Genomic DNA, 52,422 nt, shown 5'->3' on the forward strand with positions numbered 1-52,422 from the left:
CCACCGGCAGACAGGTCGATGACCCGCGCTTCGACCGGCGTCCGGTCAGGACCGAAGAAGCGCAGTTTGGCCGGGATTTTCACGCGGGCGTGTTGGCGCTGGGCTTCGGATTCATGCACTACGTTGGCGTTGACGGCGGTATTCATAGGGGCGATTTCCTTGTTAATTCAATAGGGGCGGGTCAGACCATCATCAGCAGCACGGCGACAAAAATGCTGCCGGCGGAGAAGGTCATGGTCCGAGACGACCAGGTGTTGAACCAACGTTGAAAGCTGGCGAGATCACGGGTCAGGGATGTGGGTTGGCGAGTCCAGGATTGTTGGTCGAGGCGGAAGAACACGTAAATCTTCACCAGCGCACCGACGATCTGGTTGTAATACAAAATCGCTGGGTAAGCCGGGCCGATCCGGTGACCGGAACACGACAACAGCAACGTCAGGATCAGGCGGGTGATGCCGATCCACAGCAGGTAAACCAGGATGAACGCGGTGCCGTACTTGAAGCTGGCGATCATCGCCACGGTCAGGCCAAGCAAGGAGGTCCACATCGATACGCGCTGATCGAACAGCACCACCGAGGTGAAGGCGCCGAGGCGTTTCACACCCAGGCCCAGTGCTCGCGAGTTCTGGCGCAGGTTGTTGCCGTACCAGCGGAACATCAGTTTGCGGCTGGCCTTTATGAAGCTTTTTTCCGGTGGGTGTTCAACGGTGTTGATCGCCGCGTCAGGCACGTAGAAGGTGTCGTAACCGAGGCGCATCAAGCTGAACCAGCTCGACTTGTCGTCGCCGGTCAAAAACTTGAAGCGGCCTAGACGCCAGTGTTGTAGCGAGTCGCTTTCCACGTCGGCGATGAATTCCGGGTTGGTCACCACGGTGGCGCGAAACACCGACATACGACCGGTCATGGTCAGCACGCGTTTGGACAGGGCCATCGAGCACATGTTGATGTGGCGCTGGGCGAAACGCAGCTTGTGCCATTCGCTCATGATGTAGCCGCCGCGCACTTCGCAGAACTCGTTGGTGGTCAGGCCGCCGACGTTGCCGAACAGCTGGAACCACGGCACGGTCTTGCGCACGGTGCCTTCGCCGAGCACGGTGTCGCCATCGATCACGGCGACCACGGCGCGGTCGTCCGGCAGGTGGCGGGAAATCGCGCGGAAACCATAGGCCAGGCCATCACGTTTGCCGGTGCCGGGAATGCGCACGAAGTCGAGCTTCACACGGTCTGGCGGATTCATCCGTGCCCACAATGCCTTGACCAGCAGTTCATCGGACATTTCGACGATCGAGCAGACCACGGTGGTCGGCAGTTCGCAGTCGATGGCTTCACGGATCACCGAGCTGTAGACCTGCGCCGTGGTGAGCGCGTCGATACGGAAACTGGTGACCATCAGGAACACATGCGACGGGTCTGCCGCCTTACCCAGCTTGCGCACTTTGCGGCGCAGGTGCGGGTAAACGATGTAGAGAAAAATCATGCCGCGCACAAAGTGCGTTGCACCCATCGAGTAGCGCCAGATACCCACGGCGCCAATCAGGAAAATGAAGTCCTTCGACTCGGAGTCGAATGTGGACGTGGGCAGCATCAAGGCCAGGCCCATCAACAAACTTAGGTAAAACAGCCAACCGGCGGCCTGAAGTAGGCCGTGCTTTAGCCTGTGCATAATCTGCATCCGTCTCTATCTCGGGCCGGGCCCGATGGGGTTAAGGCAGGCTTATCGATGCCCCCTGTAGGAGCTGCCGAAGGCTGCGATCTTTTGATTTTCCTGGGTTCACTCGGATCTCAAGTGTTCCCGGAAAGATCGCAGCCTCGTTTCACTCGACAGCTCCTACTACGGGTTCACACAGTGGTTGCGTGGCGTCGCGGTGTGCGGCGCCGCGCAACGTCTGCTTTACCAGCAGATACCCTCGGTGCGCTTACCAGCGTCGGTGGCTTTGGCCATGAAGCCCACCAGGTCGATGACCTGTTTGCCGTGCGGTGCTTCCTGAGCCAGCGAGCGGAATTTCTCGTCGCGGTTGCCGAGGATGATCACGTCGGAGTTGTCGATCACCGAATCGAAGTCCGAGTTGAGCAGGGACGACACGTGCGGGATTTTCGACTCGATGTAGTCTTTGTTCGCGCCGTGAACACGGGCGTACTCGACGTTGCTGTCGTAGATGCTCAGGTCGTAACCCTTGCCGATCAGCATCTCGGCCAGTTCTACCAGTGGGCTTTCGCGCAGGTCATCGGTGCCGGCCTTGAAGCTCAGGCCGAGCAGGGCGACTTTACGTTTGTCGTGGCTTTCAACGATGTCGAAGGCGTTCTGTACTTGCGATTCGTTGCTGCGCATCAGCGAGTTGAGCAGCGGCGCTTCGACGTCCAGCGAACCGGCGCGGTAGGTCAGCGCACGCACGTCTTTCGGCAGGCACGAACCGCCGAAGGCGAAGCCAGGGCGCATGTAGTACTGGGACAGGTTGAGGGTCTTGTCCTGGCAGACCACTTCCATCACCTCCCGGCCATCGACGCCGACCGCTTTGGCGATGTTGCCGATCTCGTTGGCGAAGGTCACTTTGGTCGCGTGCCAGACGTTGCAGGTGTACTTGATCATCTCGGCAACGGCGATGTCCTTGCGGATGATCGGTGCGTCGAGTTCTTCGTACAGCGATTGCAGAACGTCGCCCGAAGCCTTGTCGAACTCGCCGATGACGGTCATCGGTGGCAGGTCGTAGTCGGCAATGGCGGTGGATTCACGCAGGAATTCCGGGTTGACCGCAACGCCGAAGTCGACGCCAGCCTTCTTGCCCGAGCAGTCTTCGAGAATCGGGATCACCACGTTGGCCACGGTGCCCGGCAGCACGGTGCTGCGCACGACGATGGTGTGGCGGGTGGTTTTTTCACGCAGGACAAAACCGATCTCGCGGCATACCGCTTCGATGTAGTTCAGTTCGAGGTCGCCGTTCTTTTTGCTCGGCGTACCCACGCAGATCATCGACAGGTCGGTGTCGCGAATCGCCTCGGCGAAGTTGGTCGTGCCACGCAGACGACCGGTCTGGATACCCTGTTGCAGAAGTTCGCCCAGGCCGGGTTCAACAATCGGCGACTTGCCGGCGTTGATCATGTCGATCTTGTCTTTGGCAACATCGACGCCAACTACGTCATGGCCCCGTGCAGACAGGCAACCGGCACATACTGCGCCAACGTAACCCAAACCAAATATGCTGATGCGCATCGCAATTACCTCTGTATATATCAGGCCTTAGAGGCCGGAGTTAATGGTGTTCAGCGTTTATTAGTGCACTCGAAAGTGCGGCACACAGGCGCCACAGTGCCGTGTGCAGGCATACTAAGTTTCGAGTGTCTAAATAAGTGCACTCAAGATTTGCGCAACCAGGCCTTGTTGTTATGACTTGCCCTGTTATGCAGCCGATCCTCTTTGGAGAAGACTCTTGTGCAATCGTCTTGCGCGCTTGATGTCAGGAGGAAAGTCCTGTAAATCAAGCGGTTGGGTGCTCAGGCGAGCACGTTTATTAGGGCGCGGCCATGGCCTTTGTAGGGGATATAGATGGTGCGTATCTCCTGTCCATCGTCTGTTTTGAGACTAGTTAGTCATCTAGGCAAGTTGCTGTGACAACTTGGTTACATGGCTATCTGCTCTGCGTAAGTTATCTCGTACAAACTCGGCGAGAATCGTTACCGGTGGTATGAGCTATGCATTTGGACGAAGTTCCTGTCCGCTCATCGCGAAATCTGAAATTTCTTGAAATATTGTCAGAGATGGCACTAGTCTCAATTTGATAGCACTTTCGTTTTCGACCTTTAATAACAGGCGAAAAATCACGTTAGATAGTTTTGTGCCACTACGCTGAAAAAAGTTAGGTGCCACTACTGAAAAAAATGATCAGTGTCGAGTGAAACTAATCTTAGAAAAGACAGGGAGGATTTTCTGGCGCCATTAAAATGGCGAAAAGGTGCGAGGGTTTTTTGACATCGTGCGAGCTGCACGACTCTTTATAGAAAGAGTCGTGCATTGGGCATGCATTATTCCGGGGCGTGGTCGCGCAAAAACACCAGATTGTCGGGTTTCGACTGTTCGACGCTGTAGCGATAACCCTGCACATCGAACTGTTTGAGCTGGGCCGGATCGTTGATCTTTTCCTGGATCACGAAACGGCTCATCAGGCCCCGGGCTTTTTTCGCGTAGAAGCTGATGATCTTGTACTGGCCGTTCTTTTGGTCCTTGAACTCGGTGTTGATGATCCGCGCGTTCAGGGCTGTGCGTTTCACCGCCGAAAAGTACTCATTGGAGGCGAGGTTGAGCAGCACGTCGTCGCCTTGATCGGCCAGCGCTTCATTGAGCCATTCGCTGATGCGCGTACCCCAGAAGGCGTACAGGTCTTTGCCACGGGCGTTGGCCAGTTTGGTGCCCATTTCCAGACGATAGGGTTGCATCAGGTCGAGCGGGCGCAGCAGCCCGTAGAGACCGGAGAGCATGCGCAGGTGTTTTTGCGCGTAATCGAAATCGGTTTCGCTGAAGGACTGTGCGTCGAGACCGGTGTAGACGTCGCCCTTGAACGCGAGCAGTGCCTGTTTGGCGTTGTCTGGCGTGAACGCGGGCGTCCAGCTGCCGAAGCGCGCGGCGTTGAGCCCACCGATTTTGTCGGACACGTGCATCAGTTCGCTGATCTGCGCCGGGGTCAGGTCGCGCAGTTGCTGGATCAGTTCCTGGGAATGGTCGAGGTATTGCGGCTGAGTGAAGCGCTGGGTCGCCGGCGGTGTTTCGTAATCGAGGGTCTTGGCGGGGGAAATCACCATCAGCATGAAGTCGTCTCCTTTAATCGTGGGGGCGATTCTAGGGGGTTGTCGGTGTTGACTCCAGCTATGGGGGTTATAGGTATGGGTAAGCTCGGGCATTTGCGACGGCTGGTGGATTTTTCCCTCACCCCAGCCCTCTCCCAGAGGGAGAGGGAGCCGATCTCATTGATTTCAAAATTTGAGTGCGACTCGATAGTTCAGATTGGCGGATATCGAAAGCGATACTCGGTCAGCTCCCTCTCCCCCCGGGAGAGGGCTGGGGTGAGGGCGGCGTCCTTCAGCCTTGCACATCAGCTATAGTGCCGCGCGGGTTTTGTTATGGAGACATCCCTTTTGCGCATTGTTCTTTTATTCACCGCGTGGCTGTTGAGCTTCGGTGCCGTCGCGGCGCCGGGCGATGTGGCGACGATGGATCGCAGCACCTGGCCGGAGCAGCTTAGCAACCCGACCCTGTTTGACGTGGCGTCACGGGCGGAAATCCTGATGTTCGCCCGTGTCCTGCTGGGCACCGAGTCGATGGACGAGGCCGCTCTGGCGCAGCGTCTAGGCTTGCGCACGGTCAATATCGATGCGGTCAACATTCTGCGCCAACGCCTCTGGCAGCGCCTGCTGGCCAACTACAACTTCGCCCAGCAAAGCTGCGATCAGGACGCCTCGTTCTGCTTCCTTGTAGAAGACTTGCCAACGCTGCGCGAGCAAGCCGCCAAGTTCGTCGTCAGTGACGACAGTTATTACACCAAGTGGGCCGAGCCGAGCCGGATCTTCCATGTGCAGTACCTCGACGAGTTGTTGCGCAAGGCCGCTTTGTCGCCGCAGAGCAGCAACGAATTCGATCGTTTCGGTGACTACGAGCGCAACGGCGACGCGATGCACGACCGGCTGTTCCTGCTGACCTTCGACAGCGCCGCCAATCTGCAACCGGACAACTCCGGCTGGCTCACCGAATACCTGCGCAAATCGAACCTGAGCGGCACGTTCTTCGTGCTGGGCAAGGATATTCAGGCGCGGCTGGCCGATCGTTCGGTGAGCAGCCTGCAAGCGGGGTTCTCGAAACAGTGCGTTGGCGTTCAAGGTTGGGAGTTCCGCTCCCACAGCCACTGGCAGGACTGGCAGGATTCGGTGCGGCGTAGCGCTGACCTGGTGAAGAACAAGTTGCCGGAAAACTACGTGCCGCTGTTTCGTCCGCCGGAAGGGCAGCGCCGCAGCGATGCGCAAGGTTTCTTCAACACACAAGGCCTGCAAGTGGCGCTGTGGGACATCGATGCCCAGGACGGCGCCGGCAAACTCAAGGGCACAGCGAGCGCGCAGAGGGTGCTGACTCTGATGCTGCTGTGGCGACACGGGGTGATCAATTTCAACATGAAACAGGACGCGGTGAAGACCTCGTTACCGTGGCTGATCACGCAAACCGCGCAGAGCGGTATCGGTTGGGAAGACTGTCAGGACGCTTTTCGCTGAGAAACGAAAAAAGCCCGGAAACATTGGGCTTTGGGCGATTTTTTTGAAGAAATCGATGCAGGCGGACTTCCGACTTTAGCGGGGTCTGGGCAGTCCGCCAAGGGCTTTTCGTCACTCTGCAAAATAAACTTAAAAAAACCGTCAAAGTACTTTTTTATGTCATCGGTTTTGGAGTATTACGAAGACAGACCGCCGAAACCTGCAACACAGGTGGCGTCTTCCAAGACCCGTTTGTTTGCAGTCACTTGAATCTCCGCAGGTGAGATTTCGGCAGTCACTTCGAGGCGCAGCACCGCTCAGGTATTGCGTCCAATGGCTCTGACAAAGGTGACCGAGTATGGATGATCACGGACGTAGCCCTTCCTCCAACCAGCCAATCCTTTATGTACTCGATACCAACGTATTGATTCACGATCCAAATGCCCTGCTGAATTTCGAAGAACACCACGTCGCGATCCCGATGACCGTGCTTGAAGAGCTGGACAAGCTCAAGAGCGGGCATCACAGCGTTGCCGCCGAATGCCGTCAGGCCATCCGGCTGATCGACAAGACCTTGGGCGACGCTTCCCCGGAAGACGTTGAACTGGGTGTGCCGATCCAGCGCGGCAAGGGCGGGCCAAAGGGCTTGCTGTCAATTCTGATGAGCAAACAGGCCGAATCGAATCTGATTCTGCCCGAGCATCTGAACGACAATAAAATCATCAACCAACTGATCGATTTGCACACCCGCGATCCGAAAAAGCCTGTGGTGCTGGTCACCAAAGACATCAACATGCGCCTCAAGGCGCGCGCCTGTGGCATCGATGCCGAGGATTACAGCACCGACCAACTGGTCGATGACGTGTCTCTGCTGCCCAACGGCTATCACAACATGACCGGCTCTTTCTGGGACCGCGTGAGCAAGGTCGACACCCGCCAGGATCACGGCCGCACCTGGCACCAAGTGCAACTGATCGACAACCTGCCGGCGGTGCACATCAACGAGTTCATCATCGACGAACAGGGCTTTGTCGGCTGGATCAAGGAGATCGACGAGGCCAAGCTGCTGATCCTCGACCTGCATCAGGAACCGCTGCTGCATCAAGAGGCCTGGGGGCTGAAGCCACGCGACATCTATCAGAGTCTGGCGCTGTACGCGTTGCTGGATCCGGACATTCATCTGGTCAACCTGTCGGGTGCGGCAGGCTCCGGTAAAACCATTCTGGCGCTGGCCGCGGCGATCGAGCAGACCATGGTCAGCAAGCGTTATCGCCGCATCATTGCGACCCGCAGTGTGCAGGGCCTGGACCAGGAAATCGGCTTCCTGCCCGGCACCGAAGCGGAAAAAATGGAGCCGTGGCTGGGCGCCATCACCGACAACCTCGAAGCCTTGCACATGGATGACGAAAACACCCATGGCAGCGTCGATTACATCCTCAGCAAAGTGCCGTTGCAGTTCAAATCGCTCAACTACATTCGCGGGCGCAGCTTCCAGCAGAGCCTGATCCTGATCGACGAATGCCAGAACCTCACGCCGCACCAGATGAAAACCATCATCACCCGGGCCGGCGCGGGTTCCAAAGTGGTGTGCCTGGGCAACCTCGCACAAATCGACACCCCTTACCTGTCCGCGACCAGCTCCGGGCTGACGTACCTGACCGAACGCTTCAAGGATTTCCCCAACGGTGTGCACATCACCCTGCAAGGGGTGCCTCGCTCGATTCTGGCCGAATACGCCGAAACCCATCTGTAACCTTTCAACCAAAACCGGGCGGCCTAAAAGCCGCCTGGTTTTTTATGGCCCTGCACAAATCCAGATGTAGGAGCTGCGTGATAATCCGACTCGCAGAAATTTGACCCGCGGGTTTACAATCGTCGCTCCTGATCAGGAGTAATCCCGTGCTGACTCATCTCGATTCCCAAGGTCGCGCCAACATGGTCGACGTCACCGAAAAAGCCGTGACGTTCCGTGAAGCGACGGCCCAAGCGCTGGTGCGCATGCTCCCCGAAACGCTGCAGATGATCGTCAGCGGTGGCCATCCCAAGGGCGACGTGTTCGCCGTGGCGCGCATTGCCGGCATTCAAGCGGCGAAGAAAACCAGCGATCTGATTCCCCTGTGCCATCCGCTGATGCTCACCGGCGTCAAAGTCGAACTCAGTGCTGATGGCGACGACACCGTGCGCATCGTTGCCCGCTGCAAGCTGTCCGGGCAGACCGGCGTTGAGATGGAAGCGTTGACCGCTGCCAGTGTTGCCGCCCTGACCATTTACGACATGTGTAAAGCCGTCGATCGCGGCATGACCATTGAAAGCGTGCGTCTGCTGGAGAAGGTCGGTGGCAAGAGCGGGCACTTTCAGGCGGAGCAGCCATGAACCTGACCGTGAAGTTTTTTGCCCGTTACCGCGAAGCGCTGGGCGTGGATTCGGTAAAGATTGAAGGTGATTTCGCCACTGTCGATGATGTGCGTGCACATGTTCTTCAAATGCAGACGCAACGGGATGGCGCCGAGGTACTGAGCGAGCAGAACCTGATGTGCGCACGCAACGAAGACCTCTGCCAACTCGATGAGCCGGTGGTCGATGGCGACGAAGTGGCGTTTTTCCCCACCGTGACCGGAGGCTGATCCATGGCAATTCGCGTGCAGGCCATGCCGTTCGATCCGGGCGCTGAAGTCAACGCGATGCATGCGGCCAATGTCGGCGTCGGCGCGGTGGTGAGTTTTGTCGGCTACGTGCGCGACTTTAACGACGGCCTCGATGTAGCGGGGATGTTCCTCGAACACTATCCGGGCATGACCGAAAAAGCCCTCGGTAAAATCGCCATCGAAGCCGAACAGCGCTGGCCGTTGCTGAAACTGGAAGTGCTGCACCGCATCGGCGCATTGGAGCCGGGCGAACCCATCGTGTTTGTCGGCGCCGCCAGCGCCCATCGCCAGGCCGCCTTCGATGCCTGCGCCTTTGTCATGGACTACCTGAAAACCCGCGCGCCGTTCTGGAAGAAAGAAAACACCAGCGACGGGCCGCGTTGGGTTGAGGGGCGGGACAGTGATCATGCAGCGGCGGATCGCTGGAAGAAATAACTACTGTAGCGCCTTCAAATCAGCTATCGCGAGCAGGCTCACTCCTACAATTGGAATGCGTTCCCCTGTAGGAGTGAGCCTGCTCGCGATGACGTCATCTGCATCACCAAATCCTCCATCTTTGCCCGATTGACGCATTGTACATATAAGTCCAATATGGATTTACAAGTACAAAAAAGCTTCAGTCTTGCCGCTCGAAGCTCCCCGCTTCCAGTTGCTCTTCTTCATCTTGCCAAACCAACAACAACCCGCGAGAGAACGAACATGAAGAAACTCCCCCTCATCACCGGTCTGGCCCTCAGCCTGTTGGCCTCCGCCAGCGTGTTCGCCGCCGAGCAAACCCTGCGCATCGGTATCGAAGCCGCTTACCCGCCATTTGCGTCGAAAACCGACAAAGGCGAAATCGTCGGTTTCGACTACGACATCGGCAATGCACTGTGTGCGCAGATGAAGGTCAAGTGTGTGTGGGTCGAAGGTGAGTTCGACGGTCTGATTCCTTCGCTGAAAGTGAAAAAGATCGACATGGCGCTGTCCTCGATGACCATCAACGAAGACCGCAAGAAGTCGGTGGATTTCACCCACAAGTACTACTTCACTTCGTCACGACTGGTGATGAAGGAAGGCGCCACGGTCGACGATCAATACGCGAGCCTCAAGGGCAAGAATGTCGGCGTGCAGCGCGCGACCACCACCGATCGTTATGCCACCGAGGTGTTCGAGCCGAAGAGCATTAACGTCAAGCGCTACAGCAACAACGAAGAAATCTACATGGACCTGGCAGCGGGGCGGCTTGATGCGATTTTTGCCGACACCATTCCGCTGAATGACTTTTTGTCGATGCCGCGTGGCAAGGGTTATGCGTTTGTCGGGCCTGAGTTGAAGGATCCGAAGTACGTGGGCGAGGGCGCAGGGATTGCAGTGCGCAAGGGTAATGCAGAATTGGTCAGCCAGTTGAATGGCGCCATTGATGGCATTCGCGCGAGTGGCGAGTACCAGAAGATTTCCGAGAAGTATTTCAAGTCCGACATCTACGGCGACTGATAGTCCGTCATCGCTTGCAAGCCAGCTCCCACAGGTTTTGTGTACACCGTAAATCCTTGTGGGAGCTGGCTTGCCAGCGATGGGGCCGGATCAATCACCGCAAATCTCTAGCCCTTCAATTCCTTCAAATGCTTGTACACCGTCGCCCGCCCCATGTTCAGCACATTGGCCACATAGTTCGAGGCGCTCTTGCCCTTGAACGCGCCCTCGGCGTGCAGCGCCAGCACCAGTTCGCGTTTGTGATCGCGGGTCAGCAGGTTCAGGCTCAGCTGCCGTTCGCGCAGCCAGGCGTGGAGGAAAGTGTTGATGCGCTCCTGCCAGTCATCGCGAAACAGTGAGTCCGGTTGCGGGATCAGTTTGCTCGGCGAGAGGAACAGGTCCAGCGCGGCCTTGGCATTCTCGAACAGCGAAATATTCAGGTTGATGCACAACACCGCCAGTGGCCGGCCTTCGCTGTCGCGCAGCACGGTGCTCAGGCTGCGAATCTTCTGGCCATCCCAATTGAGCTTTTCGTACGGGCCGATATTGCGGTCGCTGACATCCTCGCTGAGCATGTCCTCCAGTGACGAGTCGTCGCCGATCTCGCGCTTGGACAGGTTGTTGGCGATGTAGTCGACCTTTTGCGTGCGCAGGTCGTGCAGCACCACTTCGGCGTGGGGAAAGAACAGCGTGGCGATGGCGTCGGCAACAGCGCGGAAGTTATCCAGCGCCGGGTCGAATTCAGGGGCAGTCATGACAGTGGAGCTCCAGGCAGCGTCAACGCCCCCGTGATCAGGAGGCGTTGCGAGTGTGCCGCAATCCGTTGGGCGCGTCATCCGTGGACAATCAGGCGAGGCGAGCGGGGGCGAGCATGGCGCTGTCCAGCCCGAACTGCTGCAAGTGCTCGGGCAACGGCTCGCCGCGTACCAACGCCGCGCTGGCTTGGCCCATCGCCGGGGAAGTCTGAATGCCGTAACCACCCTGCGCCGCCACCCAGAACAGCCCCGGCACCTGCTGATCGAAGCCACTGAGCAAATCACCGTCGGCGACGAAGCTGCGCAGGCCGGCCCACGTACGCGTCGGACGGCGGATGGTCAGCGTGGTGGCTTCTTCGATCTGGTAGATGCCCATGGCAATGTCCAGTTCTTCCGGCTGCACATCGTGAGGCTCGACCGGGTCGGCGTTGGCGGGCGAGCCGAGAAACATGCCGGCGTCGGGCTTCATATAGAAGGATTCGTCGAGGCTGACCAGCATCGGCCAGTGATGAATGTCGACGCCTTCCGGCCCGGCGAAAATGAACGCGGCGCGGCGCTTCGGTTGCAGGCCCAGCGGTTGGGCGCCGGCCAGTGTGCCGATCTTGTCGGCCCAGGCGCCGGCGGCGTTGATGATCACTGGCGCGCTGAACGTCTGGCCGTTGGTCTGAACACTCCAGAGGCCCTCGGTATCGCGACTGAGGCCTAGCACTTCGCAATCGGTGTGCACTTCGCCGTTGTTGCGGCGGATCCCGCGCAGGTAGCCCTGATGCAAGGCGTCAGTGTCGATGTCGCTGGCGCTCGGGTCATAGATCGCGCCGTGGACTTTTTCCCGACGCAGGATCGGCAGTCGCGCGCAGGCTTCGTCGGCGCTGAGCAGTTGCATCTCCGGCACGGTGGCTTTGGCGCTGAGATATTGGTTGTTAAGTTCGGCGGCATCACCGGTGAAATCCACGGTCATTTCACCGCGTGGGGTGAGCAGTGGGTGTTCGCAGAAACCGGCTGGCGGGTGGTCAAAAAACGCCCGGCTGGCCTGGGTCAGCGCGCGAACTTGTGGCGTGCCGTACGCGGCGGTAAACAGCGCGGCGGAGCGCCCGGTGGAGTGATAGGCCGGGTGGGATTCACGTTCGAGCACGATCACTTTGCCGTGCGGCGACAGCCAGAAACCGGTGGATGCGCCGGCAATCCCGCCGCCGATGATGATGAAATCTGCCTGGCTCATGTAGGTCTCCAGTGGATACGCAATATCGAGGCGTTCGCTAGTCCCTTGTGGGAGCGAGCCTGCTCGCGAAAGCGGTATATCAGTCGACATCTTCGGTGAATGTCAGACCGCTATCGCGAGCAGGCTCACTCCTACAGGGGATTTGTGGTGTTAGTGAGTCAAGTGATAAATCGCATTGGCGAGGGCGATGTCTTCCAGTCCCAGGCCGATTGAACGGAAGAACACGTGACGATCGTAATCGGGGCGCTGCACTTTCTCGCTGAGCAAGTCGGCGAGGTCGCCGACAATCGAATCCTTGCTCCAGCCATGCTGTTCACTGGCAATCAGCATCTCACCTGCCGAACCCGGCGTGGTCAGACGATAGTCGCAGAACACCTGCATGTCGTTGAGGCTCTGCGGCGGCACTTCATGGGCACGCTGGGCGTTGGTGCTGATCGAGGTGATCAGGGCTGGTTTGCTCAGCGCGGCCGGATCGATCACCGGGCCGGCGGACGAGGTGCACAGCATGATCACGTCGGCCTCGACGAGGGCGGCTTCACGGCTGTCAACGATCCTCAGGTTGGGAGTGATGGCTTTCAACAGTGCCTTGGTTTGAGCGTCGGCGGACAGGCTTGGCGAATACAGGCTGATGCTCTGCCAGTCGCGCAGACCTTTCACATAGTGCAGATGCGCCTGCGCAACCTTGCCGCTCCCGATGATTGCCAGTCGCGTGGCGTTTGTCGGAGCGAGGGTGTCGACCGCCACAGCCGTGGTCGCGGCGGTGCGCGCGGTGGTCAGTTCAGCGGCATCGCAGAGCAGCAGCGGTTGACCGGTTTTCATCGACATCAACAAGGTCCATGCCGTCACCAGCGCACCTTGCTCGCGAACGATATACGGCGAGGTCTTCACGCCGTACACGCCGTCTTCGGCCAGCACGCCCAGATAATTGATGAAGTCGCCGGCACCTTGCGGAAATTCCACCAGTTGCTGCGCCGGTTGCACGGCGTTACCCGCCGCAAGATCACGGAACAGCTTGCGCAGGATTTGCGGCACATCAATGCGCGCCAGCAGCTCACGGGCCTGATGCTGGTCGATCACGTAGGGCGTATTGGACATATCAGGCTCCGAGGATGAAAGATAAACTTATTAGTCCATTATGGACTTTTAGTTTTCTCTCGCAAGCACCTGATGAAACACCGGGCGAAAAAAAAGCGCAGTCCGTTGCCGGCTGCGCTTTTCCTTTAAACGTCGTTTACTGCGGACGCTTGCGCTCAACCGCGCGCAACAGATGCGTCGGCGGCGTTTCACAGCTGATCTTGCGACCGAGCTTCTCTTCGATGGACGGCAACTGGTAGGAGTCGTCCTCACCGGCGAAGCTGATCGACACACCGTCGGCGCCAGCACGACCGGTCCGGCCGATGCGGTGCACGTAGTCGTCCGGGACTTCCGGCAGGGTGAAGTTGATCACGTGGCTGATGCCGTCGATGTGGATGCCGCGACCGGCCACATCGGTGGCGACCAGCACGCGAATCTTGCCTTCGCGGAAACCTTCCAGGGTCTTGATGCGCTTGTGCTGTGGCACATCGCCGGACAGTTGCGCGGCGTTGATGCCATCGCGCACCAGGCGTTCTTCGATGCGGCGCACTTCGTCCTTGCGGTTGGCAAACACGATCACTCGTTCCCAGCCGTTATCGTTGACCAGGTTGTAGAGCAGTTTGTACTTGTCGGCACCGGCCACCGCATAGATGTGCTGCTCGACGTTTTCGTTGGCAACGTTGGTGATTTCGATTTCGACGATCGCAGGGTCGGTGGTCCACTGCTTGGCGAGGTTCATCACGTCTTCGGTGAAGGTCGCGGAAAACAGCAAGGTCTGGCGCTCGGATTTCGGCGGCGTCTGGCGAATGATCTGACGTACCTGCGGGATGAAACCCATGTCGAGCATGCGATCGGCTTCGTCCAGCACCATCACTTCGACCATGTCCAGGTGCACGTCGCCACGCTGGTTAAAGTCGAGCAGACGGCCCGGTGTGGCGACGAGGATGTCGCAGTGACGCGCTTCGAGGTGCTTGAGCTGCTTGTCGAAGTCCATGCCGCCAACAAACGTCATGACGTTGAGGCCGGTGTACTTGGTCAGGTCAGCGGCGTCCTTGGCGATTTGTACCACCAGCTCACGGGTCGGCGCGATGATCAGCGCACGGGGTTCGCCCATGTAGCGTTCTTTCGGCGGCGGGGTCTGCAGCAGCTGGGTGATGATCGAGATCAGGAACGCGGCGGTTTTACCGGTGCCGGTCTGCGCACGGCCAATGGCGTCTTTGCCGGCGAGGGTGTAACCCAGGACCTGCGCCTGAATCGGCGTGCAGTACGGAAAACCCAGATCCTGGATGGCGTGCATCAGTTCTGGAGACAGCTTGAAATCGTGGAAGCGGGTTTTGCCTTCCTGTGGCTCGACGACGAAATCCTCGAGTTTCCACGGAATAACCGGTGCCTTGGGCTTCGGTTCGCGGCGCGGTCTGGCCGGTTTCGGCGCTTCGCTGCGGGCAGGTTCGGCAGCGATTGGCGCGGCCGGTGCAGGTTGTGGTTCTGCCTTCGGTGCCGCTACGTGAGCGGGGCGGTCGGCCTGTGGCGCATCGTTGCGATGACCGGGGGCGTGCGACGGCGCACTGGGAACTGGCGCGAGCTGCTCAGCCTCGCTTTTACCGAACATCTTCTTGAGTGCTTTGAGCACGGTCATCTCATCAATTGGTTAAGGAATGTACGCCGGCCAGTGTAATGCAAGAAACGGGCGCGGCGAAGTGGGAGGGATCAAAGGGCGGCTTTAATCTCGACGCTTAGCGCAAACGTTCGGTCAACCAGGCACCGATGTCGCGAATTTCCTCGGGTAACACTTCGTGCTCCATTGGGTATTCCTGCCATGTCACGGTGACACCATGCTTCACCAAATGCTCATAAGCACTGCGCCCCATCGAGTTTTGCACCACGCCATCGAACTGGCCGTGCAGGCATATCGCGCGAATCCGCTGCTGACTGGCTGACAGCTCCATATCATCACTGAAGGTCGGCGCATATGTCGACAACGCCAGCACGCCGCCCAATGGCCCCTGCCATTTCATAAATGCAGTGTGCAACACCACCGCGCCACCCTGGGAAAACCCGGCGAGAAAAATTCGCGAGGCGTCTATTCCGCTGGCGCGCTCGTTTTCGATCAATTCAATGATGCGATCCGCCGACGCTTCCAGCTCATCACGATCGATCGCGCGCGCCGGGCTCATGGCTTTGATGTCGTACCAGCTTGGCATGGCATATCCGCCATTTATCGTCACTGGACGAGTTGGCGCCTGTGGCAACACGAAGCGAGTGCTCAGCAGGCTTTCCTGCAATGCCTCGGCCACCGGCAGGAAGTCGTAACGGTCGGCGCCGAGGCCGTGCAGCCAGATCACGCAGGCGTCTGCGGGCTTAACAGGCTGAAGAATCAAGGGCTCGGTCATGTCTGCTCCAAAAATGTGCGGGCGCTCTCATTAAGTGCGTGGTTCGAGTGCGCGTCCGGTTGATCCGTTAAGAAGATGTCGCAAGGTTACAAGTTTTGCTATTGACCTGTCGCCGAATCGATTCGGTGAGCGGTGTGGTACGGGCTTTGCTATGGCTTGAACCGTGCAACCGATCTTGCGTGGGCGGTAACACTATCAGTGTACGACCCGCGACGGGATTGCAAAGAATCCGGTGATGGATGTTCGCCAATGGCCGCTACGGGCTTAGCGAATGTGAAAGGGCTACAGCCCGTTCGGCCGATTGGTGAGAAGTGAGTTGTCCATGATGTGGATTTTTCTCCTACTAGACTCATAGCGAAGGTCTTACGTCGGTTGACCCCAAAAAAAGCCAACACGGGTCAACAACGCCTCAAAAGGGTGCGACTGGACTCAAGCTCCGACACAACAAGAGCAAAACTGGAGGTTTGAATGAAGATGTTGAAATCCACTCTGGCGATCGTGACTGCAGCAACAGTTCTCGGCGTCAGCGGGTTCGCTCAGGCGGGTGCAACCCTGGATGCCGTGCAGAAGAAAGGTTTCGTGCAGTGTGGCGTGAGCGACGGTCTGCCGGGCTTCTCGGTACCGGACGCAACCGGCAAGATCCTCGGGATCGACGCTGACGTCTGCCGCGCTGTGGCCGCTGCCGTATTCGGCGACGCGACCAAGGTCAAATTCAGTCAGTTGAACGCCAAAGAGCGCTTCACCGCGCTGCAATCGGGCGAGATCGACATCCTGTCGCGCAACACCACCATGACCAGTTCCCGTGACGCGGGCATGGGCCTGAAATTCCCAGGCTTCATTACCTACTACGACGGCATCGGTTTCCTGGTTAACAACAAGCTGGGCGTGAAAAGTGCCAAAGAGCTGGACGGTGCAACCATCTGCATCCAGGCCGGTACCACCACCGAGCTGAACGTTTCCGACTACTTCCGTGGCAACGGTCTGAAATACACCCCGATCACCTTCGACACCTCCGATGAAAGCGCCAAGTCGCTGGAATCCGGTCGTTGCGACGTGCTGACCTCCGACAAGTCCCAACTGTTCGCCCAGCGCTCCAAGCTGGCCTCGCCGAAGGACTACGTGGTTCTGCCGGAAACCATTTCCAAAGAACCGCTGGGCCCGGTCGTACGTAACGGTGATGATGAGTGGCTGGCCATCGTGCGCTGGGTTGGCTACGCGCTGCTCAATGCTGAAGAAGCCGGTATCACTTCGAAGAACGTCGAAGCCGAAGCCAAGTCGACCAAGAACCCGGACGTTGCCCGTATGCTTGGCGCTGACGGCGAGTACGGCAAAGACCTGAAACTGCCGAAAGACTGGGTTGTGCAGATCGTCAAACAAGTCGGCAACTACGGCGAAATCTTCGAGAAAAACCTCGGCAAGAGCACTCCGCTGGAAATTGACCGCGGCTTGAACGCCCTGTGGAACAACGGCGGCATTCAGTACGCACCACCAGTGCGCTAATGGTTCTATCACCCGGCGGGCCAACCGCCGGGTGATGTTCTTGTTCCATTTCTTCCGGGGCACTTCATGCAAAATTCAATCGGCGCACCAAAGCAGAGGCTCAGCCTCAGCGATCCACGAGTGCGTGCGTGGCTATTCCAGATCATCACCGTTGTGGCGGTGGTCTCGCTGGGCTGGTACTTGTTCGACAACACGCAAACCAACCTTCAGCACCGGGGCATTACTTCCGGTTTCGGCTTTCTGGAGCGCAGTGCCGGGTTCGGCATCGCTCAACACCTGATCGACTACACGGAAGCGGACAGCTATGCCCGCGTCTTTGTCATCGGTCTGCTCAACACCCTGTTGGTGACCGTGATCGGCGTGATTCTGGCGACGATCCTCGGTTTCATCATCGGCGTGGCGCGGCTGTCGCAGAACTGGATCATCAGCAAACTGGCGACTGTATATGTGGAAGTGTTCCGCAACATTCCGCCGCTGCTGCAAATCCTGTTCTGGTACTTCGCGGTATTCCTGACCATGCCGGGACCGCGCAACAGTCATAACTTCGGTGACACCTTCTTCGTCAGCAGCCGAGGCCTGAACATGCCGGCCGCGTTGGCCGCTGATGGTTTCTGGGCGTTCGTGATCAGCATCGTGGTGGCCATCGTCGGCATCGTGCTGATGTGCCGCTGGGCCAACAAGCGCTTTGAAGAAACCGGCGTGCCGTTCCACAAGTTCTGGGTGGGCCTGGCGATTCTGCTGGTGATCCCGACCTTGTGCGCACTGATCTTCGGCGCTCCGCTGCACTGGGAAATGCCTGAACTCAAAGGCTTTAACTTTGTTGGCGGCTGGGTGCTGATCCCGGAACTGCTCGCCTTGACCCTGGCCCTGACCGTGTACACCGCGGCGTTTATCGCCGAGATCGTGCGTTCGGGCATCAAATCGGTCAGCCATGGCCAGACAGAAGCGGCGCGCTCGCTCGGCCTGCGCAACGGCCCGACGCTGCGCAAGGTGATCATTCCGCAAGCCCTGCGCGTGATCATTCCGCCCCTGACCAGCCAATACCTCAATCTGGCGAAGAACTCCTCGCTGGCGGCCGGTATCGGTTACCCGGAAATGGTGTCGCTGTTCGCCGGCACCGTGCTCAACCAGACCGGTCAAGCCATCGAAGTGATTGCCATCACGATGAGCGTGTACCTGGCGATCAGTATCAGCATCTCTCTGCTGATGAACTGGTACAACAAGCGCATTGCGCTGATCGAGCGGTAAGGAAAAGCGCATGAGTACTCATACTTTCAAACCCGACATGCCCCCACCGAACAGCAGCATCGGCGTGGTGGCGTGGATGCGCGCGAACATGTTCTCCAGCTGGCTCAACACCTTGCTGACGCTGTTTGCGTTCTACCTGATTTATCTCGTGGTGCCTCCGATCCTCAGCTGGGCGATTGTCGATGCCAACTGGGTCGGCACCACCCGCGCCGACTGCACCAAGGAGGGCGCCTGCTGGGTGTTCATTCAGCAGCGTTTCGGCCAGTTCATGTACGGCTACTACCCGACGGAACTGCGCTGGCGTGTCGACCTGACCGTGTGGCTGGCGGTGATCGGCGCGGCACCATTGTTCATCTCGCGTGTGCCGCGTAAAGCGATCTACGGGCTGAGCTTTCTGGTGCTGTATCCGATCATTGCCTTCACCTTGCTGCACGGCGGTTTCGGTCTGACCACCGTGGCAACCAGCCAGTGGGGCGGTCTGATGCTGACCCTGGTGATCGCCACTGTCGGTATCGCCGGTGCGTTGCCGCTGGGGATTGTGCTGGCGCTGGGTCGACGTTCGAACATGCCGGCGATTCGTGTTGTCTGCGTGACCTTCATTGAGTTCTGGCGCGGCGTGCCGTTGATTACGGTGTTGTTCATGTCTTCGGTGATGCTGCCGTTGTTCCTGCCTGAAGGCATGAATTTCGACAAGCTGCTGCGGGCGCTGATCGGCGTGATCCTGTTCCAGTCGGCCTACGTCGCCGAAGTGGTGCGTGGCGGTCTGCAAGCGATCCCCAAAGGACAGTACGAAGCCGCTGCCGCGATGGGCCTCGGTTATTGGCGTTCGATGGGCCTGGTGATTCTGCCGCAAGCCCTGAAGATGGTGATCCCCGGCATCGTCAACACCTTCATTGCGCTGTTCAAGGACACCAGTCTGGTGATCATCATCGGCCTGTTTGACCTGCTCAACAGCGTCAAACAAGCCGCTGCCGATCCCAAATGGCTGGGCATGGCCACCGAAGGCTACGTGTTCGCCGCCTTGGTGTTCTGGATTTTCTGTTTTGGTATGTCGCGCTATTCCATGCATCTGGAACGCAAGCTCGACACTGGCCACAAGCGTTAGGAGTTCTGTAAATGAGTGAAGCAATCAAAAAGCCTGTAGGTCCTGAAGGCATTATTCAGATGCAGGGCGTCAACAAGTGGTACGGCCAGTTCCACGTGCTCAAAGACATCAACCTCAACGTCAAACAAGGCGAGCGTATCGTCCTGTGCGGGCCGTCGGGTTCCGGTAAGTCGACGACGATTCGTTGCCTCAATCGTCTGGAAGAACACCAGCAGGGCCGCATCGTCGTCGATGGCGTGGAGCTGACCAACGACCTCAAGCAGATCGAAGCGATCCGCCGTGAAGTCGGCATGGTGTTCCAGCACTTCAACCTGTTCCCGCACCTGACCATTTTGCAGAACTGCACCCTAGCGCCGATGTGGGTACGCAAGATGCCCAAGCGCAAGGCCGAAGAAATCGCCATGCACTACCTGGAGCGCGTTCGCATTCCTGAGCAGGCGCACAAGTTTCCGGGGCAACTGTCCGGTGGTCAGCAACAGCGTGTGGCGATCGCCCGCGCGCTGTGCATGAAACCGAAAATCATGCTGTTCGATGAACCGACTTCAGCGCTCGATCCGGAGATGGTGAAAGAGGTTCTGGACACCATGATCGGCCTGGCTGAAGACGGCATGACCATGCTTTGCGTGACTCACGAGATGGGCTTTGCCCGTACTGTGGCCAACCGCGTGATCTTCATGGACAAAGGTGAAATCGTTGAACAGGCGGCGCCGAATGATTTCTTCGATAATCCGCAGAACGAGCGGACGAAGTTGTTCTTGAGTCAGATTTTGCATTGATGGTTTGTGTGTAAATCAAACCCGGCCTTGTGCCGGGTTTGTTTTTTGTGGGTCAGGATACGGTGAGGGTTTCGTGTTCTTTGTGGACTGTGTGCTTGAAACCTCGCAGGTCTGCGCCTTCTGCCAAGGTTTGAATATCGACAAGCATGTAGGGATGTCGGTCCAGCAGGCGCATGAGCAGCACCAATGCTCTGGGTGGAAGTAATTCACCCCGCTCGTAACGAGAGAACGCGTTATGCCCGCCGCCGGAGAGCAGTTGCACCGTCTCTTTTTGCGTCAGGTGCAATTTGCGTCGAATACGTTTCATCTCGGCACCGATCATTTGTCTGGCGGCGATAACCAGCTCATCGCCTGCTTTCGTATAACGTTCCGCGCTATCGGTATCGTCATCCCACTCGACTTCGCCGCACTGCTGGCATTCCCAGCCAGAAAGATCGGTTACACGGCGCTCCATGCCTTTGACACTCAGGGTCTCGCCTCGCCCCTCGAAATGCCTCATTCCCTCACGGGCACCACAGCTGAAACATTGCCGGGTTTTCATGGGTTTTTCTCCTTGAAGGAGATTACCGGTGCGCCGCCGGCAGGGCGCTATGTCACCTTGATGTAAATCTCCAGATCTTGTGAATGGGTGTGATACACGTCCTGCCAGACTCGATGATCGTCATAGCTGGTCATCGACTTGTACAACATCCTGTTCTGCAGCTCGTAAACGATTTCTTGCATCTCTCTTATGCTAAAGCCGAGAAGATCACCGGATTCTGCAGAGCTTCTGGTAAAGGCCCTTCTTCCAAGCCGCCTGACCTCAGCCTTGATCACCGCCAGCTCATAATGGGGTGTGTTCTTTTCCATAAGAAACCAAAACCCTGTCCCTGAAATTACCCTTAAAGGGTAATTTTCACCAATCGAAAATATCGCTCCATGTGTCTCCGATTGACCCTAGGTGGTTGCCGTCCTACACGGGTCTGACTAACATGTCAGAAAATTCATCCTATGATTGGATGAAAGGGAAAATCCTATGTCAGATATCTCTCCACTCGTTAAGCGATCCCTGGTCGATCAGGCTCTGGATCAGCTTCGTCAGCGCATCAACAGCGGTGCCTGGCAGGTTGGCGAGCGTTTGCCGACCGAACCCGAGCTGTGCGCCGAGCTGGGCATCAGCCGCAACACCGTGCGCGAAGCCATGCGCGTGCTGGCGTTTTCCGGACTGATCGAGATTCGCCAGGGCGATGGCAGTTACTTGCGCGCCGTGGTCGATCCGCTCGATACGCTAAAAGCGTTGTCACGCTGCTCGCTGGATCAGGCACGGGAAACCCGGCACATTCTCGAAGTCGAGGCCATCGGCCTGGCGGCGTTGCGCCGTACCGACGAGGACCTCGTCGCATTGCGTGAAGCGCTCGGCACCAGCGGCAGCCACTACCACGGCGATCTCGACACCTATATCGCCTGCGATCTGGTGTTCCACCGTCGTCTGGTCGATGCCGCGCACAACCCGACCCTCAGCGAGCTTTATCGCTATTTCTCGAGCATCGTCGGTGCGCAATTGCGCCAGACCCTGAATATCGTCCCGCGCCGTCAGGAAGTGTTCGACTTGCATATCGAGTTACTCGATGCGGTCGAGCAACGCGACCCGGAACGGGCCAAAGCTTTGTCGAGGCAGTTGATCAATGAACCTTGAAACCGAGAAATCCATGTCCCGCAGTGAGCTATCCACAACCCCCAAACGCACGGCAGAACTCGAAGAGCTGCTGATCGATGCCGAGGCTGACGACGAGCAAGTGCAACAAAGCCATCCGCTGGTGCGCCGGCCGTGGTTGTTGCTGCTCGGCTTGATTCTGGTCGCGCTGAATTTGCGTCCGGCGCTGTCGAGCATGGCGCCGCTGCTCAGTGATGTGTCGAAGAGCCTCGGTTTGTCGGCGGCTCAGGCCGGTTTGCTGACCACACTGCCAGTGCTGTGCCTGGGATTGTTCGCCCCACTGGCACCGATTCTGGCGCGGCGTTTTGGCGCTGAACGGGTGGTGTTGGGAATTCTACTGACACTGGCCGGCGGGATTATCTTGCGCAGCAACTTCGGCGAGATCGGCCTGTTCGCTGGCAGCGTATTGGGCGGCGCGAGTATCGGCATCATCGGAGTTTTGCTGCCGGGCATCGTCAAGCGCGACTTCGCCAAACACGCCGGCACCATGACCGGCGTGTACACCATGGCGTTGTGTCTGGGCGCGGCGATGGCGGCGGGTTCCAGCGTGCCGCTGAGTGAACATTTCGGTCACAGTTGGGCGATGGGCCTGGGTTTCTGGGTGATTCCGGCGCTGGTTGCAGCGGTGTTCTGGCTGCCGCAAGTCGGGCAGAAACATGGCGCGCACAACGTCGCCTACCGTGTGCGCGGGTTGCTGCGTGATCCGTTGGCCTGGCAGGTGACCTTGTACATGGGCCTGCAATCGTCGCTGGCCTACATTGTGTTCGGCTGGTTGCCGTCGATCCTGATTGGTCGCGGCCTGACGCCGACCCAGGCCGGTCTGGTGTTGTCCGGTTCGGTGATCATCCAGCTCGCCAGTTCGTTGGCTGCGCCGTGGCTGGCGACGCGCGGCAAGGATCAGCGTCTGGCGATCGTCGTGGTCATGGCGCTGACTCTTGGCGGGCTGTTCGGTTGCCTGTACGCGCCGATCGAAGGCCTGTGGGGGTGGGCGATTCTGTTGGGGCTGGGGCAGGGCGGTACGTTCAGTCTGGCGCTGACGTTGATTGTGCTGCGTTCGCGTGATTCGCATGTTGCGGCGAATCTGTCGAGCATGTCTCAGGGTTTCGGTTACACGTTGGCGTCGATGGGGCCGTTTGCGGTCGGCGTGGTGCATGACTGGACCGGCGGCTGGAATGCCGTGGGCTGGATCTTCGGCATCATTGGCACCGGCGCGATCATCGCCGGCCTCGGCGCCGGGCGTGCGCTGTACGTGCAAGTGCAAAGCGAAAAAATCTGACGCGGTTCAAACTGTAGGAGTGAGCCTGCTCGCGATAGCTTTATACCAGTCAACGTTGCGCTGACTGACACACCGCTATCGCGAGCAGGCTCACTCCTGCATGGGTTTTGTGTACAGCGGGTATTCGGTTTACGAATGCCGATAGTGTTTCTGCGCATTGCAGATTATGGTGCTGGCACTCTGTACCTATTTTGGAGTTTGCCCATGAGCGAAGCCCACGCCGCGTTGATCACCCGCTTCTACCAGGCCTTCCAGCGCCTCGATGCCGAAGCCATGGCCGCCTGCTACACCGACGACGTCGTGTTCAGTGATCCGGCCTTCGGCGAACTGCGCGGGCGCGATGCCGGCGACATGTGGCGCATGCTCACCACCCGCGCCAAAGACTTCTCGCTGACCTTCGACAACGTCCGCGCCGATGAGCGCAGCGGTGGCGCACATTGGGTCGCGACCTACCTGTTCAGCCAGACCGGCAACATTGTCATCAACGATATCCAGGCCCGTTTCGTCTTCCGTGACGGCAAGATCTGCGAGCACCACGATCACTTCGATCTGTGGCGCTGGTCGCGTCAGGCCCTCGGTTTCAAAGGCCTGCTGCTGGGCTGGACACCACTGGTGCGCAACGCCGTGCGCGCCCAGGCATTGAAGGGACTGAAGGCATTTCAGGCCGGTCGCTGATAAGATCGCCGCCTGTTTTCCTACACGTTCAGATCCCGAAGTGACCAGCCTTAGCGAAAAACCTGTCGACGTCGCCGAACCCGTGAGCAAGTCCTGGTTCGTCTACCTCGTTCGCGCCGCCAATGGCTCGTTGTACTGCGGGATCAGCGACGATCCGGTGCGTCGTTTCGCCAAGCATCAAAGTGGCAAAGGCGCACGGTTCTTCCTCTCCAGCCCGGCGATGGCGCTGGTTTATACCGAACTGTGCCGCGACAAGAGCGATGCACTGCGCCAGGAACGCTTGATCAAAAAACTCAGGAAGAGCGCCAAGGAATGCCTGGTCGCGTCTTATCAATCTGACTGATTGCAACAAAAGACGAGTTCGAGCGCATCAACAGCATCACAAGCAATGACGTGATCGCTGCGTGGCGAATGAACCCAGCGCTGGGGGGGATGCCAGAGAATGCGGCGGGGTTTGGTGATATCGAGAAGATAGATCGGGTTTATACAAATAATGAGATACGACCGATTAGCCAGTTGTTCAATCAGGTGAACAGATCGCTGCGACATGACAGGAAAATTTATTGGGCATCTTTATAGTAAATCAATTGTATTAATATAATTTTAAATCGCAAAATCTACTAAAGACCTGTCAGGTTTGACAGTGGTTTCGATCTTCTTTTAATGACAGGCTAAAGGCTCCAGTCTTACCAAGACTAAGACTTTAATTTAGCTGGCTAGTGTTTAGGAGCTTCAAAATGTCGAAGGTAGCAGAGTTTCCGATCGTGAAAGCTATTGATACCGAGGTGTCCGTTAGGGATAAGTTTGCGAAAGAGTATGGGTTGTCTACTCCAATAGTTGAGGTTCGTCTCGACTGGGCGCGAAACATAGCCACGGTTGTTTATAATGATATTCAGCTTAGCGCGCGTGGCGTTGATGCTTACAGCGCGCCCTCAATAGAAAAAACGACAACTATCAAAAGATGATTGTATTCTTATCTTTTAGTGTTGGTTGGTCGGCGGGTGCAGAGTTTGCATTTATCAATTAGCGTGTGCTGCTGTTTTAAAGGCTTTAGGGGTAAGTTGGCGAGGAGTGGATTTAATGGTGTTGGAATTTAGGTTTTGTCATGTCTGAGTCGGTCTAAATGACGGTGAGCTGCAAAGCCTGTGATGAGAAAGGTCGGATTGTTTCTCGAGAAGAGCTTTCATTGGAGTTCGCTCGACTTTACTGTCAATGCGGCTCGACTGCATGTGGGCATACTTGGGTCACTAATCTTACATTTTTACACACACTCAATCCGCTTGCTCAAGCGGTTGATCGCCTACTGTTCGACCGACTACGAGCTTTACCACGCGAAAAACAACATGATTTATTTGAGTAACTTAGGTCTTTACCATAGTGGCGAGAGTACACCTCTCGCCACTAATTTCATTTACTCAGTGGGCACTAATTTATCCACCACCTGATTGACAGCCATCTCCGCCACCATGACGATTTGCGCTATGCCTTGCAGTGTTTTACGACGTGGGCCTTCTAACTGGCCGGCAAAATCATTGAGCATCACACTCGCCGACCCCAAGGTTTCACACGCGTCGACCAGCAGGGATTCGGCATCCGATTGCGGGTTGGCCATGTAGAGGCGGTTGGGTTGATAGGGCGTCTCCATGATCCGGGCCGTGGGTGGGCCTAAATAATGGTCGAGTGCGCGTTCGGCGGCTTCGTTGAGTTTTTTCGAATCGGGGGATTCGTAGGGGGATGTCGGATCGGTGACGGCTGCCAGGTCTATGGTCGGCGGGTTTGGCGTTATCTTGAACATGGGAGTGTACCTCGATGAGGCCGTAACCTTCCCGCCGCTAAGCGAAAGGGTGGCGGCTATGCGCAAGTTAGCGGACCGGTCACTCCGAAACCCGGCGCACCCGAGGGTGCCATGCGCACAGCCACCATCAAGCGCAGGCGAATGCCTGACGGGATGATACTTGTGCAACCGGAAGTGAACGAAACCAAGCCGCTAAGCTCGATCACTGGAAATCAGTGACGGTTCCAAGTTACGCAGCCAGTCCAAGGCGCACAAGCCGGCGGATTCTGGCGCACGCGTAGGCAGTGGCGCAAGAATTTGTGGGCCTTTGCGCGTAACACTGAGTGTCTTTAAACGGATGTGGAAAATTGCGTGTAATTACCGAAGAGTTCCATGACTTTTTCAGTCGGACAGTGCGCTAACGCCATATCTGGATGACGCGATCACTGCAGCACTCTTATCAATCTGACTGATCAGTTCCCATCAGGCAGATCTGTAGGCTGCTAAGCAAATGCACGCTAAGCTGCGGGCTCACTATCTGAGCGGCGGAGCCGAGCATGTCCGAGTTGATTCTGCATCATTACCCGACCTCCCCATTTGCCGAGAAGGCCCGTCTGCTGCTGGGCTTCAAAGGCTTGTCGTGGCGCTCGGTGCATATTTCGCCGGTGATGCCGAAACCGGATCTGACCGCCCTGACCGGCGGCTATCGCAAGACCCCGGTGTTGCAGATTGGCGCTGACATCTACTGCGACACGTCGTTAATCGCGCGGCGCCTGGAGCAGGAAAAGGCGTTGCCGGCGTTCTTCCCTGAAGGTCAGGAATTTACCGCCGCCAGTTTTGCCACATGGGCTGACTCGGTGGTGTTTCAACATGCGGTGAGCCTGGTGTTTCAGCCGGAATCGGTGGCGGTGCGTTTTGCCAAGTTGCCGCCGGAAGCGATCAAGGCTTTTATTGCCGACCGCGCCGGTTTGTTCAGTGGTGGCAGCGCCACGCGTCTGTCTGCCGAACAAGCCAAGCATCAGTGGCCGACGATCATGGCGCGGCTGGAGCAGCAGTTACAGCGCGAGCAGGGTGACTTCCTGTTTGGCGAGCCGTCGATTGCCGACTTTGCGTTGGCGCATCCCATGTGGTTCCTCAAGGCGACGCATGTGACGGCGCCGCTGGTGGATGAGTATCCGGCGGTTTCGGCGTGGCTGAGTCGAGTGCTGGGCTTTGGTCATGGCGCGGCGAGTGCGATGACCTCCGAGGAGGCGCTTGAGATTGCACGCAACGCGACACCGGCGGCATTGCCGGATGAGCAGTTTGTTGATCCGAACGGCTACAAGGCTGGCGAGCAAGTGGCGATTGCCGCGACGGATTACGGAGTTGATCCGGTGGTGGGTGAGTTGCTGTTTGCCGGTAGCGAGGAGTTGATCATTCGTCGTGAAGACGAGCGTGGCGGTGTGGTGCATGTGCACTTCCCGCGCTTTGGTTTCCGCATCGAAGCCCGCTGATCTCTCAAGTCTGATGCAAAACTTTGTAGGAGTGAGCCTGCTCGCGATAGCGTTGTGTCAATCGGCGGATTTATCGACTGACACACCGCTATCGCGAGCAGGCTCACTCCTACAGGTTATTTCAGGGCAGCGAGGATTTCGTCCGGGTCGAACCCGCGAATCAACGTACCGTTAACGTCGATCAACGGAATCCCGCGTCCACCCAATGCCTCATACGCCTTGCGCGCCTCGGCATCCTTCTCGATATCGAACTCCTTGAAGGGAATGCCCTTACTGTCGAGAAAGCGTTTGGTCTGCTTGCAGTAGCCGCACCAGTCGGTGGCGTAGAGCACGACGCTGGCCTGTGCGCGCGTCTGCTCTGCAACCATTTGCGACAGGTTGAACACCCGCTCGATCTTGCCCCAGTTCTGATAGACGACCACCACCAGCAGAACCAGTGCAACCTTCTTCAGCACATTGCCGAGCATCAGTTACGCCGCTTCAACTGATCGGTCAGCGACGTCGGCAGGCCTTTGATCACCAGCGTGCCAGCCTCTTCGTCGTATTCGATCTTCGAACCCAGCAGGTGTGCTTCAAAGCTGATCGACAGGCCTTCGGCGCGGCCGGTGAAACGGCGGAATTGATTCAGGGTGCGTTTGTCCGCCGGAATCTCTGGCGACAGGCCGTAGTCCTTGTTGCGAATGTGATCATAGAAGGCTTTCGGGCGCTCTTCGTCGATCAGCTCCGACAGCTCTTCCAGACCCATCGGTTCGCCGAGTTTGGCCTGACTGCTGGCGTAATCGACCAGGGTCTTGGTCTTCTCGCGGGCGGAGTCTTCCGGCAGGTCTTCGCTTTCGACGAAGTCACTGAAAGCCTTGAGCAGCGTGCGGGTCTCGCCCGGGCCGTCGACGCCTTCCTGGCAACCGATGAAGTCGCGGAAGTACTCGGAGACCTTTTTGCCGTTCTTGCCTTTAATGAACGAGATGTATTGCTTGGACTGCTTGTTGTTCTGCCACTCGGAAACGTTGATCCGCGCCGCCAGGTGTAACTGGCCGAGGTCGAGGTGGCGCGAAGGGGTCACGTCCAGCTCATCGGTCACCGCCACGCCTTCGCTGTGGTGGAGCAGGGCGATGGCCAGGTAATCGGTCATGCCTTGCTGATAGTGGGCGAACAACACGTGACCGCCGACCGACAGGTTCGACTCTTCCATCAGCTTCTGCAGGTGCTCGACCGCGACTTTGCTGAATGCGGTGAAGTCCTTGCTGCCTTCCATGTATTCCTTCAGCCAGCCGCTGAACGGGAACGCGCCGGACTCCGGATGGAACAGGCCCCAGGCTTTGCCCTGTTTGGCGTTATAGCTCTCGTTGAGGTCGGCGAGCATGTTCTCGATGGCTGCAGACTCGGCCAGTTCCGTGTCACGGGCGTGCAGAACTGCGGGCGTGCCGTCGGGTTTTTTGTCGATCAGGTGGACGATGCAATGACGGATCGGCATGGGCTTCTCGGCTGTAGGAAGGGAGGAGGGCAGGCTCCCCCGAAAAAGCGCTAAGTGTACCGCAACCACTGGTTTTGGCGCGGGTTGTAGGGCAAAACCGGGGCGCGCACTGACGCATATGCAGTTTTTTACCGATTTAGCGCAATAAAGCTGACCAAATGGGTAGCTAGAGGCGGATATTTCCCCGTCTCTGTGCTAGTTTTGCCCGGTCTTACGCGAAGTCACTGCGTTAAGCGTGCAATCAGCATTTGTCAGGTCGAACCAAACCCTGATTTCGGTATCTATAACCCGACTCGTCGTGGTTATCGCCGAGGGTGCCAGATCCAGAAGATCGGGCTCGATGGCTGACACTGCACTCTGCAATCCATATGAATTTGATAGGGAAGGAACACTACATGGCTCTTACTAAAGACCAACTGATCGCCGACATCGCTGAAGCTATCGACGCGCCGAAAACCACCGCGCGTAACGCTCTGGACCAACTGGGCCAAATCGTTGCCGATCAGCTGGAAAACGGCGGCGAAATCACCTTGCCAGGTATCGGCAAGCTGAAAGTGACCGAGCGTCCTGCCCGCACTGGCCGTAACCCTTCGACTGGCGCTGCCATCGAAATCCCTGCTAAGAAAGTGATCAAGCTGGTTGTGGCCAAAGGCCTGACCGACGCTGTGAACAAGTAAGACGCAGCAATAAAAAACCGTGCACCGGAGTGATCCGGGCACGGTTTTTTTGTGCCTGCGATTTAGCAAGGCGTTACTCCGCCTGTAGGAGCTGTCGAGTGAAACGAGGCTGCGATCTTTTGATCTTGTTCTTCAGGATCAAGATCAAAAGATCGCAGCGTGCCGCAGCTCCTACAAGGGCATCTGCGCAGCTATCAGCGAACCCAGCGCTCGCGGCGCCAGATCTGCTGTTCGGACTTGGTCTGGAACGTCCAGGCGACGAAACGGCTCTGTTTCTGGCCTTGAGACATTTCCACGACCTGGCTTTCCAGTACGCCGGCCTTTTTCAGCGCGGTTTCGATGGCCGGAAGGTTCGAGGCCTTCGACACCAGCGTACTGAACCACAGCACCTTATGCTGGAAGTTGGCGCTCTCGGCGATCAGTTGCGTCACGAAACGCGCTTCACCGCCTTCACACCACAACTCCGCCGACTGACCGCCGAAGTTCAGCACCGGCAGTTTGCGTTTCGGATCGGCCTTGCCCAGTGCGCGCCATTTACGCTCGCTGCCCTTGGTCGCTTCGTCCATCGAGGCGTGGAACGGCGGGTTGCACATGGTCAGGTCAAAGCGCTCGCCCGGCTCCAGCAAGCCAATCAGGATGTGCTTGCGGTTTTCCTGCTGGCGCAACTGGATGACTTTGTTCAGGTCGTTGGACTGAACGATGGCTCTGGCGGCAGCCACTGCGGTCGGATCAATCTCCGAGCCAAGGAAGTGCCAGCGGTATTCGCTGTTGCCGATCAGCGGATACACGCAGTTGGCGCCCATGCCGATGTCCAGCACGTTGACGATCGCGCCGCGCGGGACCTTGCCGTCGTTCATGCTCGCCAGCAAATCGGCGAGGAAGTGCACGTAATCGGCACGGCCCGGAACTGGCGGGCAGAGGTAGTCTGCCGGGATGTCCCAATGCTGGATGCCATAGAACGACTTGAGCAGCGCCCGGTTGAACACGCGCACCGCATCGGGGCTGGCGAAGTCGATGCTTTCCTTGCCGTACGGGTTGGTGATCACGAACTTCGCCAGTTCCGGCGTGGTCTTGATCAGCGCCGGGAAGTCGTAACGACCCTGATGGCGATTGCGCGGGTGCAGGCTGGCCTTTTCACGCGGCTCAACGGTCTTGGCCGGGGTCGCGGTGTCAGGCTTCTTGCGCGCAGGTTTGGGTGTGCGGGGGGCGTTCATGGGCGTGGTCGATTCGGGTATGGCTGAAAGTGGCGGGTATTGTCCCACATTGATGGGCCATGCGCCGAACCCATGTAGGAGCTGCCGAAGGCTGCGATCTTTTGATGTTGATTTTTAGAAGCAAGATCAAAAGATCGTCCGATCGCGGCCCGAGCCTTCGGCAGCTCCTACAGGGGAAATGTGGTGGGCATAAAAAAGGGAGGCCACCGGGGCCTCCCTTTTTCACTGCGATTTGCCCTTACAGGCTGGCAATCCGCGCATGCTGCTCGGCCAGTTTGCCCAAGGCTTGTTCCGCCTCGGCCAGTTTGGCGCGTTCCTTCTCGATGACTTCGGCCGGGGCCTTGTCGACGAAACCGGCGTTGGACAATTTGCCGCCAACGCGCTGGACTTCGCCCTGCAAACGCAGGATTTCCTTGTCCAGACGCGCCAGTTCTGCGCCCTTGTCGATCAGACCGGCCATCGGCACCAGCACTTCCATCTCGCCAACCAGAGCGGTGGCGGACAGCGGTGCTTCTTCACCAGCCTGCAGAACGGTGATCGATTCCAGACGCGCCAGCTTCTTCAGCAGCGCTTCGTTCTCGGTCAGGCGGCGCTGGTCTTCAGCGCTGACGTTCTTCAAGTAGATCGGCAACGGCTTGCCCGGGCCGATGTTCATTTCGCCACGGATGTTACGCGTGCCGAGCATCAGTTCCTTGAGCCATTCGATGTCATCTTCGGCAGCCGGATCAATGCGCTCTTCGTTGGCCACTGGCCACGCTTGCAGCATGATCGTCTTGCCCTGAATACCGGCCAGCGGCGCGATGCGCTGCCAGATTTCTTCAGTGATGAAAGGCATGAACGGATGCGCCAAGCGCAGCGCCACTTCCAGCACGCGAACCAGCGTACGACGGGTGCCGCGCTGACGTTCAACCGGTGCGTTCTCGTCCCACAGCACGGGCTTGGACAGCTCCAGGTACCAGTCGCAGTACTGGTTCCAGATGAACTCGTACAGCGCTTGTGCTGCCAGGTCGAAACGGAATTGATCCAGCTGACGGGTCACTTCGGCTTCAGTGCGTTGCAGTTGCGAGATGATCCAGCGATCCGCCAGCGACAGCTCGTAGGCTTCGCCGTTCTGGCCGCAGTCTTCGCCCTTGTCCAGAACATAACGCGCGGCGTTCCAGATCTTGTTGCAGAAGTTGCGATAGCCTTCGACGCGGCCCATGTCGAACTTGATGTCGCGACCGGTCGAGGCCAGCGAGCAGAAGGTGAAGCGCAGGGCGTCGGTGCCGTAGCTGGCGATGCCATCGGCGAACTCGTCGCGGGTCTGCTTCTCGATCTTCTTCGCCAGTTTCGGCTGCATCATGCCGGAGGTGCGCTTCTGCACCAGTTCTTCCAGTTCGATACCGTCGATGATGTCCAGCGGGTCAAGGACGTTGCCCTTGGACTTGGACATCTTCTGGCCCTGGCCATCGCGCACCAGACCGTGCACATACACGGTCTTGAATGGAACCTGCGGCGTGCCGTCCTCGTTCTTGATCAGGTGCATGGTCAGCATGATCATCCGGGCAACCCAGAAGAAAATGATGTCGAAGCCCGTCACCAGCACGTCGGTGGAGTGGAATTTCTTCAGGAACTCGGTCTGCTCAGGCCAGCCCAGGGTGGAGAACGTCCACAGACCCGAACTGAACCAGGTGTCGAGTACGTCGTTGTCCTGCTGCAGGGCAACGTCCGGACCGAGGTTGTGCTTGGCACGCACTTCGGCTTCGTCGCGACCGACGTAGACTTTGCCCGACTCGTCGTACCAGGCCGGAATCCGGTGGCCCCACCACAGCTGACGGCTGATGCACCAGTCCTGGATGTCGCGCATCCACGAGAAGTACATGTTTTCGTATTGTTTCGGCACGAACTGGATACGGCCGTCTTCAACAGCGGCAATCGCAGGCTCGGCCAAAGGCTTGGTCGACACGTACCACTGGTCGGTCAGCCACGGCTCGATGATGGTGCCGGAGCGATCGCCTTTCGGTACTTTCAGGCCGTGGTCGTTGACGCTGACCAGCAGGCCGGCGGCGTCGAACGCAGCAACGATTTGCTTACGCGCTTCAAAACGCTCAAGACCGGCGTACTCAGCTGGAATCGCGCCGTCGATGCTGTCGTTCAGCGTGCCGTCGAGGTTGAACACCTGGGCTGCCGGCAGCACGTTGGCATTCTTGTCGAAGATGTTCAGCAGCGGCAGGTTGTGGCGCTTGCCGACTTCGTAGTCGTTGAAATCGTGGGCCGGGGTGATTTTCACGCAGCCGGTGCCGAATTCAGGATCGCAGTAATCGTCGGCGATGATCGGGATGCGGCGGCCAACCAGTGGCAGCTCGACAAACTTGCCGATCAGAGCCTGGTAGCGCTCATCGTTCGGGTTCACCGCAACGGCGGAGTCGCCGAGCATGGTTTCCGGACGGGTGGTCGCGACGATCAGGAAATCGTTGCCATCAGCGGTTTTCGCGCCGTCGGCCAGCGGGTACTTGAGGTTCCACAGGAAACCTTTCTCGTCGTGGTTTTCCACTTCGAGGTCGGAAATCGCCGTGTGCAGCTTGGTGTCCCAGTTGACCAGACGCTTGCCGCGGTAGATCAGGCCGTCTTCGTGCAGGCGCACGAAGGCTTCTTTGACCGCTTCCGAGAGACCGTCGTCCATGGTGAAGCGCTCGCGGCTCCAGTCGACGGACGAGCCGAGGCGGCGGATCTGACGGCTGATGTTGCCGCCGGATTGATCCTTCCACTCCCAGACCTTCTCGAGGAATTTCTCGCGGCCCAGATCGTGACGATTCTGGCCGGTGGCTTCCAGTTGACGCTCCACCAGCATTTGCGTAGCGATGCCGGCGTGGTCGGTGCCCGGCTGCCACAGGGTATTGCGACCCTGCATGCGGCGGAAACGGATCAGGGCGTCCATGATCGCGTTGTTGAAACCGTGACCCATGTGCAGGCTGCCGGTGACGTTCGGCGGCGGGATCATGATGGTGTAGGAGTCGCCCGCGCCTTGCGGGGCGAAGTAGTTCTCGGACTCCCAGGTGTTGTACCAGGAAGTTTCAATGGCGTGCGGCTGGTAGGTCTTATCCATGCGCGGCGGGACCCTATTGGCATTAATTCAGGAAAAGCCGACGAGTATAGCGGGGCATGGGGCCGAGGGCGAGCGGGGAGGACTGGGTGGAGATCTAAATGTAGGCGCTGCCGCAGGCTGCGATCTTTTGATCTTGTCTTTAAAAAACAAAGGTCAAAAGATCGCAGCCTGCGGCAGCTCCTACACGGGGCGCGTTATTCGTACTGGCTGAGCAGCCGTTCCATGCGCGCGTCGAGGCGGCGTTTGATTTCGGTTTCGATGTGCGGCGCGAAGTCGTCGATCACGTCTTGCATGATCAATTGCGCGGCGGCGCGCAGTTCGCTGTCAAGGTGGAGCAGGGCGTCTGGGCCTTTATTCGCAGGTGCTGCCGGTGGCGCGGCGGGTGTTGGTGCTGGCGCGGCGGGCGGTTCGACGGCAGCCGGCTCGGCGCCGACCGGCTCGAACAACATCGGAATCTGTTCCTGTTCGCCATCGTCGACCGTGTCGGTCAGCAGCGGCGGTTGCAGGTTGTCATCGCCGAGCAACTGGCGGATCGATTCAAGATCGTCCAACAGGTGTGCGGACTTTTGCTGCGGTTTCGGAGTGTCCATTGGAATGCTCAGAGTCGCTGTAAACGGTGATCTTGCAGAGGATAGCCCTGTTCGCGGTAGAAACGGAAACTCTCCCGCGCGGCCGCTCGAATCGTCGGATCTTCGACCACCACTTCCGCCACGCGGGCGAATTTGCTGGCGAAGGCCGGGACTTTCAGATCGAGGTTGACCAGTAAATCCTGATGCTGACCGCAGTCATCACCCAATCCCAACACAATCAAACCGTCCGGTTCGCTGTCGGCCGGACCGTGCGGCACGAAGGTCTCGCCCTTGAATGCCCACAGGCGCGCATCGAGATCATCGCGCTGAGCTGCATCGCTGCAATGCAGGTAGATGCGGTGCCCCATGCGCCAGGCTTTTTCGGTGAGCTTGCAGGCAAAGTCCAGGCGAGCCGAAGGATCGGCGCTGGGCAGGATATAGAAGTCGACTTTGGTCATTGCGGTTCCAGAGCAGCAGGCGGCGTCACCCGAAAGTGACGCCGCCGGTCAGCGGGTTCAGGCTTTGGCGCGATCCAGCAGGTACTGGGTCAGCAGAGGCACCGGACGGCCAGTGGCGCCCTTGTCCTTGCCGCCGCTGGTCCACGCGGTGCCGGCGATGTCCAGGTGCGCCCAGTTGAGGTTCTTGGTGAAACGCGACAGGAAGCACGCAGCAGTGATGGTGCCGGCTTTCGGCCCGCCAATGTTGGCGATGTCGGCGAACGGACTGTCCAGTTGCTCCTGGTATTCGTCGAACAGCGGCAATTGCCAGGCGCGGTCGTCGGCAGTCTGGCCAGCGCTCAAAAGTTGGCCGATCAGTTCGTCGTTGTTGCCCAGCAGGCCCGAGGTGTGCGCGCCCAGTGCCACGACGCAAGCGCCGGTCAGGGTGGCGATGTCGATCACCGCTTGCGGCTTGAAACGCTCGGAGTAGGTCAGCGCATCGCACAGCACCAGACGGCCTTCGGCGTCGGTGTTGAGGATTTCCACGGTCTGGCCGCTCATGGTGGTGACGATGTCGCCCGGACGCGAGGCATTGCCGCTCGGCATGTTTTCCGCGCAGGCAAGGATGCACACCAGGTTGATTGGCAGTTTCAGCTCAAGCACGGCACGCAGGGTACCGAACACGGAGGCTGCGCCGCCCATGTCGTACTTCATTTCGTCCATGCCGGCACCCGGTTTCAGGCTGATGCCGCCGGTGTCGAAGGTGATGCCTTTACCAACCAGTGCGTACGGCTTCTCGGATTTCTTGCCGCCGTTGTATTGCATGACGATCAGGCGCGGCGGCTGGGCGCTGCCCTGGCCGACGGCATAGAACGAACCCATGCCCAGGGATTTGATCTTCTTCTCGTCGAGGACTTCGACTTTCAGGTCCTTGAACTCTTTGCCCAGATTCTTCGCTTGTTCACCAAGGAAGGTCGGGTGGCAGATGTTCGGCGGCAGGTTGCCCAGGTCGCGGGTGAATGCCATGCCGTTGGCGATCGCGGTAGCGTGATTCACCGCGCGCTGCACTTCGGCCTGAGCAGCCTTGATGGTCAGCAGGGTGATTTTCTTCAGGGCGCGCGGTTCGGCTTTCTGGCTCTTGAACTGGTCGAAGGTGTATTCGCCATCCACCAGGGTTTCTGCCAGCAGACGGGTTTTGCCGTAGCTGTCGCGGTTTTTGACAATGATTTCATCCAGTGCCAACACGGCGTCGCTGCCGCCCAGACCTTTCAGGGTGTTAAGGATGCCGGCAACGATTTTACGGAATGGACGGTCGCCCAGTTCCTCATCCTTGCCCACGCCGACCAGCAACACGCGCTCGGCTTTCAGGTTCGGCAGGCTGTGCAGCAGCAGGCTTTGACCGACTTTACCAGCCAGATCGCCACGCTTGAGGACGGCGCTGATCGCGCCACCGCTCAGTTCGTCGACCTGTTTGGCGGCGACACCGAGTTTGCGGCCTTCGCCGACGGCAACCACCAGGGTGGCGGTTTTCAACGTTTCTGGGCTAACGCTTTTTACAACCAGTTCCATGTCCGGATCCCTGAATGAATGGTCAACACGCAGGCGTTCGACGGTGTCCGCAGTCGCCTGCTTATAGAGAGAAGAGGCGCAGGCCAAAGCCTGCGACAAGGGCCGCAGTTTGAACCCCGCTCCCCGCACCTGACAACCCTAGGGGGCGTTCTCAATTAGTTTTCACACCGCGTTGTCCTTAAAGCCAGCCAGGCAAGGCGCAGGCCGCTGGGAATGGTTGTTCCCTTTCCAAGGCCTGCAACGCAGACTGGCCGGCTTTAAGGCACAACCCGAAGGGCCGGGCCTGCTGTTGTGCAGGGCTGCGTTGCTCGAAGCTTATTTGGAATGACCAAACCACGCTTCTCGCGCCTTGCCCAGCACAACAGCAGACCCGGCGCGGTGTGAAAACTAATTGAGAAAGCCCCCTAGGTTGTACGATCTGCAAAGGATTACAGACATGGATGAGTGTGCGCAGTGACAGGCGCCCTCAATCACAGGATAATGCCGCATCTTTTTTCGACGGCTCTGCGTTGCGGGCCGGTCGATGTGTTTGCTTGTTTGGCCGCCTTAGCCTGACAACCCTGGAGTGTCTGGTTTGATCGTCTTCCGTTATCTGTCCCGCGAAGTCCTGTTGACCCTCAGCGCCGTGAGTGCCGTGCTGCTGGTCATCATCATGAGCGGTCGCTTCATCAAATACCTCGCTCAGGCCGCTGCTGGCCAGCTCGATCCGGGCTCGCTGTTCCTGATCATGGGCTTTCGTCTGCCGGGGTTCCTGCAACTGATTCTGCCGCTGGGCCTGTTCCTCGGGATCCTGCTGGCGTACGGTCGCCTGTACCTGGAAAGCGAGATGACTGTGCTTTCGGCCACCGGCATGAGCCAGCAGAAGCTGTTTCGCATGACCTTGTTCCCGGCGACCCTGGTCGCGCTGGTCGTCGCGTGGCTGAGTCTGGGCCTGGCCCCGCAAGGCGCTAACCAGTTCCAGTTGCTGCTGAACAAGCAGGACGCCCTGACCGAATTCGACACCCTCGAGCCGGGTCGCTTTCAGGCCCTGCGTGATGGCACTCGGGTCACCTATACCGAGACCTTGAGCGACGATCGCGTCAATCTGGGCAGCGTATTCATTTCGCAAAAGAACCTCGGTGCCGATCAAAAGGATCGCGGGATTTCCGTGCTGGTGGCCGAAAGCGGTCGCCAGGAAGTGCGTCCCGACGGCAACCGCTACCTGATCCTCGATAACGGCTACCGCTACGACGGCAGTCCGGGTCAGGCCGATTACCGCGCTATTCATTACGAAACCTACGGTGTGCTGCTGCCCAAGCCGGATGTCAGCGAAGAAGTCACCGACCGTGACGCCATGCCGACCTCGTCTCTGCTGGGCAGCGATGACATCCGCTCCAAAACCGAACTGCAATGGCGTTTGTCCCTGCCGCTGCTGGTGTTTATCGTGACCCTGATGGCGGTGCCGCTGTCGCGAGTCAATCCGCGCCAAGGGCGTTTCCTCAAGCTGCTGCCGGCGATTCTTCTTTATATGGCTTACCTGACCATTCTGATTGCCGCCCGCGGCGCCCTTGAAAAAGGCAAGATCCCGCCAGCCCTGGGCCTGTGGTGGGTGCATGCGATCTTCCTGTTCATCGGTCTCGGTTTGCTCTATTGGGAGCCGCTGCGTCTGAAGATGGCCAGCCGTCGCGCTGCAGCGCTGGAGGTGGCCCGTGGTTAAACTCGACCGTTACATCGGCAGCAGCGTGTTCATGGCGATCATCGCCGTGCTGGCAATCATTCTTGGTCTGGCGACCTTGTTTGCCTTCATCGATGAGATGGGCGACGTCAGCGACACCTACACCCTCGTCGATGTCCTCAGCTTCGTATTGCTGACCGCGCCACGCCGTCTCTACGAAATGTTGCCAATGGCCGCACTGATCGGCTGCCTGATCGGCCTCGGCAGTCTGGCCAGCAGCAGTGAGCTGACCGTCATGCGCGCCGCTGGCGTGTCCATCGGCCGGATCGTCTGGGCTGTAATGAAACCAATGCTGGTGCTGATGCTGGCCGGCGTACTGATCGGCGAGTACGTTGCTCCTGCGACCGAAAGCATGGCCCAGGCCAATCGCTCGCTGGCGCAAGGCAGCGGCGACGCGCAAAGCGCCAAGCACGGTATGTGGCACCGTCAGGGTGAAGAGTTCATCCACATCAACGCCGTGCAACCCAACGGCCTGCTGTATGGCGTGACCCGTTATCACTTCGACAAAGAGCGTCACCTGCTGAGTTCGAGTTTCGCCAAGAAAGCCGAGTTCGACGGCAATAGGTGGCAACTCACCGACGTTGCCACCACGCTGTTCCATGAACGCAGCACCGAAGTCGTCAATACCCCGAGCGAGCAATGGGACGTGGCGTTGAGCCCGCAATTGCTCAGCACCGTGGTCATGGCACCGGAATCGCTGTCGATCAGTGGTTTGTGGGGCTACATCCACTATCTGTCCGAGCAGGGCCTGAGCAACGGCCGCTACTGGCTGGCATTTTGGGTCAAGGTGTTGCAGCCGCTGGTGACCGCAGCACTGGTGCTTATGGCGATCTCCTTCATTTTCGGTCCGCTGCGCTCGGTAACCCTCGGTCAGCGGGTGTTTACCGGCGTGCTGGTGGGCTTCACTTTCCGTATCGTCCAGGATTTGCTCGGCCCGTCGAGCCTGGTGTTCGGTTTCTCGCCGCTGTTTGCGGTGCTGGTGCCGGCCGGGGTCTGTGCGCTGGCGGGTGTCTGGCTGCTGCGAAGAGCCGGTTGATGACAGGCGATTGACCTGTGCTTTAAACCTCGAAAACGCCTCGGTCGACAGATCGGGGCGTTTTTGCATGCAATCCGGGTGACAGGCGAACGTGACGCTTGCGCCGTGTATCAGGTACAATTCCCGGCTATTTTTCGGCGGGCTATGCCTGCAGCCTTTTTGAGTGTTGATCCGTGAGTGATTTGAGTCATATCCGCAATTTCTCCATCATCGCCCACATTGACCATGGCAAGTCGACGCTGGCCGATCGCTTCATCCAGATGTGCGGCGGCCTGGCCGAGCGTGAAATGGAAGCCCAAGTACTGGATTCCATGGATCTGGAGCGTGAACGCGGGATCACCATCAAGGCCCACAGCGTTACCCTCTATTACACCGCCAAAGACGGCATCAAGTACCAGCTGAACTTCATCGACACTCCGGGCCACGTCGACTTCACCTACGAAGTCAGCCGTTCCCTGGCTGCGTGTGAGGGTGCCTTGCTGGTGGTCGATGCCGGTCAGGGCGTTGAAGCTCAGTCCGTAGCCAACTGCTACACCGCGATCGAGCAGGGCCTTGAGGTCATGCCGGTGCTGAACAAGATCGACCTGCCGCAGGCCGATCCTGATCGCGTAAAAGACGAAATCGAGAAGATCATCGGCATCGATGCCACCGACGCCGTCACCTGCAGCGCCAAGACCGGCCTGGGTGTCGACGAAGTCCTCGAGCGTCTGGTGCACACCATTCCTGCGCCGACCGGCAACATTGAAGATCCGCTGCAAGCGTTGATCATCGACTCCTGGTTCGACAACTACCTGGGCGTTGTTTCCCTGGTGCGTGTACGTCATGGCCGCGTGAAGAAGGGCGACAAGATCCTCGTCAAGTCCACCGGCAAGATCCATCTGGTCGACAGCGTGGGCGTGTTCAACCCGAAACACACCGCCACCACTGATTTGAAAGCCGGCGAAGTGGGCTTCATCATCGCTAGCATCAAGGACATTCACGGTGCACCGGTCGGTGACACCCTGACCCTGGCCTCGACCCCGGATGTTGAAGTGCTGCCCGGCTTCAAACGCATCCAGCCACAGGTTTACGCCGGTCTGTTCCCGGTCAGTTCCGACGACTTCGAGGACTTCCGCGAAGCGCTGCAGAAGCTGACCCTCAACGACTCGTCGTTGCAGTACACCCCGGAAAGCTCCGACGCACTGGGCTTCGGCTTCCGTTGCGGCTTCCTTGGCATGTTGCACATGGAAATCATCCAGGAGCGCCTCGAGCGCGAGTACGACCTGGACCTGATTACCACTGCGCCAACGGTAATTTTCGAGCTGGTGCTGAAAACCGGTGAAACGATTTACGTCGACAACCCATCCAAGCTACCGGATGTGTCGTCGATCGAAGACATGCGCGAGCCGATCGTGCGGGCCAACATTCTGGTGCCGCAGGAACACTTGGGCAACGTCATCACCCTGTGCATCGAGAAGCGTGGCGTTCAAGTCGACATGCTGTTCCTCGGCAATCAGGTGCAGGTCACCTACGACCTGCCGATGAACGAAGTGGTCCTGGACTTCTTCGACCGTCTCAAATCCACCAGCCGTGGCTATGCTTCGCTGGATTACCATTTCGATCGTTACCAATCGGCTAATCTGGTGAAACTGGACGTGCTGATCAACGGCGACAAGGTCGATGCCCTGGCGTTGATCGTGCACCGTGACAACTCGCACTACAAAGGTCGCCAGTTGACCGAGAAGATGAAAGAACTGATTCCTCGTCAGATGTTCGACGTAGCCATTCAGGCCGCCATCGGTGGTCAGATCGTTGCCCGGACAACCGTCAAGGCGCTCAGAAAGAACGTATTGGCCAAATGCTACGGCGGTGACGTCAGCCGTAAGAAGAAACTGCTCGAGAAGCAAAAGGCCGGTAAGAAACGCATGAAGCAGGTCGGCAACGTGGAAATTCCACAAGAAGCCTTCCTCGCAGTGCTCAGGTTGGATAGTTAGGTCCTATGTCACTAAATTTCCCGCTGTTGCTGGTCATCGCCGTGTTCGTCTGCGGCCTGTTGGCGTTGCTTGATCTGTTGATCCTGGCGCCGCGTCGGCGTGCTGCCATTGCCTCCTATCAAGGCAGTGTCAGCCAGCCTGATGTAGTGGTCGTTGAAAAACTGAACAAAGAGCCGCTGCTGGTCGAATACGGCAAGTCGTTCTTCCCGGTGTTGTTCATCGTGCTGGTGCTGCGCTCGTTCCTCGTGGAACCGTTTCAGATCCCTTCGGGCTCGATGAAACCCACCCTGGACGTCGGCGACTTCATTCTGGTGAACAAATTTTCTTACGGGATCCGTCTGCCGGTGATCGACAAGAAAATCATCGAAGTGGGTGATCCGCAGCGCGGTGACGTGATGGTGTTCCGCTATCCAAGTGATCCGAGCGTCAATTACATCAAGCGTGTAGTCGGCCTGCCGGGCGATACGGTGCGTTACACCGCCGACAAGCGTCTGTTCATCAATGGCGAGTCGGTGGCCGAACAGTTGGTCGGCCCGGAGCCGGGCATGCTCGGCAGCGCCGAGTTCTACAAAGAAAAGCTCGGCGCTGCCGAACACCTGATCCGCAAGGAAATGAGCCGTTACCGCGCCACGCCGGACCATACTTGGACCGTGCCGGCCGGGCACTACTTCATGATGGGCGACAACCGCGACAACTCGAACGACAGTCGCTACTGGGATGATCCGAACATTCCCAAGGATCTGCTGGGCATGGTTCCAGACCAGAATATCGTCGGCAAGGCCTTCGCGGTCTGGATGAGCTGGCCGGAATCAAAACTCAGTCACCTGCCGAATTTTTCGCGGGTTGGCCTGATCAAGTAATTACACACGGCGCTGTTGACCACAGCGCCGAATGCATTTCTGGAGCCGGCACAATCGGCTTCGCAATCGCCAGGATTTAATTTTTGAACACAGCGTTAATTGTCCCAGGCCTGCGCCGCATCCCGGCGATGGCAGTGGAATCCAGCCACGAACTCAGCGTGGGTAAACCGTGAGCGTTTCTCTAAGCCGTCTCGAGCGCCAGCTCGGTTACACCTTCAAGGATCAGGAGCTTATGCTGCTGGCCCTGACGCACCGAAGTTTTGCCGGGCGCAACAACGAACGCCTGGAATTCCTCGGCGATGCCATCCTCAATTTTGTCGCCGGCGAGGCACTGTTCGATCGCTTCCCGCTGGCACGCGAAGGCCAGTTATCGCGTTTGCGCGCACGCCTGGTAAAAGGTGAGACGCTGGCCGTACTGGCTCGCGGTTTCGACCTTGGCGATTACCTGCGACTGGGTTCCGGTGAGTTGAAAAGCGGCGGTTTCCGTCGCGAATCGATTCTGGCCGATGCCCTCGAAGCCTTGATCGGCGCGATCTACCTTGACGCCGGCATGGATATGGCGCGCGAGCGCGTGCTGGCCTGGCTGGCTGGCGAGTTCGAAGGCCTGACGCTGGTCGATACCAACAAGGATCCGAAGACCCGCCTGCAGGAACACCTGCAATCGCGCGGTTGTGAACTGCCACGCTACGAAGTGGTGGATATCCAGGGCGAGCCGCACTGCCGAACCTTCTTCGTCGAGTGCGAAGTTGTCTTACTGAATGAAAAAAGCCGAGGTCAGGGTGTAAGCCGTCGTATTGCCGAACAGGTAGCGGCCGCCGCAGCACTGATTGCCCTGGGCGTGGAGAATGGCAATGACTGATACAAACGCAACTCGCTGTGGCTATGTTGCCATCGTCGGCCGTCCCAACGTCGGTAAGTCGACGCTGCTGAACCACATCCTTGGCCAGAAGCTCGCCATTACCTCGCGCAAGCCGCAGACCACTCGCCACAACATGCTCGGGATCAAAACCGAAGGTGACGTGCAGGCGATCTACGTCGATACCCCTGGTATGCACAAGGGTGGCGAAAAGGCCCTGAACCGTTACATGAACAAAACCGCTTCGGCAGCGTTGAAAGACGTCGACGTGGTGATCTTCGTAGTCGATCGGACCAAGTGGACCGACGAAGACCAGATGGTTCTCGAGCGTGTGCAGTACGTTACCGGCCCATTGATCGTTGCGCTGAACAAGACCGACCGCATCGAAGACAAAGCCGAGCTGATGCCGCACCTGAGCTGGTTGCAGGAGCAGTTGCCAAACGCGCAGATCATCCCGATCTCCGCGCAGCACGGGCACAACCTCGACGCGCTGGAAAAGGTTATCGCTGATCATCTGCCGGAGAACGATCACTTCTTCCCGGAAGACCAGATCACCGACCGCAGCAGCCGGTTCCTTGCCGCCGAACTGGTGCGCGAGAAAATCATGCGCCAGATGGGCGCTGAGCTGCCGTACCAGATCACCGTCGAAATCGAAGAGTTCAAGCAGCAGGGCAAGACCCTGCACATTCATGCTTTGATCCTCGTTGAGCGCGACGGCCAGAAGAAGATCATCATTGGCGACAAGGGCGAGCGTATCAAACGCATCGGCACCGAAGCGCGCAAGGACATGGAGCTGCTGTTCGACTCCAAGATCATGCTCAACCTGTGGGTCAAGGTGAAGGGCGGCTGGTCCGATGACGAGCGTGCGCTGCGTTCGCTGGGTTACGGCGACCTGTAATCACCGATCCAGAGAACACCGATACCCACTGTGGGAGCGAGCCTGCTCGCGAAGAGGATGTAACATTCAGCCTTGATGTTGACTGTCACTCCGCTTTCGCGAGCAGGCTCGCTCCCACAGTGGTTTTGGGTTGTGTGTAAAACTGCGTTTCTTCATCGAGAACCCAATGTCGCAAAACCCGCCTCCGGCCCAACCCGCCTATGTCCTGCATTCTCGCGCCTACCGCGAAACCAGTGCGTTGGTGGACTTCCTCACGCCGCAAGGTCGGCTGCGGGCGGTGTTGCGCAGTGCGCGGGGCAAGGCCGGGACATTGGCGCGGCCGTTCGTGGCGCTGGAAGTCGAGTTTCGTGGCAAGGGCGAGCTTAAGAACGTCGGGCGCATGGAGAGCTCTGGCACCTCGGCGTGGCTCAACGGTGAAGCGCTGTTCAGCGGTCTCTATCTGAATGAATTGCTGATTCGCCTGCTGCCTGCCGAAGACCCGCACCCGGGTGTCTTCGATCACTACGCCGCGACCTTGCTGGCATTGGCTGAAGGTCGTCCGCTGGAGCCGTTGCTGCGCTCCTTTGAATGGCGGCTGCTGGACGATCTCGGTTACGGCTTTTCGTTGAATACCGATGTCCATGGCGAACCTGTTGCGCCGGATGGTCTTTATCGTCTGCAAGTGGATGCCGGTCTTGAGCGGGTCTTCCTGCTGCAACCCGGCCTGTTCAACGGCGTCGAATTACTGGCCATGGCCGAAGCCGACTGGACCGCCCCCGGCGCGCTCTCCGCCGCCAAGCGCTTGATGCGTCAGGCACTGGCTGTTCACCTGGGCGGTCGCCCTCTCGTCAGTCGCGAGCTGTTTCGCAAGCCCTAAGGGTCTGTTTACGTCTGGACGCGGCGCAACGGGCGCTGGCTGCGCGCAGGGCCGCGTTGCTCGGAACTCATTTGGCGCAACCAAACTTCGTTCCTCGCGCCTTGCCCTGCACTCAGCCAGCATCCCGTTGCCGCCGCGCCCAGACGTAAACAGACCCTTCACCGTGTATGCTGTGCGCCGAATCTTTCCCTTCAGGAGCACATCCGTGACCACCAGCAATCGCATTCTTCTTGGCGTGAACATCGACCACGTCGCCACCCTGCGTCAGGCTCGTGGCACGCGCTACCCGGATCCGGTCAAGGCGGCGCTGGACGCGGAAGAGGCGGGGGCCGATGGCATCACCGTGCACCTGCGTGAAGACCGTCGGCACATTCAGGAGCGCGATGTCTTGCTGCTCAAGGATGTGCTGCAAACCCGCATGAACTTCGAAATGGGCGTCACCGAAGAAATGATGGCGTTTGCCGAACGCATTCGTCCGGCGCACATCTGCCTCGTCCCGGAAACCCGTCAGGAGCTGACCACCGAAGGCGGTCTGGATGTGGCAGGACAGGAGGAGCGCATCAAGGCAGCGGTTGAACGTCTGTCGAAGATCGGCAGCGAAGTGTCGCTGTTCATCGATGCCGACGAGCGCCAGATTGCAGCGTCGAAGCGTGTCGGTGCGCCGGCCATCGAACTGCACACCGGCCGTTACGCCGATGCCGAAACCCCGACCGAAGTGGCTGAAGAGCTCAAGCGTGTCGCCGATGGCGTGGCGTTTGGTCTGGCCCAAGGCCTGATCGTTAACGCGGGTCACGGTTTGCATTACCACAACGTTGAAGCCGTAGCGGCCATCAAAGGTATCAACGAACTGAACATCGGCCATGCGCTGGTGGCGCATGCGTTGTTCGTCGGGTTCAAGTCTGCTGTGTCTGAAATGAAAGCGCTGATTCTGGCGGCTGCCAAGCAATAAGATCACCGCGTAACAACTGTGGGAGCGAGCCTGCTCGCGAAAGCGGTGTATCAGTCAAGCATGATGTCGACTGACACGACGCCTTCGCGAGCAGGCTCACTCCTACATTTGATTTGGGGTGTTGATTAGAGCGGGGCAGGTTCTTGTGCGGGTTTTGACTTATCGATGCCCGGCACATGCAGATTGCCCTCGGCCACTTGATCGCCTTCAAGTTGCGGTTGGGTCACCCAGGTCAAAATGTCGTAGTAGCGACGAATGTTCGCCACAAAATGCACCGGCTCGCCGCCTCGGGCGTAGCCATAACGCGTCTTGCTGTACCACTGCTTCTGCGACAGGCGCGGCAGGATTTTCTTCACGTCCAGCCATTTGTCCGGGTTCAGCCCTTCCTTGGCCGTTAGCTTACGCGCGTCATCCAGGTGGCCACTGCCGACGTTGTAGGCCGCGAGGGCGAACCAGGTGCGGTCCGGCTCCTTGATCGAATCGTCGAGTTGGTCCTTCATATAAGCCAGGTACTTGGCGCCGCCCATGATGCTCTGCTTCGGATCGAGGCGGTTGGACACGCCCATTGCCTGTGCCGTGTTCTGGGTCAGCATCATCAGCCCGCGCACGCCGGTCTTCGAGGTAACCGTCGGCTGCCACAGCGATTCCTGATAACCAATGGCCGCCAGCAGACGCCAGTCGACTTTCTCTTTCTTCGCGTAGTTCTTGAAGTGCTGTTCGTACTTCGGCAGACGCTGCTGCAAGTGCTGGGCGAAGGTCGTGGCGCCCATATAGCCGAGAACATCGACGTGGCCGTAATAGCGATCCTTCAAGCGTTGCAGGGTGCCGTTCTTCTGCACTTTGTCCAGATACGCGTTGATTTCGTTGAGCAAGCTGTTGTCTTCGCCCGGGCCCACGGCCCAGCTCTGGCTGCGTGCATCGCCGAGGTCGAAGGCCACGCGAATATTGGTGAAATACACCTGATTCATCGCCACTTCGTTGGAATCGACCAGGGTCAGGTCGATCTGGCCTTCATCGACCATGCGCAGCAGGTCGACCACTTCAACCGCGTCGGACTCTTCGTATTCGATGCCGGGGAATTTCTTTTTCAGCTCCGCCAGTTGCTCGGCGTGGGTGCTGCCCTTGAGCACCATGATCTTCTTGCCGACCAGATCGCCAGGATCGGTCGGCCGTGACTGGCCGTTGCGATAGATGATCTGCGGGGTGACTTCAAGGTAGGAGTGCGAGAACCGCACCTGCTGCTTGCGCTGTTCGCTGCTGACCAGACCGGCGGCGGCCAGCACCGGGCCGTTCGGCTTGCCGATCTGATCGAACAAGTCATCGAGGTTGTCGGCGGTCTCGATCTTCAGCTCTACGCCCAAATCGTCGGCGAAGCGCTTCACCAGCTCGTATTCGAAGCCGGTTTCACCGCTGCGATCCTGAAAGTAGGTGGCGGGGCTGTTACGGGTAATCACCCGCAGCACACCATCCTCCTTTACGCGCTCGAGTGTGTTGGGTTTATCAACACAGCCACCGAGCATCAGGAAGAGTCCGGTTGCGATCAGCCATTTGGCGTACCGCGGACGCAAAGCCGTTGGGAAAAACATCTGCGCAGTATACGCAAACGGCTGCGGGCGCCATATCTCGACAGTGCAGGGCGAGTCTGCTAGCAATCACAAAACTGCACGAAACCCCGCAGGAACGGGGCTTGACGGCATTTTGTTACAGTAAAAATAAGCGGCATCTGAATAGCTGATTTACCTGACTCTGAAGTCGGAAACACAGATTGATACCCGAGTGCAACCGTGCGTAGCGTTTCGGGTGATGTTGAGGGCGGTTTAGGCTAGAATGCACGGCCTCAAAGCACACCCCTTCCCGAGGCTGTCCCGAAGATGTTGATCCTGCGCGGCGCTCCTGCCCTTTCTGCCTTTCGCCACAGCAAACTCCTTGAGCAACTGAGCCAGAAGGTTCCGGCTGTCAGTGGCTTGTATGCTGAATTCGCTCACTTCGCCGAAGTCACCGGCGTCCTGACCGGCGACGAACAGCAGGTGCTTGCGCGCCTTCTGAAGTACGGTCCAAGCGTTCCGGTACAAGAGCCGACCGGCCGTCTGTTTCTGGTGTTGCCGCGTTTCGGCACCATCTCGCCATGGTCGAGCAAGGCCAGCGATATCGCCCGCAACTGCGGCCTGAGCAAGATCCAGCGTCTGGAACGCGGTATCGCCTTCTACGTTGCCGGTCAGTTCAGCGAAGCCGAAGCGCAGCAGATTGCCGACGTGCTGCATGACCGCATGACCCAGATCGTGCTGGCCAACCTCGAGCAGGCCGCCGGTCTGTTCAGCCACGCCGAGCCGAAGCCGCTGACTGCAATCGACATCCTCGGTGGTGGTCGCGCTGCGCTGGAAAAAGCCAACACCGAGCTGGGCCTGGCTCTGGCTGAAGACGAGATCGATTACCTGGTCAATGCCTTCAACGGTCTCAAGCGCAACCCGCACGACATCGAACTGATGATGTTCGCCCAGGCCAACTCCGAGCACTGCCGCCACAAAATCTTCAACGCCAGTTGGGATATTGATGGTGAGAACCAGGAAAAAAGCCTGTTCGGCATGATCAAGAACACCTACGTGATGCACAGCGAAGGCGTTCTGTCGGCTTATAAGGACAACGCCTCGGTGATCGTCGGCAACGTTGCCGGCCGTTTCTTCCCGAATCCTGAAACCCGCCAGTACGGCGCGGTGCAGGAGCCGGTGCACATCCTGATGAAGGTTGAAACCCACAACCACCCGACCGCAATTGCCCCGTTCCCGGGTGCATCGACCGGTTCCGGTGGCGAGATCCGCGACGAAGGTGCAACCGGCCGTGGCGCCAAGCCAAAGGCTGGCCTGACCGGTTTCACCGTGTCGAACCTGCAGATTCCGGGCTTCGAACAGCCGTGGGAAGTGCCGTACGGCAAGCCTGAGCGCATTGTTACCGCGCTGGACATCATGATCGAAGGCCCGCTCGGCGGCGCTGCGTTCAACAACGAATTCGGTCGTCCGGCCCTGACCGGCTACTTCCGTACCTTCGAACAATCGATCACCACCCCGCACGGTGACGAAGTTCGCGGTTACCACAAGCCGATCATGTTGGCCGGCGGCATGGGCAACATCCGTGAAGAACACGTCAAGAAAGGCGAGATCGTCGTTGGCTCCAAGCTCATCGTCCTCGGCGGCCCGGCGATGTTGATCGGTCTGGGCGGCGGCGCTGCTTCCTCGATGGCCACCGGCACCAGCTCGGCGGATCTCGACTTCGCTTCCGTGCAGCGTGAAAACCCTGAAATGGAGCGTCGCTGCCAGGAAGTCATCGACCGTTGCTGGCAACTGGGCGACAAAAACCCGATCAGCTTCATCCACGACGTCGGCGCGGGCGGTCTGTCCAACGCCTTCCCGGAACTGGTCAACGACGGCGACCGCGGTGGCCGTTTCGAACTGCGCAACATTCCCAACGACGAGCCGGGCATGGCCCCGCACGAAATCTGGTCCAACGAATCCCAGGAACGTTACGTTCTGGCGGTAGGCCCTGAGGACTTCGAGCGCTTCCAGGCGATCTGTGAACGTGAGCGTTGCCCGTTTGCTGTAGTCGGCGAAGCCACTGCCGAGCCGCAACTGACCGTGACCGACAGCCACTTCGGTAACAACCCGGTGGACATGCCACTGGAAGTGTTGCTGGGCAAAGCCCCGCGCATGCACCGTTCGGTAGTTCGTGAAGCCGAATTGGGCGATGACTTCGATCCGTCGAACCTCGACATCACCGAGTCCATCGAGCGCGTTCTGCATCACCCGGCCGTGGCGAGCAAAAGCTTCCTGATCACCATCGGCGACCGCACCATCACCGGCCTCGTGGCCCGTGACCAAATGGTTGGCCCATGGCAGGTTCCGGTGGCCGACGTTGCTGTCACCGCCACCAGTTTTGACGTCTACACCGGAGAAGCGATGGCAATGGGCGAGCGGACTCCGCTGGCACTGCTGGACGCTCCGGCGTCGGGCCGCATGGCCATTGGCGAAACCCTGACCAACATCGCTGCTTCGCGCATCAACAAGCTCTCCGACATCAAACTATCGGCGAACTGGATGTCGGCTGCCGGCCACCCGGGCGAAGACGCGCGTCTGTACGACACCGTGAAAGCGGTCGGTATGGAACTGTGCCCTGAGCTGGGCATCACCATTCCGGTGGGCAAGGACTCGATGTCCATGGCCACCCGCTGGAACGATAACGGCGAAGAAAAAACCGTGACCTCGCCGATGTCGCTGATCGTGACCGGTTTCGCGCCAGTGGCTGACATCCGTCAGACCCTGACTCCGGAACTGCGCATGGACAAGGGCACCACCGACCTGATCCTGATCGACCTCGGTCGCGGTCAGAACCGTATGGGTGCTTCGATCCTTGCTCAGGTTCACGGCAAGCTCGGCAAACATGCGCCGGATGTCGATGACGCCGAAGACCTGAAAGCCTTCTTCGCAGTGATCCAGGGCCTCAACGCCGACGGTCACCTGCTGGCTTACCACGACCGTTCCGACGGTGGTCTGCTGACCTCCGTGGTGGAAATGGCCTTCGCCGGCCACTGCGGTCTGAGCCTGAACCTGGACAGCGTTGCCGAGTCTTCGGCGGAAATCGCTGCGATCCTGTTCAACGAAGAGCTGGGTGCCGTGATCCAGGTTCGTCAGGACGCCACGCCAGATATCCTCGCGCAATTCAGCGCGGCCGGTCTGGGCGACTGCGTGTCGGTGATCGGTCAACCGATCAACAATGGCCAGATCAACATCACCTTCAACGGTGACACCGTGTTCGAAGGTCAGCGTCGTCTGCTGCAACGTCAGTGGGCCGAGACCAGCTACCAGATCCAGCGTCTGCGTGATAACGCCGACTGCGCTGAGCAAGAGTTCGACGTGCTGCTGGAAGAAGACAACCCGGGCCTGAGCGTCAAGCTCAGCTACGACGTCAACCAGGACATCGCCGCGCCTTACATCAAGAAAGGCATCCGCCCTCAGGTTGCCGTGCTGCGTGAGCAGGGCGTCAACGGTCAGGTGGAAATGGCCGCCGCGTTCGACCGCGCCGGTTTCAACGCGATCGACGTGCACATGAGCGATATTCTGGCCGGCCGTGTCGACCTGAACGAGTTCAAAGGTCTGGTGGCCTGCGGTGGTTTCTCCTACGGCGACGTTCTCGGCGCCGGTGAAGGCTGGGCCAAGTCGGCACTGTTCAACAGCCGCGCCCGCGATGCATTCCAGGGCTTCTTCGAGCGTAACGACAGCTTCACCCTCGGCGTGTGCAACGGTTGCCAGATGATGTCCAACCTGCACGAGCTGATTCCGGGCAGCGAATTCTGGCCGCACTTCGTGCGCAACCGCTCCGAGCAGTTCGAAGCGCGTGTCGCGATGGTTCAGGTTCAGGAGTCGAACTCGATCTTCCTGCAAGGCATGGCCGGTTCGCGTATGCCGATCGCCATTGCTCACGGTGAAGGTCACGCCGAGTTCTCCAGCGAAGAAGCCCTGCTGGAAGCCGATCTGTCCGGTTGCGTGGCGATGCGTTTCGTCGACAACCATGGCAAGGTCACTGAGCGTTATCCGGCCAACCCGAACGGTTCGCCGCGCGGGATTACCGGTCTCACCAGCCGTGATGGCCGTGTGACGATCATGATGCCGCACCCGGAGCGTGTGTTCCGCGCGGTGCAGAACTCGTGGCGTTCGGAAGACTGGAACGAGGATGCACCTTGGATGCGTATGTTCCGTAACGCGCGCGTCTGGGTTAACTAAGGCCTGTGTACAAGCTCGCCTTTTTTGTTCCTGACAGTCATGTCGAGGTGGTCAAAGGGGCTGTGTTCGCTGCCGGTGGTGGGCGGATCGGTGACTATGACCACTGTGCTTGGCAGGTGCTCGGTCTGGGCCAGTTTCGACCGTTGGACGGCAGTCAGCCGTTCATGGGCGAGGCGGGGCGGGTTGAGCGGGTTGAGGAGTGGAAGGTTGAGCTTGTGGTGGCGGATGAGTTGATCGTTGCTGTGGTGGCGGCTCTCAAGTTGAGCCATCCCTACGAGACACCGGCGTATGAGGTGTGGCGGCTGGAAGATTTCTGACTTTTCTTGCTGCTGAAACGGGAAACCCGCAGATGAGTGATTGTCTGCGGGTTTTTTGTTGCCCCCCGATTTTCCAGGCAATGGGAATCCAATGTGGGAGCGAGCTTGCTCGCGAAAGGCGTCGTATCAGGCAATGATGTTCTGACTGATCGGGTACATATCCGTTGCTGCGGTAACGGCTTCTTAGGGTTCCGCCCTTACGGCGGGTCACTTTTTACAAACGCCTAAAAAGTAACCAAAAACGCTTGCCCCAACGTTCGGCCCACTCGCTAAAGCTCGGGGTTCCTTCGCTCCGGGATCCATCCGGGCGCATCGCCTACGGTTTGCTTCGCTGCACCTCCTCTCGCTGTGTTTGGCTGCGCCAAACGGTCGCTGCGCTCCCACCCCCGGATCAATCCCTCCACTCAGCCTGCCGACGGGGCCTGTGGATCAAGATCAAGAGCAGCAGCCGAGCTAACGCTCATCCTGTTGAGTGGTGAAGAGCACGGGGTGTTCGGCTTTTGATTTGTGTTGGAGCTGCCCCTCACCCCAGACCTCTCCCGAGGGAGAGGGAGCCGATTTGTGGGCTTTTCAGGATCTGAATTCGACTCGGTATTTCACGTCGGCGAACATCCACCAAACACCCCGGTCAGTCCCCTCTCCCTCTGGGAGAGGGCTAGGGTGAGGGGCTTTTGATCTGTTTCAGAATCTGAATTCGACTCGGTATTTCACGTCGGCGAACATCCACCAAACCCCTCGGTTGATCTGGTCAAACGATACTGGACACGGTTATAGGGTTTTACCCTTTTTCATGCCGCCAGGGCCTCCATGTCCACCGGAGTTCGGTAGCCATTGTGACTGTGCAGCCTGATCCGATTGTAATAATGG

At 58.6% G+C, this 52,422-nt stretch carries 48 protein-coding genes and 1 pseudogene (1 of these 49 running past the window's edge); 29 read left to right on the forward strand and 20 right to left on the reverse strand.

What is annotated here, in order from left to right; translation table 11 throughout:
* The 4 genes from CKW14_RS12780 to yaaA all read right to left on the reverse strand — a co-directional run.
* Positions 1 to 146 carry the 5' end (the start) of an alginate biosynthesis protein Alg44 gene (locus CKW14_RS12780; protein WP_007914303.1) on the reverse strand. It extends 1,024 nt beyond the left edge of the window, so the window shows 146 of its 1,170 coding nt (coding positions 1–146); the start codon lies at positions 144 to 146; its stop codon lies beyond the left edge, outside the window.
* 35 nt (positions 147 to 181) lie between these two features.
* The gene (gene alg8 / locus CKW14_RS12785) at positions 182 to 1,663 is read right to left on the reverse strand and encodes a mannuronan synthase (RefSeq protein ID WP_371857746.1); all 1,482 of its coding nucleotides are present in this window, start codon (positions 1,661 to 1,663) and stop codon (positions 182 to 184) included.
* A gap of 228 nt (positions 1,664 to 1,891) precedes the next feature.
* Positions 1,892 to 3,208 (reverse strand): nucleotide sugar dehydrogenase, encoded by a 1,317-nt coding sequence (locus CKW14_RS12790; protein ID WP_095050978.1) that lies wholly within the window; start codon positions 3,206 to 3,208, stop codon positions 1,892 to 1,894.
* Between the two features lie 809 nt (positions 3,209 to 4,017).
* Complete coding sequence (gene yaaA / locus CKW14_RS12795; protein WP_095050977.1) at positions 4,018 to 4,797, reverse strand: peroxide stress protein YaaA; 780 nt, start codon at positions 4,795 to 4,797, stop codon at positions 4,018 to 4,020.
* 312 nt (positions 4,798 to 5,109) lie between these two features.
* Between yaaA and CKW14_RS12800 the strand changes: the two genes are divergently transcribed.
* The 6 genes from CKW14_RS12800 (at position 5,110) to CKW14_RS12825 (ending at position 10,349) form a co-directional block, all read left to right on the forward strand.
* Positions 5,110 to 6,249, forward strand: coding sequence for a polysaccharide deacetylase family protein (locus CKW14_RS12800; protein ID WP_371857747.1), 1,140 nt, complete (start codon positions 5,110 to 5,112; stop codon positions 6,247 to 6,249).
* A gap of 337 nt (positions 6,250 to 6,586) precedes the next feature.
* A complete protein-coding gene (locus CKW14_RS12805; protein WP_016985016.1) occupies positions 6,587 to 7,981 on the forward strand; it encodes a PhoH family protein in 1,395 nt (464 codons plus the stop codon).
* Between the two features lie 146 nt (positions 7,982 to 8,127).
* Entirely contained in the window at positions 8,128 to 8,601 is a 474-nt protein-coding gene (gene moaC, locus CKW14_RS12810) for a cyclic pyranopterin monophosphate synthase MoaC (protein WP_093437022.1), read from the forward strand.
* Complete coding sequence (locus CKW14_RS12815) at positions 8,598 to 8,852, forward strand: MoaD/ThiS family protein (RefSeq protein ID WP_095050975.1); 255 nt, start codon at positions 8,598 to 8,600, stop codon at positions 8,850 to 8,852. The genes moaC and CKW14_RS12815 overlap by 4 nt, the downstream gene beginning before the upstream one ends.
* A gap of 3 nt (positions 8,853 to 8,855) precedes the next feature.
* On the forward strand, positions 8,856 to 9,308 hold the full coding sequence (gene moaE / locus CKW14_RS12820) for a molybdopterin synthase catalytic subunit MoaE (RefSeq protein WP_095050974.1): 453 nt from the start codon (positions 8,856 to 8,858) through the stop codon (positions 9,306 to 9,308).
* A gap of 264 nt (positions 9,309 to 9,572) precedes the next feature.
* Positions 9,573 to 10,349, forward strand: a complete 777-nt coding sequence (locus tag CKW14_RS12825) for an ABC transporter substrate-binding protein (RefSeq protein ID WP_095050973.1) — start codon at positions 9,573 to 9,575, stop codon at positions 10,347 to 10,349.
* Between the two features lie 107 nt (positions 10,350 to 10,456).
* Here the strand turns inward: CKW14_RS12825 and CKW14_RS12830 are convergent, their stop codons facing one another.
* From CKW14_RS12830 to CKW14_RS12850, 5 genes are all read right to left on the reverse strand, one after another.
* The gene (locus tag CKW14_RS12830; RefSeq protein WP_064586076.1) at positions 10,457 to 11,083 is read right to left on the reverse strand and encodes a transcriptional regulator; all 627 of its coding nucleotides are present in this window, start codon (positions 11,081 to 11,083) and stop codon (positions 10,457 to 10,459) included.
* 91 nt (positions 11,084 to 11,174) lie between these two features.
* Complete coding sequence (locus CKW14_RS12835; protein ID WP_095050972.1) at positions 11,175 to 12,302, reverse strand: FAD-binding oxidoreductase; 1,128 nt, start codon at positions 12,300 to 12,302, stop codon at positions 11,175 to 11,177.
* A 150-nt stretch (positions 12,303 to 12,452) separates the two neighbouring features.
* A complete protein-coding gene (locus CKW14_RS12840) occupies positions 12,453 to 13,397 on the reverse strand; it encodes an ornithine cyclodeaminase family protein (RefSeq protein ID WP_095050971.1) in 945 nt (314 codons plus the stop codon).
* Between the two features lie 136 nt (positions 13,398 to 13,533).
* Positions 13,534 to 15,012 (reverse strand): ATP-dependent RNA helicase RhlB, encoded by a 1,479-nt coding sequence (rhlB, locus tag CKW14_RS12845; protein ID WP_095050970.1) that lies wholly within the window; start codon positions 15,010 to 15,012, stop codon positions 13,534 to 13,536.
* A 97-nt stretch (positions 15,013 to 15,109) separates the two neighbouring features.
* Positions 15,110 to 15,766: an alpha/beta hydrolase gene (locus CKW14_RS12850; RefSeq protein ID WP_095050969.1), complete on the reverse strand. Its 657-nt coding sequence runs from the start codon at positions 15,764 to 15,766 to the stop codon at positions 15,110 to 15,112.
* Between the two features lie 468 nt (positions 15,767 to 16,234).
* Between CKW14_RS12850 and CKW14_RS12855 the strand changes: the two genes are divergently transcribed.
* The 4 genes from CKW14_RS12855 (at position 16,235) to CKW14_RS12870 (ending at position 20,395) form a co-directional block, all read left to right on the forward strand.
* Positions 16,235 to 17,266 carry an amino acid ABC transporter substrate-binding protein gene (locus tag CKW14_RS12855; RefSeq protein ID WP_095050968.1) on the forward strand — a complete coding sequence of 344 codons (1,032 nt, stop codon included), beginning with the start codon at positions 16,235 to 16,237 and terminating at the stop codon, positions 17,264 to 17,266.
* A 66-nt stretch (positions 17,267 to 17,332) separates the two neighbouring features.
* A complete protein-coding gene (locus tag CKW14_RS12860; protein ID WP_095050967.1) occupies positions 17,333 to 18,514 on the forward strand; it encodes an amino acid ABC transporter permease in 1,182 nt (393 codons plus the stop codon).
* Between the two features lie 10 nt (positions 18,515 to 18,524).
* The gene (locus CKW14_RS12865) at positions 18,525 to 19,619 is read left to right on the forward strand and encodes an amino acid ABC transporter permease (protein WP_095050966.1); all 1,095 of its coding nucleotides are present in this window, start codon (positions 18,525 to 18,527) and stop codon (positions 19,617 to 19,619) included.
* A gap of 11 nt (positions 19,620 to 19,630) precedes the next feature.
* Entirely contained in the window at positions 19,631 to 20,395 is a 765-nt protein-coding gene (locus CKW14_RS12870; RefSeq protein WP_008080191.1) for an amino acid ABC transporter ATP-binding protein, read from the forward strand.
* A gap of 52 nt (positions 20,396 to 20,447) precedes the next feature.
* Here CKW14_RS12870 and CKW14_RS12875 read toward each other — a convergent pair whose 3' ends face one another.
* Positions 20,448 to 20,936, reverse strand: coding sequence for a type II toxin-antitoxin system MqsA family antitoxin (locus tag CKW14_RS12875; RefSeq protein WP_095050965.1), 489 nt, complete (start codon positions 20,934 to 20,936; stop codon positions 20,448 to 20,450).
* 47 nt (positions 20,937 to 20,983) lie between these two features.
* Complete coding sequence (locus tag CKW14_RS12880) at positions 20,984 to 21,244, reverse strand: type II toxin-antitoxin system MqsR family toxin (RefSeq protein ID WP_095050964.1); 261 nt, start codon at positions 21,242 to 21,244, stop codon at positions 20,984 to 20,986.
* A 166-nt stretch (positions 21,245 to 21,410) separates the two neighbouring features.
* Between CKW14_RS12880 and CKW14_RS12885 the strand changes: the two genes are divergently transcribed.
* The 7 genes and pseudogenes from CKW14_RS12885 (at position 21,411) to CKW14_RS12915 (ending at position 25,399) form a co-directional block, all read left to right on the forward strand.
* A complete protein-coding gene (locus tag CKW14_RS12885; RefSeq protein ID WP_095050963.1) occupies positions 21,411 to 22,070 on the forward strand; it encodes a FadR/GntR family transcriptional regulator in 660 nt (219 codons plus the stop codon).
* On the forward strand, positions 22,060 to 23,364 hold the full coding sequence (locus CKW14_RS12890) for a CynX/NimT family MFS transporter (protein ID WP_093436962.1): 1,305 nt from the start codon (positions 22,060 to 22,062) through the stop codon (positions 23,362 to 23,364). Before CKW14_RS12885 ends, CKW14_RS12890 begins: the two co-directional genes overlap by 11 nt.
* Positions 23,365 to 23,568: 204 nt before the next feature.
* Entirely contained in the window at positions 23,569 to 24,039 is a 471-nt protein-coding gene (locus CKW14_RS12895) for a nuclear transport factor 2 family protein (protein ID WP_077571232.1), read from the forward strand.
* Between the two features lie 40 nt (positions 24,040 to 24,079).
* Complete coding sequence (locus CKW14_RS12900; RefSeq protein ID WP_095050962.1) at positions 24,080 to 24,382, forward strand: GIY-YIG nuclease family protein; 303 nt, start codon at positions 24,080 to 24,082, stop codon at positions 24,380 to 24,382.
* An 8-nt stretch (positions 24,383 to 24,390) separates the two neighbouring features.
* Positions 24,391 to 24,618: pseudogene (locus tag CKW14_RS30180) on the forward strand (phage portal protein); the annotation flags it as partial.
* 158 nt (positions 24,619 to 24,776) lie between these two features.
* Positions 24,777 to 25,004, forward strand: coding sequence for a hypothetical protein (locus CKW14_RS12910; protein ID WP_095125435.1), 228 nt, complete (start codon positions 24,777 to 24,779; stop codon positions 25,002 to 25,004).
* Positions 25,005 to 25,162: 158 nt separating this feature from the next.
* On the forward strand, positions 25,163 to 25,399 hold the full coding sequence (locus CKW14_RS12915; RefSeq protein WP_095050960.1) for an ogr/Delta-like zinc finger family protein: 237 nt from the start codon (positions 25,163 to 25,165) through the stop codon (positions 25,397 to 25,399).
* Positions 25,400 to 25,450: 51 nt separating this feature from the next.
* On the opposite strand, the gene CKW14_RS12920 is transcribed toward CKW14_RS12915, so the two are convergent.
* Entirely contained in the window at positions 25,451 to 25,834 is a 384-nt protein-coding gene (locus CKW14_RS12920; protein ID WP_095050959.1) for a DUF6124 family protein, read from the reverse strand.
* 536 nt (positions 25,835 to 26,370) lie between these two features.
* On the opposite strand from CKW14_RS12920, the gene CKW14_RS12925 reads away from it, so the two are divergent.
* Positions 26,371 to 27,306, forward strand: a complete 936-nt coding sequence (locus tag CKW14_RS12925) for a glutathione S-transferase family protein (RefSeq protein WP_095050958.1) — start codon at positions 26,371 to 26,373, stop codon at positions 27,304 to 27,306.
* Between the two features lie 116 nt (positions 27,307 to 27,422).
* Here the strand turns inward: CKW14_RS12925 and CKW14_RS12930 are convergent, their stop codons facing one another.
* Both CKW14_RS12930 and yejK read right to left on the reverse strand, forming a co-directional pair.
* Positions 27,423 to 27,773 carry a glutaredoxin family protein gene (locus CKW14_RS12930; protein ID WP_095050957.1) on the reverse strand — a complete coding sequence of 117 codons (351 nt, stop codon included), beginning with the start codon at positions 27,771 to 27,773 and terminating at the stop codon, positions 27,423 to 27,425.
* The gene (gene yejK, locus CKW14_RS12935; protein ID WP_095050956.1) at positions 27,773 to 28,777 is read right to left on the reverse strand and encodes a nucleoid-associated protein YejK; all 1,005 of its coding nucleotides are present in this window, start codon (positions 28,775 to 28,777) and stop codon (positions 27,773 to 27,775) included. The genes CKW14_RS12930 and yejK overlap by 1 nt, the downstream gene beginning before the upstream one ends.
* Before the next feature lie 395 nt (positions 28,778 to 29,172).
* Between yejK and CKW14_RS12940 the strand changes: the two genes are divergently transcribed.
* Positions 29,173 to 29,454: an HU family DNA-binding protein gene (locus CKW14_RS12940; protein ID WP_003221909.1), complete on the forward strand. Its 282-nt coding sequence runs from the start codon at positions 29,173 to 29,175 to the stop codon at positions 29,452 to 29,454.
* A 194-nt stretch (positions 29,455 to 29,648) separates the two neighbouring features.
* On the opposite strand, the gene rlmF is transcribed toward CKW14_RS12940, so the two are convergent.
* From rlmF to CKW14_RS12965, 5 genes are all read right to left on the reverse strand, one after another.
* Entirely contained in the window at positions 29,649 to 30,668 is a 1,020-nt protein-coding gene (gene rlmF / locus CKW14_RS12945) for a 23S rRNA (adenine(1618)-N(6))-methyltransferase RlmF (protein WP_093436942.1), read from the reverse strand.
* Between the two features lie 238 nt (positions 30,669 to 30,906).
* The gene (locus CKW14_RS12950; protein WP_095050955.1) at positions 30,907 to 33,753 is read right to left on the reverse strand and encodes a valine--tRNA ligase; all 2,847 of its coding nucleotides are present in this window, start codon (positions 33,751 to 33,753) and stop codon (positions 30,907 to 30,909) included.
* A gap of 194 nt (positions 33,754 to 33,947) precedes the next feature.
* Positions 33,948 to 34,343, reverse strand: a complete 396-nt coding sequence (locus tag CKW14_RS12955; protein ID WP_095050954.1) for a DNA polymerase III subunit chi — start codon at positions 34,341 to 34,343, stop codon at positions 33,948 to 33,950.
* Positions 34,344 to 34,351: 8 nt separating this feature from the next.
* Positions 34,352 to 34,780 (reverse strand): DNA polymerase III subunit chi, encoded by a 429-nt coding sequence (locus CKW14_RS12960; protein WP_007909049.1) that lies wholly within the window; start codon positions 34,778 to 34,780, stop codon positions 34,352 to 34,354.
* Between the two features lie 57 nt (positions 34,781 to 34,837).
* Entirely contained in the window at positions 34,838 to 36,328 is a 1,491-nt protein-coding gene (locus CKW14_RS12965; protein ID WP_095050953.1) for a leucyl aminopeptidase, read from the reverse strand.
* Positions 36,329 to 36,902: 574 nt separating this feature from the next.
* Here CKW14_RS12965 and lptF point away from each other — a divergent pair.
* The 8 genes from lptF to pdxJ all read left to right on the forward strand — a co-directional run bounded on the left by lptF (position 36,903) and on the right by pdxJ (position 45,470).
* On the forward strand, positions 36,903 to 38,024 hold the full coding sequence (gene lptF / locus CKW14_RS12970) for an LPS export ABC transporter permease LptF (protein WP_095050952.1): 1,122 nt from the start codon (positions 36,903 to 36,905) through the stop codon (positions 38,022 to 38,024).
* Positions 38,017 to 39,078, forward strand: coding sequence for an LPS export ABC transporter permease LptG (lptG, locus tag CKW14_RS12975; RefSeq protein WP_095050951.1), 1,062 nt, complete (start codon positions 38,017 to 38,019; stop codon positions 39,076 to 39,078). The genes lptF and lptG overlap by 8 nt, the downstream gene beginning before the upstream one ends.
* Before the next feature lie 173 nt (positions 39,079 to 39,251).
* The gene (gene lepA, locus CKW14_RS12980; RefSeq protein ID WP_008083639.1) at positions 39,252 to 41,051 is read left to right on the forward strand and encodes a translation elongation factor 4; all 1,800 of its coding nucleotides are present in this window, start codon (positions 39,252 to 39,254) and stop codon (positions 41,049 to 41,051) included.
* A 5-nt stretch (positions 41,052 to 41,056) separates the two neighbouring features.
* Positions 41,057 to 41,911, forward strand: a complete 855-nt coding sequence (gene lepB, locus CKW14_RS12985; protein WP_095050950.1) for a signal peptidase I — start codon at positions 41,057 to 41,059, stop codon at positions 41,909 to 41,911.
* 169 nt (positions 41,912 to 42,080) lie between these two features.
* Positions 42,081 to 42,770 (forward strand): ribonuclease III, encoded by a 690-nt coding sequence (gene rnc / locus CKW14_RS12990; protein WP_093436904.1) that lies wholly within the window; start codon positions 42,081 to 42,083, stop codon positions 42,768 to 42,770.
* On the forward strand, positions 42,763 to 43,665 hold the full coding sequence (gene era, locus CKW14_RS12995) for a GTPase Era (protein ID WP_007909024.1): 903 nt from the start codon (positions 42,763 to 42,765) through the stop codon (positions 43,663 to 43,665). The genes rnc and era overlap by 8 nt, the downstream gene beginning before the upstream one ends.
* A 166-nt stretch (positions 43,666 to 43,831) precedes the next feature.
* On the forward strand, positions 43,832 to 44,521 hold the full coding sequence (recO, locus tag CKW14_RS13000; protein WP_093436899.1) for a DNA repair protein RecO: 690 nt from the start codon (positions 43,832 to 43,834) through the stop codon (positions 44,519 to 44,521).
* Positions 44,522 to 44,726: 205 nt separating this feature from the next.
* The gene (pdxJ, locus tag CKW14_RS13005) at positions 44,727 to 45,470 is read left to right on the forward strand and encodes a pyridoxine 5'-phosphate synthase (RefSeq protein ID WP_095125436.1); all 744 of its coding nucleotides are present in this window, start codon (positions 44,727 to 44,729) and stop codon (positions 45,468 to 45,470) included.
* Positions 45,471 to 45,595: 125 nt separating this feature from the next.
* Here pdxJ and mltF read toward each other — a convergent pair whose 3' ends face one another.
* The gene (gene mltF / locus CKW14_RS13010) at positions 45,596 to 47,056 is read right to left on the reverse strand and encodes a membrane-bound lytic murein transglycosylase MltF (RefSeq protein ID WP_093436891.1); all 1,461 of its coding nucleotides are present in this window, start codon (positions 47,054 to 47,056) and stop codon (positions 45,596 to 45,598) included.
* 285 nt (positions 47,057 to 47,341) lie between these two features.
* Here mltF and purL point away from each other — a divergent pair, with 285 nt between their 5' ends.
* Positions 47,342 to 51,238 carry a phosphoribosylformylglycinamidine synthase gene (gene purL / locus CKW14_RS13015; protein WP_095050949.1) on the forward strand — a complete coding sequence of 1,299 codons (3,897 nt, stop codon included), beginning with the start codon at positions 47,342 to 47,344 and terminating at the stop codon, positions 51,236 to 51,238.
* Between the two features lie 5 nt (positions 51,239 to 51,243).
* Positions 51,244 to 51,555, forward strand: a complete 312-nt coding sequence (locus CKW14_RS13020) for a YqfO family protein (RefSeq protein ID WP_016986104.1) — start codon at positions 51,244 to 51,246, stop codon at positions 51,553 to 51,555.
* Positions 51,556 to 52,422: the final 867 nt, after the last annotated feature.

This window comes from Pseudomonas sp. Irchel s3a12 (assembly GCF_900187485.1).
Taxonomy (GTDB): domain Bacteria; phylum Pseudomonadota; class Gammaproteobacteria; order Pseudomonadales; family Pseudomonadaceae; genus Aquipseudomonas; species Aquipseudomonas neuropathica.

Coding starts and splice junctions, on each gene's coding strand:
- CKW14_RS12885 (WP_095050963.1), top strand. CDS start 21,411: ATGTCAGATATCTCTCCACTCGTTAAGCGATCCCTGGTCGATCAGGCT.
- purL (WP_095050949.1), top strand. CDS start 47,342: ATGTTGATCCTGCGCGGCGCTCCTGCCCTTTCTGCCTTTCGCCACAGC.
- CKW14_RS12915 (WP_095050960.1), top strand. CDS start 25,163: ATGACGGTGAGCTGCAAAGCCTGTGATGAGAAAGGTCGGATTGTTTCT.
- rlmF (WP_093436942.1), bottom strand. CDS start 30,668: ATGAACGCCCCCCGCACACCCAAACCTGCGCGCAAGAAGCCTGACACC.
- CKW14_RS12825 (WP_095050973.1), top strand. CDS start 9,573: ATGAAGAAACTCCCCCTCATCACCGGTCTGGCCCTCAGCCTGTTGGCC.
- CKW14_RS12830 (WP_064586076.1), bottom strand. CDS start 11,083: ATGACTGCCCCTGAATTCGACCCGGCGCTGGATAACTTCCGCGCTGTT.
- CKW14_RS12940 (WP_003221909.1), top strand. CDS start 29,173: ATGGCTCTTACTAAAGACCAACTGATCGCCGACATCGCTGAAGCTATC.
- CKW14_RS12840 (WP_095050971.1), bottom strand. CDS start 13,397: ATGTCCAATACGCCCTACGTGATCGACCAGCATCAGGCCCGTGAGCTG.
- CKW14_RS12850 (WP_095050969.1), bottom strand. CDS start 15,766: ATGACCGAGCCCTTGATTCTTCAGCCTGTTAAGCCCGCAGACGCCTGC.
- CKW14_RS12910 (WP_095125435.1), top strand. CDS start 24,777: ATGTCGAAGGTAGCAGAGTTTCCGATCGTGAAAGCTATTGATACCGAG.
- lepB (WP_095050950.1), top strand. CDS start 41,057: ATGTCACTAAATTTCCCGCTGTTGCTGGTCATCGCCGTGTTCGTCTGC.
- yejK (WP_095050956.1), bottom strand. CDS start 28,777: ATGCCGATCCGTCATTGCATCGTCCACCTGATCGACAAAAAACCCGAC.
- CKW14_RS12875 (WP_095050965.1), bottom strand. CDS start 20,936: ATGAAAACCCGGCAATGTTTCAGCTGTGGTGCCCGTGAGGGAATGAGG.
- CKW14_RS12965 (WP_095050953.1), bottom strand. CDS start 36,328: ATGGAACTGGTTGTAAAAAGCGTTAGCCCAGAAACGTTGAAAACCGCC.
- CKW14_RS12855 (WP_095050968.1), top strand. CDS start 16,235: ATGAAGATGTTGAAATCCACTCTGGCGATCGTGACTGCAGCAACAGTT.
- CKW14_RS12865 (WP_095050966.1), top strand. CDS start 18,525: ATGAGTACTCATACTTTCAAACCCGACATGCCCCCACCGAACAGCAGC.
- CKW14_RS12800 (WP_371857747.1), top strand. CDS start 5,110: ATGGAGACATCCCTTTTGCGCATTGTTCTTTTATTCACCGCGTGGCTG.
- mltF (WP_093436891.1), bottom strand. CDS start 47,056: ATGTTTTTCCCAACGGCTTTGCGTCCGCGGTACGCCAAATGGCTGATC.
- CKW14_RS12955 (WP_095050954.1), bottom strand. CDS start 34,343: ATGGACACTCCGAAACCGCAGCAAAAGTCCGCACACCTGTTGGACGAT.
- CKW14_RS12805 (WP_016985016.1), top strand. CDS start 6,587: ATGGATGATCACGGACGTAGCCCTTCCTCCAACCAGCCAATCCTTTAT.
- alg8 (WP_371857746.1), bottom strand. CDS start 1,663: ATGCACAGGCTAAAGCACGGCCTACTTCAGGCCGCCGGTTGGCTGTTT.
- CKW14_RS12880 (WP_095050964.1), bottom strand. CDS start 21,244: ATGGAAAAGAACACACCCCATTATGAGCTGGCGGTGATCAAGGCTGAG.
- CKW14_RS12930 (WP_095050957.1), bottom strand. CDS start 27,773: ATGCTCGGCAATGTGCTGAAGAAGGTTGCACTGGTTCTGCTGGTGGTG.
- CKW14_RS12920 (WP_095050959.1), bottom strand. CDS start 25,834: ATGTTCAAGATAACGCCAAACCCGCCGACCATAGACCTGGCAGCCGTC.
- recO (WP_093436899.1), top strand. CDS start 43,832: ATGTCGCAAAACCCGCCTCCGGCCCAACCCGCCTATGTCCTGCATTCT.
- CKW14_RS12925 (WP_095050958.1), top strand. CDS start 26,371: ATGTCCGAGTTGATTCTGCATCATTACCCGACCTCCCCATTTGCCGAG.
- CKW14_RS12950 (WP_095050955.1), bottom strand. CDS start 33,753: ATGGATAAGACCTACCAGCCGCACGCCATTGAAACTTCCTGGTACAAC.
- CKW14_RS12890 (WP_093436962.1), top strand. CDS start 22,060: ATGAACCTTGAAACCGAGAAATCCATGTCCCGCAGTGAGCTATCCACA.
- era (WP_007909024.1), top strand. CDS start 42,763: ATGACTGATACAAACGCAACTCGCTGTGGCTATGTTGCCATCGTCGGC.
- CKW14_RS12790 (WP_095050978.1), bottom strand. CDS start 3,208: ATGCGCATCAGCATATTTGGTTTGGGTTACGTTGGCGCAGTATGTGCC.
- CKW14_RS12835 (WP_095050972.1), bottom strand. CDS start 12,302: ATGAGCCAGGCAGATTTCATCATCATCGGCGGCGGGATTGCCGGCGCA.
- CKW14_RS12860 (WP_095050967.1), top strand. CDS start 17,333: ATGCAAAATTCAATCGGCGCACCAAAGCAGAGGCTCAGCCTCAGCGAT.
- CKW14_RS12960 (WP_007909049.1), bottom strand. CDS start 34,780: ATGACCAAAGTCGACTTCTATATCCTGCCCAGCGCCGATCCTTCGGCT.
- yaaA (WP_095050977.1), bottom strand. CDS start 4,797: ATGCTGATGGTGATTTCCCCCGCCAAGACCCTCGATTACGAAACACCG.
- CKW14_RS12815 (WP_095050975.1), top strand. CDS start 8,598: ATGAACCTGACCGTGAAGTTTTTTGCCCGTTACCGCGAAGCGCTGGGC.
- moaE (WP_095050974.1), top strand. CDS start 8,856: ATGGCAATTCGCGTGCAGGCCATGCCGTTCGATCCGGGCGCTGAAGTC.
- CKW14_RS12895 (WP_077571232.1), top strand. CDS start 23,569: ATGAGCGAAGCCCACGCCGCGTTGATCACCCGCTTCTACCAGGCCTTC.
- rhlB (WP_095050970.1), bottom strand. CDS start 15,012: ATGACCGTGCTCAAAGCACTCAAGAAGATGTTCGGTAAAAGCGAGGCT.
- CKW14_RS12870 (WP_008080191.1), top strand. CDS start 19,631: ATGAGTGAAGCAATCAAAAAGCCTGTAGGTCCTGAAGGCATTATTCAG.